We start from the raw sequence: 57,671 nt of genomic DNA, 5'->3' as shown, positions 1-57,671 counted from the left end.
TTATTTTGGTAGGTCAGGGTGTTTTCGGTACTCCACTCAAACTTTTTATCAGTCTGCCTGAATAAGTTGTTAATATCATTTTTATTAGCCGTACTCAGGTAATTAGTCGGAGTGAAAACCTGCTCACCCCAATACGACAGTTTCCCGTTCATACTTGACTTAAAAGTGATATGCTTATTTAGCTTCAGTTCAGCAAATACATTTGCAATAATATCATCAGACCACTTATATCCTCCTAACTTGGTTTGTCTAAAAGCCAGCGGATTGGACATTTCTTTACTTACGAATTGTGAAAGTCCATAGGGATTCCCATTAGGATCTCTCACATAATTTGGATTATTGATATAATCACTAAAGTTTGGCTGATTATTAATACCATTAGTTACAACTACCGGTGTTAAAGGATCAAGGTTTATTGCAGAACTTAATGGACCTCCAAACTCTCCATTGTCAGTAACTCCTTGAGATCTTGTGTGGGTATATGCAAAGGTCTGGCCTATGGTCAGAAAGTCGAATACTTTATGGGTTGAATTTAATCTGGCATTCACCCTTTTGTAATTTGAGATATCCCTTAATACAATACCTTGCTGGTCGTAATATCCAAAAGATGAATAAAAAGTAGATTTATCATTTCCTCCATTAATGCTGAATTCATGAGATTGGCGTTGTGCACTGTTAAAGATTTGTTTTTGCCAGTCTGTGCCTGTTCCATAAGATGACGGATCTCCAAGTACCGGTTTCAAACCATCATTGGTATAAGCCTCGTTCATAATGGTTGCATATTGTGACCCATTTAATAAGTCCAGCTTTTTAGAGACAGTTCCAACACCAAAGAAGCCATTATAGGAAAGACCTAATTTCCCTTTGGTTCCTTTCCTTGTAGTGATCAAAATAACTCCTTTGGCTGCAGACACTCCATAAATAGCAGCGGATGCTCCGTCTTTAAGAACTTCAATCCCTTCAATATCAGACTGATTTAGCCAGCCTATATTATCCACTACAATTCCATCAACCACCCATAAAGGATCATTACTTCCCGCTCCAAAACTGGTAATACCACGAACACGAACTGTTGCAGCGGTTCCCGGTTGTCCGGAATTTGACACGACGGAAATTCCAGCAGCTCTTCCCTGAAGTACCTGCTCCGGCCTTCCAGCTGTAGGAGCATTTTCAATATCGCTGGCTTTAATACTCGCTATAGCACCTGTCACATTACTCTTTTTCTGAGTACCGTAACCAATCACTACAACTTCGTCTATTTTGTTTTCTTTAGCAATTGTGTCCTTCGCCTTGGTGGTCTGGGCACTGAAGTTGGCCGTAAAATAGAGGACGGCAACCACTCCTACGCTTCGTGATATTCTTACATTCATATACAGTTATTGTTTAATTCTCAAATTGAGACAATAAAAATATATTTTTTTTCAATTAATTAACATTCTATTCATAAATATTTTAATTTTTCTTTTATTTTTCAGGGTTAGAAGCCCTATCTTCGCATCAATATTTCATAAAATTTCACAAAAAAACAATAAAGAAGCCTCCCAAAATGATCATCAAGCTTTCTAAAATTTCTCTTCCGTTAAAACTTACCTTTCTTATTTTTTCAATGGTTTTGAACTGTATGGGGCTTATTATTCTGCAGTTGGCCGAAGAGAAAATCACTTACGGAGAATTGGGTTTTTTAGAATCATTTAAAGATCTGCCCATCGCTTTTATTTCTCTTTTTGCAGTGGGTTTTATCAACAAAACCGGAACAAAAAAAGCATTGATTTCGGCTTTAATAATTGTTAGCTTTTGTTCTTGTCTGCTGCCATTTATAGAAGTTTTCTGGTTTTTCAAATTATGGTTTGCCATCATCGGTGCCTGTTTTGCGATTGGTAAAATCTGTGTTTTTGGAATTATAAGGAACAATATTTCAGATGAAAAGTCGCTGGCAAAGACTATGAACAGTGTAGAAGCTTCTTTCATGATCGGAATTTTTGTAGTGAATACCTGCTTTGGATGGGTAGTATCAAGTGAATATTCTGAATATTGGAAATTTTGCTTTTTATTAATCGCTTTCTTATCTGCATTAACAATATTCCTTTTATCAAAAATTACAATTTCTGAGGCCAAACCATTGGAAAATAAAAGTATATTCTCTGAACTTTCAGGGTTTGTAACTCCTTCTATAATGCTATTCCTTGGGGTTATATTTTTTATTGTTTTTATAGAACAGGGATTCAACTCATGGCTTCCGTCTTTTTATAAGAATCATTTGAAAGTCAATTCATTTTTTGCCCTTCAGGCTACTTCTTTTCTGGCAGTATTTTCTTATGCAGGAAGAACAATAACAGCCAACATTATCCGAAGATTTTCATTGCCGGGTTACTATCTTTCATGCATGGCTTTTATTATTTCTTTATTGATCATTATTGTAGGTGTACAGTATTTTGATTCAGCAGATTCAAAGATTATTCTCTTCTTATTTCCGGTGATCGGTTTATTTTTGTCACCACTCTACCCTGTCATCAATTCAAAAATGATTGCACAGATGGATAAGGAAAAAGTAAACTTATTCACTTCTCTTATTGTTATATTTTCCTCACTGGGCAGCTCTGTAAGCTCGATTATCATGGCTGTTCTGTTTGAAAAACAATTATTAAATTTTTATCCGTTATATATCTTATCTTTCGTAATTCTTCTTTTTGTGACTAGTTTGGTATTTTTTAATGTTTCAAAAAGAAAATAGTTTTATTTTTACAGCCATGAAAATCAAAGACACAAAAAGTAAAGAAACACTTCGGGAACTTATCGATACCAAAGATTTTGTTGCCCATATATCTGTTGACTGTACTATATTCGGCTTTCATAATAATATTTTGAAAGTCCTTCTTTTAAAGTATCATGATCTTGATCTATGGTCACTTCCAGGTGGTTTTGTTTTCAATGATGAAGATTTAAGGGAAGCTGCAGCAAGGGTTTTATTTGAAAGAACACATCTTAAAGATATATTTCTGAAACAGTTTCATACGTTTGGAAGGATAGACCGTACAGAAAATAATGTTCATCAGATTCTTCTTAACAATAAAGGAATTGAGGTACCGGAAGATCACTGGATTTTTCAAAGATTCATTACAGTAGGTTATTGCAGCCTTATTGATTTTTCAATGGCCAATACTTTCCCTGATGCCTTCAACGAAAGCTGTGAATGGTTTGAGGTAAGCAATTTGCCCAAGATGGCTTTCGATCATGATAGGATCATAGAAACAGGGTTAGAATACCTGCGAATGAATATCAATACAGAGGTGGCGGCCAGCAATCTGCTTCCTGAGAAGTTTACGATGAAAGATCTTCAGTCTCTTTACGAAACCATTTTAGGCCAAAAATTCAGAAGGAATAATTTCCAGCGTAAAATTTTAAGTTTAAATATTCTTGACAGACTGGAAAAATTGTATGATGGCTCAGCCAATAAAGCTCCTTACCTGTACAAATTTAAAAGTAAGGTTCACAATTCTACCAATCAGTATCCTATATCCAATGATGAGGAGGCTTAAAACACAGAATTTATTTTATAAACAAATTAAAAGAGCATTATCTGTCTGAAAACCAAACTTAAGATAAGTTTTCAAAAAAATTTTCAAGACACCACGAAAAATGTTACTTTTAACCAAATCAAAAAATCATGTCATATTATCCTCTTACAAGCATCCCTGATTATTATGGAATTGATGCTTTACTTACTGAAGAACACAAACTAATCCGCCAATCTGTAAGAGACTGGGTTGAAAGTTTTGTAATGCCGCAGATTGATCAGGCCGCTCAAAATCATACCGATATACCTAATCTTATGAGAGAATTAGGGAAAATCGGAGCACTGGGACCTTATATCCCGGTTGAGTATGGCGGTTCAGGATTAGACCAGATTTCTTATGGTCTGATTATGCAGGAGTTGGAAAGAGGAGATTCTGCAGTACGTTCTGCAGCTTCGGTTCAGAGTTCTTTGGTGATGTTTCCTATCAATGAATTCGGTTCTGAGGAACAGAAAATGAAATATCTTCCTAAGCTTGCTGCCGGAGAAATGATCGGATCTTTTGGATTGACAGAACCTAATCATGGTTCAGACCCAAGTTCTATGGAAACTTATTTTAAAGATATGGGAGATCATTATCTTTTGAATGGAGCTAAAATGTGGATCACGAACTCTCCTCTATGCGATATCGCTGTGGTATGGGCAAAAAATGAAGAAGGAAAAGTACAGGGATTGATCGTTGAAAGAGGAATGGAAGGATTTACTACGCCTGAAACTCACAATAAATGGAGTTTAAGAGCTTCAAAAACCGGAGAATTGGTATTCAATGACGTAAAAGTTCCAAAAGAAAACCTTCTTCCCGGAGTAACAGGACTGAAAGGACCTTTATCTTGTCTGAACTCTGCACGATATGGAATTTCTTGGGGAGTAATTGGTGCTGCTATTGACTGCCACTGTACTGCTGTTCAGTATTCTAAAGAAAGAAAACAGTTTGGAAAACCAATCGGTTCTTACCAGCTTCAACAGAAAAAACTGGCTGAATTCTTAACAGAGATCACAAAAGCTCAGTTATTATGTCTTCAGTTAGGAAATCTTAAAAATGCTCACAAAGCAACTCCGGCTCAGATTTCTATGGCGAAACGTAATAACGTTAATATGGCTATTGAAATTGCGAGAGAATCCAGACAGATCCTTGGTGGTATGGGAATCATGGGTGAATTCCCAATGATGAGACATGCTGCAAACCTGGAATCTGTGATCACTTACGAAGGAACGCATGATGTTCACTTACTGATCACCGGATTAGACATTACGGGAATCAACGCTTTCTAAAAAAGACAATATATATAAAAAGAGTCTGGCCGTCGGTCAGACTCTTTTATTTTACTCACATTTCAGAGAATTGATATTCAATGAATAATTGTTGATGTCGTAATATTTTCATGAATTTATTAAAGTTATTACCTTAATACCAAAGAAAATACATCAATATGAGAAAAATTACAACTTTTTTACTGGGCCTTACTGCCTCATTCTACTTTGCACAGCAGGCTGGAGACGTCGTAAGTGCGGAACAGAAACTGGATTTAACCCCACAGGAAGTCATCAATTTCATCGCCAATAATCTCGGTGATCAGGATGCTCCGGAATTTGCCGGCTACCTGAACAGTTTTAATGTAGGACTAAAGGGGTACAAGATCACTTATTACACCAAAAACGAAAATAATGTTCTTGTGAAAGCTACGGGGCTTCTTATGTATCCTAGTGTACCTTTCAAACTTTCAACAGTGGTATCAGATCATGGAACAACAGACAGTAGAAATAATGTTCCGTCTAATTTTAAGGGAGCATTGACAGCAGGATTTGTTGTTGAATTGTCTTATGTACTCAATGGCTATATTTTAATGGCTCCTGATTATGTAGGGATGGGAACCGGAGACGGAGTTCACCCTTATGTAGATTATGCCACTGAAGCAGGTGCCACCATTGATTTCATCACTGCTGCCAATAAAGTACTGGGTCAATTAGGTGTTAAACGGTATGATGAATACTTTTTAGCCGGATATTCACAGGGTGCTCATGCTGCGATGTCTACTTTAAAAAGATTAAGCATTTCGAATCCCAATAATATCAAATTCAAATATGCATATATGGGCGACGGACCGTATGATTTCTCCGGAGTTACTTTAAATAAAGGAGTTCTGGAAAAAGATATTTATCCGTTTACCTCATTCCTGGCCAATGTTCTCAATACCTGCAACAGTACAGGATATAAAACATATAATAACGACATTTCAGAAGTTATTTCTGCAGAATATCTTGATAAATACAATTACCACGTTGTTCAGGATAACGGCGGGCTTTTATGGGGTCCGGTGATATGGAGAAAACTCTTTACGACAAGCTTCGTGAATGATGTTACCAATAACCCCAATAACAAGCTAAGACAGTGCATGAAACCGAAGGATGTATACGACTGGTACAACAAAACACCTATGACATTAGGTCATTCTACTGTTGATTTAGCGATTCCGCCTGAAAATACTTCTAAAACCATTGATGTTCAGCGTGGATATTATGCATGGTGGGATCTGAATAAATACAAACTGGATTCTTTTTATTGGGGACCACTAGGACATGTTGGAGGAATTCTTCCATTCACTCTAGCTTCCAATGCCAAATTCAATACATTGAGAAGCGGCGGACTTCTTAATGAATGGGCGATTGCAGGGTCTATTTTCGGGAAGCAGTCAGCAGAGAAAACGAATGAAAAGCCTACTCCTTTTTCTTCACAAATACAACCGGATTTGGGCAACATGCAGCTGGTTGAAATCACAGATTTTAATAAAGAAAAAATTCACAGCAGGACAGCTAATGACCGTAGTCTATCAACTTTAAAAGACGGAGTTTATCTGTTGAAAGTATCGGAAAACAACGAGAATAAAATAATTCCGTACATCAAAAACACTCCTAAAGAAGTTACTGAAAATGAAATCGTACAGTCTGCGAACTCATCAGTTTTGCAATTAAAAGTTGATCTGGATGAACTTACTGCTGTAAACGTTTTTGATGAAAATAAAACAATGATCAAAAGTATTTCTCAAAAACAATATCGCGAAGCCGGAGGAATCAATGTGCAGGATCTCGAAAATAAAAACTATACTTTTGAAGTGGTAACTCCGTATTACAATCTTCAGTTCAATAAAGCAATTGGAGGTACCCAATCTTCTGAGAACAGTACTGATATTTTCACTCAAAAACAGCAAATTGTTGCAAAATCCGCCAATGATATTAAAAACATCAGTATTTATAGTATTTCCGGAGCTCTGATCATTCAGCAGGAAGTCAATAAGCCATTATTTGAATCCAGAAATTTAGAATCCGGTGTGTATCTGGTACAAATCACCCTTTCTAATGGAAAAGTTATTAATAAAAAAGTAAAACTGTAGAATCAATCACTCTTCTATATCTCATTTCAAGTTAATTTTTGGCACTTCAGCAATGAAGTGCTTTTTTATATCAATAATTATAATAAATGGTCTTACTTAAATTAATAGCTTAAGTAACAGATTCTCCTGATACTTAAAACTTAAAACCAACGCTGAAATATATTCTTGAAAAATCAAGCTGGCTGTTTCTGGAGACATTTAAACTGATAGGACCTATGAGAGATTCATACCCAAGATTCACTCCATATCCAAACATATCGAAACTATCATTAAAAGGAGACAGCTCTTCACTCACCTTACCATAGCTGAACGATGGGGTAAGATAAAGCTTTTTCATGATCCTGTACTGAAGTGATATTGCTGTTTTAGCAACCGAGGTCATAGGAAGTTCTTTCTGACGAAGACCATTGAATTCAGGACTTAAGAGATCATAATTATATTCACTTCCTCCAAGATTATATTTCTGATTCAGGAAAAGGTAGGGAACCTGATCATCCTTCCCTGATCCAAAACTTGCTCCCAAAAATACATTTGCTTTCACAGTCAGTCTTCTTGTGATTGGATAGAAAAAATTCTCATTTAAAGTGAATGACACGAGGTTTTTAGGCTCGTAATAATAAGATTCTTTTGGGTTAAGTATCAGATAAAGAAGTGGCTGTACTGTGTTCAGATCATAAAGCTTATACTGATCTCCATAATAAAATCTTGTACTCACCTGAAGATGATTCCCTTTTGTAGTAAAATATCTTTTATTGAGATTATTCTGTTCAAATTTCAGGAAAGTGTTGAAATTGCTGTGGTTATATAATTTCTTACTATAATTATCCACTTTTGCCTGATCCACTTTATCCAGTAAGCTGTACATTCTTTCTGTGCTGAACTCTGTTCCCAGTGACAGGTAAGCATTTGGATTGATGTTATAGTTCAGCGCAATCTTTCCGGTTATATTCCGGTACATATGGTTAGGAAAACGGTCGCTCCCGTCTTCGCTTACATCATACAATCTGAAGTTCAGGTCATTACTTTTAAGATTAACCATCTTAGCCTCCAGATCCAGCCACAAACGCTCTCCGCTGTCAAGGAACTGCTGATAAGCCAGTTTAGCCTTAAAACGTTCAGAAATATCTACGGTTGCTAAAAATCGAGATCTGTTCAGAAGAATATTCCTGTAAGTATAATTAACAATAATTCCTACTGATTGTTCCGTATCATAGTGCAGAGCCAGTTTAAAAGCTCCTTTTTTTGCTCTTTTCACAAAAACATTCATTACAAGACCATCATTTTCATTCGTGTAGGTATAATACACCTTTACATACTGACGCATTCCAAATACTCTGTCTATTGCTTCATTTACAGTTTTTGCATCGTAATACTTTCCTTCTGTCAGCCCCATTTGCTTCTTAAGCACCTCAATTTCTGCCGCATCATTAATAGGAGTTCCGTCTTCTTCGTTAAAAGTAAATTTTGTAGTAGGCAGTTTCACCTCTTCAATCATCTGATGTTCATATTGAATTCCTGCCTTTCGCTGAGCTTCTGCCAGGGCTACAAACTCAGGAAGATGCTTTCTCGCTTCCACCTCTCCAATTTTGATGATCCTCCTGAATTTAGCAAAATCTTTCGTTGTAATCTCACCCAATGGATCCACAAAGTCTACCAATACATTAGACAGCTCCTTTTGATGTTTAAAATCCTCTACCGAACGGATGGCATGGGTCTGATAAATCATCTTCATCGGATTTTCAATTTCTTTCTTGGTAAAAAGCCTGAAGCCTGTATAGCCTCCGATCACAAAATCCGCACCCATCTCCCGAACCTCATTGGCTGGATAATTACGATCCAATCCACCGTCAACCAAAAGTTTTCCGTCAATATAAACAGGTGCAAAAGCTGCAGGAATTGCCAATGTAGCACGAATAGCAAGCGGTAAAGAACCTTGTTTCTGCATGATCAGACCACCATTTTCAATATCGGAAGAAGTAAGCTGAACAGGAATCTTCAGTTTGCTGAAATCATTGATATGTTTTGCATTGAAAGTAAGTGTATTAAGAACTTCTCCCATATACTGCCCTTCAATATATGAGCTAGGAAGAGTCGGAAATCCTTTGACTACAGGAAACTCGAGGATATATTTGTCATACTCGTCTTTTTCACTGATATTGACTTTGCTGTAAGGAATTTTATTGCTCAGAATCCTGTTCCAGTCCATTTTATAGATCGTATGCTTCAGCTGATCCGCATTATACCCCATTGCATACAAACCTCCTAAAATCCCTCCCATACTGGTTCCTGTAATATAATCTACTTTGATTCCCAATGAGTCAATCATCTTCAGAATTCCAATGTGTGCAAAACCTTTTGCACCACCGCCACTGAGCGCAAGGCCAAATTTAGTGTCTTTGGTCACATTCTGAAGAGCAATATTCAGGGAATCATTCTTTTGCTGAGACTTGATAATAAGAGAGAAAGCTATGGCAAAAAATATCAGGATCTTTTTCATTGGTGATTCTTGGTGTATCCGATTGAAACTTTAAAAGTAATAAGGAGTAAAGATACACAAAAAAGCCACCTGCTTTACGGCCGTTTTTATGAAGTAAGCAAATGTATTTCTATCTATTATTTAAAATCAATAACAAACTGATTTTCAAATACAATAAGCCAATGTATCAATATTAAATTATTTTAATATGCTTTTATTGTTTCCACAAAATTAACATCCGGATTTAGGATTTCAAGGATCAGGCTTTTGACTGACTTCATTGCATCATCAATATTTCCTTTGTCAAACTGCAGGGAAACCATTCCTTTTTTAGCATCTGCAAAGCTCCATATTCCTGTTTCGATAGGGTATCCCCAAAACTCAGGAAGATGCTGCACCACATAATGATAAATACAAAGCTGAAGTGCCTGTTTTCTTTCACTGTTATGGAAATATTCAGCTACATTATCTCCGTCAATTTTCACGCTGAGATTTTTGATCTTGGCTGTTTTATAATCGATAATTCTTAGAGTTCCGTTCAGTTTATCAATCCGGTCAATGAATCCGAAGAAAGAAATTTTATCATTTCCATCAAGAGGAAAATCAATGTTTTCAAACCTTCTTTCGATGTCAATAATCTCCAGTTTGTTTCCCTGTTTTATCAATTCAAGATCATGAGTAAGTACGTTTTCAATTACTTTTTTAGCAATTGCTTTATGAATATAATTCATCCCCTTCTCATAGAATTCCGGCTGGTGCTTCAGCTTTTCAATAGCAATATTTATATAGTAATCTATCGCTTTAACTGAATCTCTTAAATCACTTTCTTTTAAAACTTTACCCTTCAACACCTCATACACTTCTTGAAGTGAATAATGGACCAGATTTCCGTAATTTTTCACAGAAAGTTCTTCTTCAATTTCATCTGTTTCCGAGGTATTCAAAATCTTGGATAGATAGAAATCAATCGGATTATAGAGGTAACTTGTAAGGTGGGATGCAGATACTTTTTCCTTCCATTTCTGAAGACGGTCCTGTACAATCTGCGTCTTAGAAATTTCTATAGGTTTGGTGGTAATAGGCTCGGAAGAATTCTCAATAATCAGGTGTTCAATCTCATGTGAACTCTCCATTTCAATCTGTGTAATAAAACGACTCTTCTCTCCTGTATTCACTCCGGAACTTAATGCATTATAGAGCAAATGAACATTCTTAGCATCCTGAATCAGTCTGTAAAAGTGATAAGCATAAATGCTGTCATTTTCCAGGAAAGTATGAAGATCAAAGAACCTTCGGATATCAAAAGGAATATAGGTATTCTGAGAGTTTCCAAGGGGAAGTTTTCCTTCATTCACAGAAAGCAGAATAACGTTTTCAAAATTCAGGAGACGCGTTTCCAGCAATCCCATGATCTGCAGTCCTCTCAACGGTTCACCCTGAAAATCGATACTTTCAGAATTAATATGCTGGTTGATAAGAATTTCCAGCGTTTCCATTTTGATCTCAATATTGTAGGGAGTCAGCTGGTTTTTGATGATCCTGAATGCGTTTTCAAAGTGAGAAACATTCTCATACTGAATATCGTCTATTTCCAGCCATTTTACCTGCTGGCAAAACGTAATGAGCATATCTAGATAAATATTTGTCCCCTCAGCTTTTTGAAGAAGGTTAAAGTACGATAACCCACTCAGCAGTTCATGTAAAAGTTTATTAGAAATATAAACAATATTTCTCTCCTCTACTTTGGATTTAAAATCATTGATAATAAGCTCGTCCTCATCAGATTTAGGAAGTTCTTCCAGAATCGGGAAAACATCTCGGTAATAATAGGAGGATTTATTTTTTTCCAGTTGTTTCTGCAGATAAAAAAGACGTTTCACAGCGTTGGAGAAAGATAGGTTCTTCAATGGAAAACCCATCGTAATATTCAAATTATCAACACCATGCATCACATCCAGGCTTGCAGGAAGAAGGTTTTCATCCAGCAATACCACTGCTGTATTGGAATAGGTTTTATTATTGATTTCCTTAAAAATTTCCGGCAGTACTTTGGTCTGGGTCACATTCCCGGATACTTCGTATACCTTAATTTTTTTAGGTTGGTTAAAGTCGTCTTCTATCCATTGAAAAGTTCTGTTTTCATCAAATTCTTTCCAGGTTTTATGGTTTCTCAGAAACTTTCCGGCTTCCTGTCTTTCATCGTCGAAATAATAATGGTCTGCCTGAAAGAAACATTGAGCTTTATTCCATTTCAAAAGGCTTCTTACCAGCTTTTCCTCCACCGGAGTAAAAGCATTGAATCCACAAAAGACAAATTCTTCTTTGGTATTTTCAGCAAAATCAGCAATCTTAGCTTTAGCAGCCTCATGAATCATTCCGGAGGTCGCCCAGTTTTTTTCCTGTAGTCTCTCCTTCAAAACGGGGAGAAAAACATTCATATTCTGCCAGAAATTAAGGAACTTCTTTCTTGGTACATCATCATCCTCACCAAGATCCTGAGCCCATTCTTTGATTCTTTCCTCATCAAACATATACTGAAGAACTGCCTGATCACTGTCTGAAAATTTGAGAATATCATCCCAGTCCTTCTGCAGGGTAGGAAACCACTTCAAAAAGTCCGAAAAATCATCCCTGGGAATAAGATTCAGACTTCTGTACACATCGAATGAGAAAAGCCACAATGGAATTCCCTGAATCGGCTGTTGATCTGAAATTTTATTGATAAGTTCTTCTACGGTAAAAAAATTGGGAAGAAGCCCTGAATAGCTATTTTCCTCCAGAATCTGTCTGATAAACACAATAGGACGTTTTCCGGGCAGAATGATATTAAACGCAGAAAGGTCCGGGTTTTGCGCTAGCAGTTCGTGAATGATCTTATTGAGGAATTTCAAGGGGCTTGATAGCTTTTTAAGTTGTCGAGTTGTTCAGAAATCATATTATTATATTCTGCCTGTTTTTCTTTATTGATCCCGTGACGGGTTTCTCTGTCATAGGCCATCTGAAAGTTTTGATAATCAACGGATATCCCGTCATAAATTGCTTTGAAATACTTGTTATAATCACCGGAAGTCCTGATTTTTTCAGCGACTGCCTTTCTGAATTTTCTCACAAATAATTCTGCAATATCAAAATGTTTTTGTTCATGAAGCAGGATATAATCATCCATTTTTTTAACATCCTTCCAGGATTTCTCTTCGTTAAATATGGTTTTGATGGTAATGGTAACCGGTGCTTTTGGATTGGAAGATTTTATAGAGGAAAACTCCCAGCCGCAATGGGTATACGCTGCTATATCAGGATTATTTTTCTTATTCACCGGACTTTTAAAATTATCCCAGGTCAGCTTTCTGCCTTCCTCCCAGGTAATCTTTTGCCCGAATACCAACTCAGCGGCCAATAAGCACAATACAAAAGTCAATCTCATTATTCTACCACAATTGTTTTCGTAATCCAGTTATTTCCTCCGTTCCAGAATTTAAAAGTATAAGTTCCTTTTCTCTGCGGACTGAAGTTGATCTGATTGGCTCCTACATAACTTCCCTGCGTACAAGGTCCGTTTGTGATATATTTGTAGGAAGTCACCGTTCTTTCAAGATTAGTATTGTAAATATAATCATAGCCGTAAAAGCCATCACAATGAGAGGGATAGGTGGAATAAGTTTTTATGCTCTGTATCGCAAAAACATCCATGGTGTCATTGACAATTTTTACGCTGTCTATTTTGATCTTATCAATAGATTCAATTGTATGGTAATCGTCGTCATTACACGAAACCAGAAGCCCGCCAAACAGTAATACTGAAAATCCAATATTTAAAAGTTTTTTCATAACCTTTAGTTTTCTGATTATTAACAAATATTAGCAAAAATTATTCCTTATTTACATAAAAATCAGGAATTAAAATTACCTTTTGATACATAAACTACTTTTTTAGTATCAAAAAATTCTTCATCAAAATAGTGTTTAAGGTTGAAAATTTCACATTTAAGGCCAGCAAGTTCTTCTGCGAGATCCCCGCCTTTCAAATATAAAATTCCGTTATGTTTAGTGTTAAACTGTTCTTTTTCAAACTTTCCTTTCAGCCATCTTAAAAATTCCGGCATCTGGGTTACCGCTCTGCTGACTACAAAGTGGAATTTTTCTTTCAGTTTTTCTGCTCTTCCGTGGATCGCTGTTACATTCGTCAATCCTACACCTTCTGATACCGCCTGTACTACACTGATTTTCTTACCGATAGAATCAATAAGCGTAAATTCTGTCTCAGGAAACAGGATCGCCAAAGGAATTCCCGGAAAACCACCTCCGGTTCCGATATCCAAAACTTTTGTTCCAGGAGCAAATTCCATCACTTTTGCAATTCCCAAAGAGTGGAGAATATGCTTTTCATACAGCGACTCCATATCTTTTCTGGAAATTACATTGATTTTTTCATTCCATTCATTGTACAGATTTTCCAATTGCGAAAACTGTTCTCTCTGTCTTTCAGTAAGATCCGGGAAATATTTTAATAGTAACGATGCAGACATGTGAATTATTATAAACAGCAAAAATAAGTTTTATTTCTCTTGTATTCAAATCTACTTTTCCCGGCAGGCCTTGATCCCTGTTTTTCAACAGAGATCATCACTTTGCAATACCCGGAATTACAGGCACGTTCAGGTTTCCGGACTGGCTGATTGTCTGTACGGCAAAAATATAATTGTCTTTGGAAAGCGGAACTTTAATGGAAAGCTCTTTTGTAAATATTTTTTTCTGCCATACCGGACTGTCTGTTTCACGGGCCAGCACATAATATCCTGCCGGAGTTCCTGATTTTGGTTTTTCCCAATGCAGAGTTGTGGAATTGGTCAGTTCTTTAACATCCATTTCTACTTTTTCAGGTTTTGAAGTGGATTTCGCAAGACTGGCAAGTACCGCTATATTGGCAGCCACATTCTTTTTCAGATATTTAAAATCTATAAATTCCGGAAGGTCACCATATTGCTTATTGTTTTCTACTCTTATATCCTGATGCTGATGATCGTAATTTTCATAATACTCGGTAAGTCTTACTGAAGGAAAACCATTATTAACAAAGCTGGTATGATCTCCTCCGCGCAGAAACCTGTCATTTCTGTAGATCAGTTTTATTTCAAGTCCTTTGATGTACTGTTCTGTAATTTCTTTGATATATCTTGCCAGCTGTCTGGATTCGCTGTCATTTTCAAAACCCAGATTTCTGATCGTCATTGCCTTTTTGTCCAAATCTTTATACGGCAGACCTTCACTGAATACACGGAGTATGCGGGTATTGACTTCTCCAGTTTCTCCTGCCTCTGGGTTACCAATCATATCATTGTTCAGAACAGCTTCCAACTGTAAATTTTCTCTCTTAATTTTTTCAGCCAATTGTTTAGATCCCAAAAGTGATTGCTCTTCTCCTGAAAACGCCACAAAGATAATGGAGGCCGGAAATGAAGATCTGCTTAATATCCTTGCAGATTCTATAACGGCGCTTACTCCACTGCCATCATCATTGGCTCCGGGTGCTTTGGAAGTTCTGTTCATCACATCTGTCACCCTGGAGTCAAGGTGCCCGCCGATCAGAAATATTCTTTTATCATCAGGATCCGTACCTTTCAGAAAAGCAACAGCATTTCCAAGATTGACTGCTTTATCAATTCGCTTTCCATCCGGCTGAAGATCTTCCTGCTGAAGGTATACTTCCATTCTGCCTCCGGAGTTTTTTGCATATTCATTGAATTTTTTAATAATCCAGTTTCTTGCTGCTCCTATTCCATGCTTTGGATCATCCAGCGTGCTTAAAGTATGTCTTGTTTCAAAACTCACCAGCTTACCGATGTATGACTTCAATGAGTCTTCACTCACTTGCGAGACATATTTTTTCACTTCCTCATCTTTTGAATGTTTCTGAGAGAAAACAGTGCAGGAAATCAGCAGCAGAAAAACGAAATATTTCATAGGATCAATCTTAGATTGTTAAAGATACAAAACCATAGGGCTACTATATAGTTTTTTATTTTAATGAAGTTCATTATGGGTTAATATCTGCCAAACCGTGAAAAAGATGCAATGATTCTCAAACAGGTTAAATTTGGTTAAAACCTGACAAAAATCTTCTAACCAAACCCACTTTTATTATCCCTGAAAGGCGTTTTTATTATATATTTGTTAAAATTCAAAAAAATACATGGATAAACTTTCAGATAGAGTAAAAAGATTAGGATACTCACAGACATTTGTAATGTCTAACAAAGCCAGAGAAATGAAAGCCAGCGGAATAGACGTGATCAGCTTAACTCTTGGTGAACCGGATTTTGATGTTCCGGACAATATCAAACAGGCCGCTTTTGATGCCATCAACCAAAACTACAGCCACTACTCTCCTGTACCCGGATTTCTGGAACTGCGAGAGGCTATTGCTCATAAATTAAAAAGAGATAACAACCTGGAATACAAACCCACCCAGATCTGTGTTTCAAATGGCGCCAAACAAGCTATTATAAATGTTCTTGCCTCCATTATCAATGATGGGGATGAAGTTCTTCTTCCAGCTCCATATTGGGTAAGCTATGATGAAATGGTAAAAATGATGGGTGGAGCTTCCGTAATGCTTCCTACCTCTTATTTAACGGACTTTAAAGTAACAGCAGAACAGCTTGAAGGGGCTATTACAGAGAAAACCAAAGCGGTACTTTTCAGTTCTCCATGTAATCCATCAGGTGGCTATTACACTTATGACGAATTAAAATCCATTGCAAAAGTTATCGCCAAATACCCTCAGATAACGATAATTTCTGATGAGATTTACGAGTATATCAATTACGAAACAAAAACGACTTCTATTGCACAGTTTCCTGAAGTATATGAACAGACAGCGGTGATCAACGGAATGTCAAAAGCATTCGCAATGACAGGATGGAGAATCGGTTATTCTGCCTGTCCGGAATGGCTGGCAAAAGCGTGTGAAAAAGTACAGGGACAGATGACCAGCGGAGCCAACACCATGGCACAGAGAGCTTCTATCACCGCATTGAAAACAGATCCTTCTGAATATAAATACATGATTGATGCTTTCAAAGAAAGAAGAGATCTTGTGTATGAACTGATCAAAGAAATTCCAGGATTTAAAGTATTGCTTCCTAAAGCAGCATTCTATTTCTTCCCGGACATTTCGCATTATATCGGAAAAAACCTGAACGGAACTGAAATTAAGGACTCTGACGATTTTGCAATGTTCCTACTGGAAAATGCTCACGTAGGCTGTGTCGGCGGATTCTCTTTCGGAAGTCCGGAATGTATCAGATTCTCTTACGCTGCATCTGAAGAAGATTTGAGAGAAGCAATGAAGCGAATCAAAAATTTATTGGAGCAATTCAACTAACAAATTAATAACCAAAAATAAAGTACAACAGCAATGAATCTGTTAAAAAAACTAACCATCGCGACCAGTATTGCCGCCGCAAGTTTTGCAGGATATGCTTTTGGCCAGGATTTCCAATGGAAAGAAGGAAATTCTAATGGCTATAAGTATAAATATGTTACCAACGACCCTACTTCTGCAAGGTATTATACCTTAAAGAACGGATTAACGGTTATCCTGAGCCCTACCAATAAGGACCCGAGGATACAAACATATATTGCCACAAAGGCAGGAAGTAAAACCGACCCTGCAGACCACACCGGTCTTGCCCATTATCTGGAGCATATGCTTTTCAAAGGCACCAATCAATTCGGATCTAAGGACTGGGCAAAAGAAAAACCTCTTTTAGACCAGATTGATGCTCTTTACGAAAAGTACAACCAAACTAAAGACGAAGCTAAAAGAAAAGAGATCTACAAAGAGATTGACAAGGTTTCCGGAGAGGCTGCCAAATATGCAATAGCGAATGAATACGACAAAATGATGGCCGGTATGGGAGCTGACGGAACCAATGCCTTCACTTCCTTTGAACAAACGGTATACACAGAAGATGTACCATCCAATGTTCTTGACAAATTTCTTGCTGTACAGGCTGAAAGATTCAGAGAGCCTGTTTTGAGACTCTTCCACACAGAGCTTGAAGCAGTATATGAAGAAAAAAACAGGTCTCTTGATGATGATGGAGATAAAGTTTATGATACGATGTTTGCCAGTCTTTTCCCTAACAATAATTACGGAAAGCAAACAACCATCGGGACGATTGAACATTTGAAGAACCCTTCTCTACACGCTATCAGAGAATATTACAACAATTATTACGTTCCCAATAACATGGGAATCATCATGTCCGGAGATTTTAACCCGGATGAAGTGATTGCAAAAATTGACAAGGCTTTCTCATATATGAAGCCCAAAGCCATTCCTGAATATAAAGTAGGACAGGAAAAACCCATTACAGCTCCCATTGTAAAAGAAGTTGTAGGACCTAATCCTGAAAATGTAATGCTTGGTTTCAGATTTCCGGGAGCTTCTACAAAAGATGCAAGAATGCTGAACCTTGTTGGAAATATGCTTACCAACGGACAGGCTGGATTGATTGACCTTAACCTGGTAAAAAAACAAAAATTACTTGGGGCTTATGCAGGTTCTTATACTTTAAAAGATTATTCAGTATTACTTCTTCAAGGAAAACCAACTGAAGGACAGTCTCTGGATGAAGTAAAAAATCTTCTTCTTCAGGAAATTGATAAATTAAGAAAAGGAGAATTTTCTGATGACCTGATTCAATCTATCGTCAACAACGAAAAGAAAGGTATTATTCAGAAAGATGAAAAATATTCGTCAAGAGCAAGCATCCTGATGGATGAATTTACTTCAGACATTGACCACAAAGCAACACTGGAGTATGTAGACGAAATTTCAAAACTTACGAAGAAAGACATCATGGATTTCGTATCCAAATATCTTCAGAATAACAACTACGTTGCAGTTTACAAAAGAAAAGGAGAAGACAAGAGTATAGTGAAAGTTGACAAGCCAACAATCACTCCGGTTTCTGTAAACAGAGAAGACCAATCTCCTTTCCTTAAGAAGATTGATGATATGCCTGAAAACCCTATCGCTCCGGTATGGTTGAATTATGATAAAGACATTGCTAAAAACAAATTGGCCGATGTAGAGGTACTTTCTGTAAAAAATACAGATAATGCGCTGTTCAGAATGTATTATCACTTTGATTCCGGAAAATGGAACAACAAAATTCTTCCTATAGCAGCAGAATATCTTCAGTATTTAGGAACTAAAGACAAATCTTCAGAAGTAATCAGCAAAGAATTCTATAAACTTGCTTCAAGCTTCAATGTTGGCGCAGGAAATGAAGAAACTTATGTATCACTTGAAGGTTTAAATGAAAACTTCGATAAAACGATCTCTTTATTTGAAGATCTGATTAAAAACTGCCAGGCAGACCAAACCGCTCTTGATGCTTACAAAACAAGACTGAAAAAAGCCAGAGCGAATGCGAAGCAAAATAAAGGAACCATCATGGCCGGACTGAGAAGTTATGCCCAGTATGGTGCACAGAATCCTTTCAACAATGTACTGAGCGATGCTGAACTTGACGCCTTAAAAGCAGAAGATCTGATCAATGTACTTCACGATCTTTTCAATTTCAAGCACAAAGTATTGTATTACGGTCCGAAATCAGGAAATGATGTGGTAGCATCTCTAAAACCTGTCCACAAACTTCCTGCAACCCTGAAAGATCTTCCTAAGTCAAAAACTTTTGCTCAGATCCCGACTGATAAGAACAAGGTATTATTTGCTCATTATGACATGGTACAGGCAGAAATTTTCTGGGTGAGAAACGCAGATCAATACAACCCTTCTACGACGCCTACTGTAAGCTTGTTCAACAACTATTTTGGAGGCGGAATGGGATCTATTGTTTTCCAGACGATCAGAGAATCTAAAGCACTGGCTTATTCTACCTACTCTTATTTTGCACTTCCTAGCAAGAAAACAGACAAGGATATGATTATGGCGTATGTAGGAACACAGGCAGACAAATTCAATGAGTCTACAACAGCAATGAATGAGCTTTTAACAACTCTTCCAAAATCTGAACAGTTATTTGAAACTGCAAAAAGCGGGTTGAAAAAATCTATTGCTTCTGAAAGAATTACTCAGGACGGAATCATCTTCTCTTATCTGAAATCTCAAAGACTTGGAAACAACTTTGACATGAGAAAGAACGTCTACGAACAGGTACCAAAACTGTCTTTTGCAGACATCAATACGTTCCACGATAAGGAAATGAAGAACAAAAACTACACATACTGTCTCGTTGCTTCTCAAGATAAAGTAAATGAGGCTGATATGCAGAAATTAGGTGAGGTAAAAAAACTTAATTTAACCGAAGTATTTGGTTACTAAAATAAACAAAAAGCCCTGTTATCAGGGCTTTTTTATTTAACAGCGTGTCAAAAACAATTATAGATTTTATTTATCAATATTTGTTTGTTCGATAGATGAATCTTTCATATCTTTGCGATAGAAATTTAAATATAAAAACAGAAAATTATGTCTTTAGTAGGAAAAAAATTCCCAAATTTAACAATTGACGCAATGTCCGAAATGGGTGACGATTTAAGAATCAACATCCTTGATGAAGCAGTAAACAACCAGCAAAAAGTTCTTTTATTCTGGTACCCTAAAGATTTTACTTTCGTATGCCCTACTGAGCTTCACGCTTTTCAGGAGGCTTTAGGAGAGTTCGAAAAAAGAAACACTAAAGTAATTGGTGCATCTTGTGATACTAACGAAGTACACTTCGCATGGTTGAACACACCAAAAGATAACGGAGGTATCGAAGGAGTAACTTACCCACTTTTAGCTGATACTCACAGACAATTGGCAAACACATTAGGAATTGTAGATCAGGATTTTGAATATAATGAAGAAGGAGAAGAAGTTTTCACAGGTTCTAATGTAACTTACAGAGCAACTTACCTTATCGACGAAACTGGAAAAATCTTCCATGAAGCGGTAAACGATATGCCTCTAGGAAGAAACGTAAAAGAATTCTTAAGATTAATTGACGCTTACACACACGTTCAAAAACATGGTGAAGTATGTCCTGCAAACTGGGAAGAAGGAAAGGATGCTATGAAAGCTGACAGAACTTCTACAGCAGAATATTTAGCTAAGAACTAATATAATTTGTTAATTTGAAAATGAGATAATTTGAAAAATAATCTCAAGATTTTTGAAAATTATCTCATTTTCTTCTTTACAAAACATTGACACATCCCAATTAATAAATTTTCAAATTACAATCATGTACACAGAATTAACCGAAGATACATTACAAAATATCGTTAACGACAACGAAAAAGTAGTTGTTCAATATGGCGCAACATGGTGCGGAAACTGCAGAATCATGAAGCCAAAATTCAAAAAACTGGCATCTGAAAATGATACTATTCCATTTTTATATGTAGATGCTGAAAAGCTTCCTGAAAGCAGAAAATTAGCAAAAGTAGACAACTTACCTACTTTCGCGATCTTTAAAAACGGAGAATTGGTAAATCAGGTTCAATCTAACCAGACAGAAAGTTTAATTAACCTTTTTAACGAATTAGCATAATGAAATTACCCGTAATCAGACAGTTTTACCAGAATCAGACTCCTGAAAACCTTGAAAAAACATTAGAAGTACTGGAAAGCTTCTGCGAATTCAGAGGAACAAGCGAAGAAGACTTAAATGTTGCAGGAGAATTGATCACCAACATTTGTGGAGCTTTAGAAGTTCATGCCAACGTACAGAACGGAATGAGTGAAAAAGATGCTTTAAACTCTTTTGCTCAGAAGGTTTTAGGATCAATCGACAAATAATATCTTTTGATTATTTTTAATTAAAAGATTATAAAAACACATATACAATACCTGAGGTTTTCCTCATTACTATACTTTTTTCTATTCTTTAAGAATCTTTTATTTCAACTATAAAATGTACTTCAAAGGACCTTACCCGGTCACATGAGGCTGGATGTTGTGTGGAAGTTTTAAAGAATATCCAATAAAATCCTGGTGAAATATCATCCGGATTTTTTGGGTTTATGGTTTAAAACACTAATAGCACAAATATTCTACACAAATTTCACAAATAGGACAATAGCTATCAAATTATCAAAATTACATGCAATCATCTGTGTCAATCTGTGAAATCTGCGGTTAAAAAAACATTTTTAATTATTATAAATTTTGGCTAAAGCCAATAGATAATGGCTTTTTAAGTAAAAGGGCTCCCTTCGTCTACGCTCAGGATGATAGCCTGTTCTTATTGAATAAACAACAAGGATTTATGCAATTGAACCAAAGATAAACCCACTCTATCAAAAGTGTTGATTTATGAAATCTGTGGACAATAAATCAATATCATCATAAGTTTTGACTAAATCCCGCTCCCATTGAATTCGTGTTACTCGTGAAACCATTTGTGACATTTGTGTTTAAAAAAAACTTTTATTCAAAAAAAATCCCGATGAAAAATCACCGGGACTATTATTATAAAGATAATCAACTTATCTATTAGTTTCTTCTGCTCATCAGAATACTCAGGATATACCAGAATAAAAGCATAATTGAAGCAAAAAGCTGCAATGCCGCTCCTACATACTGGTTCGTTCCATAAGAGTCTTTTAATTTACTTGTCTGATATAAAATAGCAGCCGAAGCTAAAATTACCATTCCTACTGAAAACCATAAACCAAGGTTAAAACCGAAGATCATTCCACCTGCAATAAGTCCGATGGAAATAAATCCACCAATCACAATGATATTTCTTAAAAAAGAAAAATCTCTTTTAGAAGTGAATGCTACCGCTGAAATACCGGCAAACATTGCGATCGTTAAAGTAGCAGCCTGGAAAATTACATTTGTACCGCCTGCCATATTGGTAGCAATAAAAAGCAGAGGCATAAAGATAATCGCTTCCAAAAAGATGTAAAAACCTAATCCCATATACTGAGTAGATTTACTTTGTGAAAGTGACCATTTAGAAGCTAAAACAGAAGCTAACCAGAAAACTCCAATGATTAGTAACCAAATATATTTCTGAGCAAACATCATGAAAATAATTTCTTTCGGAACCGTTTTCAATAATATCGTTTCAACTCCAATAAATGCAAGAATAGATAAAGCAACATGCAAATACGTCTTCTTGTAAAAATCCGCCTTCTCCACGTCCGAAGAATGAGCGACTAAAACATCTGTCATCATAGTTAATATTTTTTTAGTTAATCGAAAATAAATTTTATCTATTTCGAAGGCAAAACACCCAGGATTTTCCCATCATCCTCAAATACAGCGGTAATAGCCTCTTTGGAAGATGATTCGCCTGCATATTTATATTTAATACTTGGATGATTGATACCATCCATGGTTTTATAATATCCTGCTTTTAAGATTTCAAGCTTTTTGTTGGGATCAATGCCGTCTTTTACTTTTTTAAGAACATCATCCGTTACAATTTCCTTTACCTTCACAGAAAGCAATCCATCAATTGTTTTACGGTCAGAAGCCTGTAAAGCCTCAATAAACTTAAGAAAGTTATCATTGTACAAACTGACTTTCTCCTTACTTATAGCAGCGGGCTGCTCTTTTTTCTGGCCACCCTCAACCTTCACACCTGCCACTTTCTGAGCAAACATCAACTGTGCACCTACGAGAGCAATTCCCAGCAATAATTTTTTCATAGTATTCATTTTTGTTATCTGGTGAAATAAGTGATGGAAGATACGAAAATCAGACCAGTTCTAAAAATTTCATTGTATCCACATTATCTGCATAGGTATCAAGACCTGGATTTTGTGCTTCTCCAAACGGAATAGCATTCAATCCCAACTCCTCTTTAGACACCACACACTGGATATTTTCTTCGTTTTCAGCAATAAATGTTTTCACATCATCCAAAGACTCATATCTACTGAAATTGATTACAGAAAGCGGACTGAAAAGTTTATCATCTTCTTTCAGCATCACAAAATTATTATCCCAGAATTTATCCTGATTTAAAAGATAAACTGCTCTGTTATAGTCATAATTATTGGCATACTTGTTATGATTGATGATATCCTGGAATCCTACGAAGCTCTCAAACAGTCTGTCAATAACGAAGTCCTGTGGAATAAAAATTCTCGTCACATTACGGCATCCAAGTCCAAAATACTGGAAAATATCTTTTGCCAGCAACTGTAGTTCTGCCTCCGTTTCATCACCTTTCAACACAGCAATGGAAGTTCTGTTCTTGCGTATAATGCTTAAGTGATTTTTAAAATAATATTCAAGATATCTGGCTGTATTATTACTTCCTGTAGCGATAACTGCATCAAAATTCTCTAATCTCTCTACAAATTCAAACACTACATTCTCATTGGAAAATTCATTCCATTTTTTCAATAAAAACGGAACCATATATTTATCTTTTGACGACAGCTTAATAACAGGAATATGATTACCCAACACAACGGACATCACATCATGAAAGCCTACCAAAGGAATATTTCCGGCTAAAATAAGTCCAACTCTTTTTGATATTTTAGAGGTTGAATAATTTCCAAGCCAGTTTTTGATATTTTCGTCAGTCAAAAGATCTGCCCATTGCTGTAAAGCAAATTTCTGATTATCAATAGTAAACCACGGATTCTCTATTTCAGATCTTTTCAACAATAATTCAATATCTACATCATCTTCATTGTGATCTTCCGGTTTCTTCGCTAAAAACGCTTTTATATAGTCACTTAATTTAATAAGTCCTAAAACTTGATTTTCGGTATTCATAATTACTTTAAAATTGGGGAATATTTTGTAATTTTGTGCAAATTTAAAAAAAATTAGCGATGGCTATTAAAATAACTGATGAATGCATTAATTGTGGAGCTTGCGAACCGGAATGTCCCAACAATGCAATATATGAAGGAGCTGTAGATTGGAAAGCTTCTGACGGTACGGCTCTTCAAGGTACAATTACAATGCCGTCGGGACTTACTGTAGATGCAGATGCACCACAGGAACCTGTAAGTGATGATGTTTATTTCATTGTAACAGATAAATGTACAGAATGTAAAGGATTCCACGAAGAACCTCAGTGTGCGGCGGTATGCCCTGTAGACTGTTGTGTTCCTGACGAGGATCACGTAGAATCTGAAGAATCTCTTCTTAATAAAAAAACATTCTTACATGGCGAATAAAAAAATTCCGTCTCATTATCTGTGAGGCGGTTTTTTTGTCCAAAAATCCAATTTAACCAAAAATAAAGCTGAAAGACTATCAATCCGGAAGCAACCAAAAAATAAAAATATGAACAAAAAGCACAACTTCAGCGCAGGGCCATGTATTTTGCCACAGGAGGTATTTGAAAAATCAGCACAGGCTATCCTGGACTTTAACGGTATCGGATTGTCTCTTCTTGAAATTTCTCACAGAAGTAAGGATTTCGTAGCTGTAATGGACGAAGCGCGTGCAATTGTAAAAAGATTGATGAATCTTGGTGATGATTATGAAGTTCTTTATCTAGGAGGAGGTGCCAGCCTGCAGTTTGCAATGGTTCCTTACAACCTGATGAAAGTAGGTGGAAAAGCAGCTTACCTGGATACAGGAACGTGGGCAGCCGGAGCCATTAAAGAAGCAAAAAAAGTAGGAACAGTAGATGTAGTAGGTTCTTCAAAAGAAGAAAATTACTCTTTTATCCCTAAAAATTATACGGTTGGTTCAGAATACGATTATTTCCACTGTACTTCCAACAACACGATTTATGGAACTCAGATGAAATCTTTCCCTGAAGTGGATACTCTGATGGTTTGTGATATGAGTTCTGATATTTTCTCAAGACAACTGGATTTTTCCAAATTTGATCTGATCTATGCGGGTGCTCAGAAAAATATGGGACCTGCAGGTGTTACCTTAGTGGTGATCAAAAAAGAAATCCTTGGAAAAACAGGAAGAGAAAACATGTTTTCTATATTGGACTATTCTCAGCATATCGCCAAAGAATCAATGTACAATACGCCGCCGGTATTCCCTGTATATGCCTCTTTACTTACCCTTCAGTATCTTGAAAAAAACGGAGGAATTGCGGCTGCAGAACAAAGAAACGAAGCAAAAGCTAAGCTTTTATATGATGAAATCGACAGCAATCCTTTATTTGAAACTTTCTGCGTGAAAGAAGACCGTTCACTGATGAATGTTTCTTTCAAAATTACTGACGAAAGCAAAAAAGAAGAATTTGACAATGCATGGAAAGCTGCAGGTATCAGTGGATTAAACGGACACAGAAGCCTGGGCGGATACAGAGCAAGTTTATACAATGCCTTACCCATTGAAAGCGTACAGGTTTTGGTAGATGTAATGAAATCAATCAAATAATTTAAGCATTAAAAATTCAAAGATTGAAAGATTGAAAAGCAGTTAATTTAAATTTATTAATTTGCGCCTCAGTTTTAAAATTTTGAAATATTTACATTTTTCAATCTTTAAATCAAATAATTCATGAAAGTTTTAGCAAACGATGGAATCTCAAAAGCAGGAGAAAACGCTTTAAAAGAAGCTGGAATTGAAATCCTGGACAATAGAGTCGCTCAGGATCACGTTATTAATTTTATCAACGATAATAATGTGGACGTCCTTCTTGTAAGAAGTGTAACGAAAGTGAGACAAGAGCTGATTGATGCATGTCCCGGCCTTAAAATCATTGGAAGAGGTGGTATCGGGATGGACAACATTGACGTGGAATATGCCAAAAGCAAGGGGATTAAAGTAATCAATACTCCTACAGCATCTTCAAAATCGGTGGCAGAATTAGTGTTTGGACATTTCATTTCACTGGCAAGATTCCTTCACGAATCCAACAGACTGATGCCTCTGGAAGGAGATACTCATTTCAGTGCTATGAAAAAGTCATTCAGCAATGCATATGAACTTTCAGGGAAAACATTAGGAGTAATCGGCTTTGGAAGTATTGGCCAGGAAGTCATAAAAATAGGAATTGCTTTAGGAATGAAAGTAAACGTTCTGACAAGAAGCCCTAAAACAGAAGTTCTTACCCTGAATTTCTTCAACGGACAATCTGTCGACTTTGAAATCACTTCCACCAATGATATGGATGCATTCCTGCAAGATGCAGATTTCATCAGTATCAATACGCCGAAAACGAATGAATATATTATAGATACCCCTCAGTTTGAAAAAATGAAAGATGGGGTCTATATTGTAAATACTGCAAGAGGAGGTGTCATCAATGAAGTGACATTGATTGATTTTATCGAGTCAGGAAAAGTAGCCGGAGCTGCATTGGACGTTTTTGAAAACGAGCCAAGCCCGGAATTGCCTTTACTGATGAACCCTGCACTATCTCTTTCTCCACATGTTGGAGGAAACACAGTAGATGCTCAGGAAAAAATCGGTATCGAACTTGCAGAACAAATTATTAAGCTACAAAAAGAAACTATAAGATAAATATGCCTGTTTTTAAACCTTTCCGTGGAATAAGACCTCATAGAGACTTCGAGAGCACTTTCCCTACACATCCACTGGATAATTTTACCCAGGAAGAGATCACAGAGAAGGCTCAAGTTGAAAATACTTACATCAATATGATTAAACCCTATGTTGTAAGTAAATCTAAAGATATTGACCGGAATCTGCGAAAGATCCGTTCTACATTTGAAGAACTTCTGGACGAAAAGAAATTGGTCCAGGACAATTCAGCCTACTATCTTTATGAGCAGATCTACCCCAACAAACAGGTGTTCAGAGGACTTCTGGGATTAGCAAGTATTGAAGATTTCTGGAATGGAAAAATCAAAAGACATGAAAGTACCATTCCCCAGAAAAAAGAAAAACTGGCTCATTACCTTGAAAAAGTAAACCTGCAGGCAGAACCTGTACTCCTTACCTATCCGGCCAACTCAAAAATTGAGCTGCTGATGAATCATGAGGAAAAAAATGTCCCTATCTTCAACCATGTAGACACTATCGGTATCAGACATAAAATCTGGAGAATAGACAACCGCCTGAAGTTACAGCAGTTTAAAGAAGTGATTGATCAGATTGATTCATTTTATATTGCTGACGGACACCACAGAATTGGGTCTACAGCGATAAATGCCAAATATCATAAGGAGAAAAACAAAAAACATAATGGTACAGAGCTTTACAACTTTGTCTACAGCTTTATTGTTTCCAATCAGTCTATTAAAATTCATGATTATAACAGAATCTTACATGATCTGAACGGTATTTCTCCCGAAGCTTTCCTGAAGGAACTTGAACATTATTTCCTTATTCATGAAAAAGGAGAAACATCCTACTACCCTTCTCAGAAATTCCACATTTCAATGTATATGGATGGGAAGTTCTATTCTCTTCATGTGAAGCACGATCTTCGTTCCAAAGAAATGTCTCTTGATAATCTGGATCACCACCTTATTGACAAGTATATTTTTAAAAATATATTGAAAATTGAAGATCCGGACAGCTCTGAGCTTATTTCTTATGTAAAAGGAACATCCAATATCAACGGAATCAATCTTTTAAAAGAGAAAGTAGACAGTGGTGAAGGCAAGGTTGGCTTTGGAATTTATCCTGTAAGTTTTAATGATATGATTAAAATTTCGGATTTAAAATTAAGCATGCCTCCAAAATGTACATTTATTGAACCAAAGTTGATTACAGCGCTGGTAATGTATGATATGAAACCTTAATAAATTCCCATTTTTTCCCTACTTTTATCAAAGGAAAAAGAAAGGTAAATAAAAAATGAAAAAAATATTCATTATACTTCCACTCTTTTTGAGTGGATTTTTATTTTCTCAAAAAAAGCCACAAAAAAATCCGGCAAAAAAAACAACGCTTGCCAAATTCAATTATCATGATGAGTTCAGAAAAATTTCAGATGAAATCATGACCAATGGTAAGGCTTATGATAATCTTGGAGAGCTTACGAAAGGAATCGGATCGCGTTTCAGCGCAACTCCAGGCTATACAAAAGCTGTAGAATGGGCAGAAAAAAAGTTCAAGGAAATTGGTATTGATATGATCTGGAGACAAGAAGCCAAAGCACCTGTCTGGATCAGAGGAAAAGAATCTTTACAGATAAAAGCAGGAAATGGAGATTGGAAAAATATCAGAATGCTTTCTTTTGGAAACTCTGAAGGAACAGGCGGAAAAGACCTTACAGGTGAAGTTGTCTTAATTAACTCCACTTCAGAGCTTAATGCAATGTCAATAGGCCAGTTAAAAGACAAGATCGTTTTCGTGAATGTTCCTATGGACCCGAAAATTATCAATACAAGTGACTCCTATTTACAGACTGCAAAATCGAAATTAATTTCCGCTTCTATCATTGCTAAAACAGGCGCAAAAGCATTAATCATAAGATCACTGACAACAGCTAATGACGACACTCCTCATGCTAAAATGATTTACTATGAACCAGATGATAAAGTTAAAATTCCGGCTTTATCCATTGGAGTAAGATCCGCAGATGAGTTGGAAAAAATATTGAAAAAGCAAAAAGTTACTGCTAAAATCAACATGACTGCCGAATCAAAAGGTGATACTACAAACCCCAATATTATTGCTGAAATTCAGGGTAAGAAAGATTCTAAAGTGATCGTTTTGGGTGCCCAGCTTGATTCGTGGGATTTTGGTGAAGGGGCCATTGATGATGGAACAGGTGTAGTCCAGTGTATAGAAGTTTTAAGAACACTGAAAGCACTCGGATACGAAAATAACCACACCATCCGCGTAGTCCTGTATGCCAACAGTGAAAACGGAGGCCAGGGCCGTGAGATGTATGCCGCTTTTGTAAAAAAGAGAGACGAAAAACACGTTTTTGCCTTAGGAACAGATGCCGGAGGCTATTCTCCGCGAGGATTTTCTCTGGATATGTCACCTCAGAGAAGAAGATTGATTTACCCATGGAAAGAATATTTTCTTCCTTATGGCGTTTATGATTTTGACCAAACTGAGGCAATTCAGGACATTTCACCCTTAAAAAAACTTGACATTCCCTTAGCAGAACTAGTGGTAGATACACAAAGGTATTTCGACTACCATCATTCCGAACAGGATACTTTTGACAAGGTGAATAAAAGAGAACTTCTTCTCGGAGCAGTTGCCATTACACAGATGATTTTTATGGTTGATAAAAACTGGTAATATGAAAAAGATATTTGGAACTTCATTATTGCTTTTTGGAATGGCTGTTTTTGGTCAGACTAAAGAAGACTCTATCCAATTTAAAAGGATTTCCACAGAAATTCTGAACAACGGCAAAGGATACAATGAACTGAGAGAACTTACCAAAACTATAGGCAACCGTTTAAGCGGATCTGAAGCCTATGAGAAATCAGTACAATGGGCAGCACAGAAACTCCGTGATGCCGGAGCTGATAAAGTATGGCTTCAGGAAGTCATGATCCCGGTTTGGGTAAGAGGAAAAGAATCTCTGCACATCCAGACTTCAAACGGAAAATGGAAAAGTATTAAAATGCTTTCTCTCGGAAATTCCGAAGGTACAAAAGGAAAGGACATCTCAGGTGATATTATTATGGTAAAATCACTGGAAGAATATGATAAACTTCCTGCAGAAAAGGTGAAAGATAAGATTGTATTTTTCAACTATCCTTTTAATCAGGAAAATGTACAGACTTTCATTTCTTATCGCGATGCCAGCCCCTACAGAAGAACTGCGGCTTCATTGACTGCTAAAAAGGGAGGGAAATTTGCCATCATCCGGTCACTTTCTTCCGCTTTTGATGATGTTCCTCACACAGGCAATATGCGCTATGATGAAAACGTTTCAAAAATACCGGCCATTACGATCGGAAATACTTCTGCTGATGAACTGGAAATCCTGTTAAAAAATCAGAAAGTAACAGCCAAACTTAATTCCAACTGTGGAATGAAAGGCGAAAAGCTTTCTCATTCTGTAATCGGGGAAATCACTGGCAAAAAAGACCAGAGTGTTATCGTAGTTGGCGGACACCTTGATTCCTGGGATGTGGGTGAAGGTGCTCATGATGACGGAGCCGGAATTGTGCAAAGTATTGAGGTTCTGAGAACATTTAAAAAATTAGGAATACAAAATAACCACACCATCCGCGCTGTTTGCTTTGCCAACGAAGAAAACGGAACAAAAGGCGGAAAACAATATGGCAAAGTTGTTAAAGAAAACAATGAAAAACATATTTTTGCGATAGAAACAGATGCCGGAGGTTTTTCACCAAGGGGAATTTCCCTGGAAATGGATGATCCTCAAAGAAACCAGATCAAAAGCTGGGTCAACCTGTTTTTACCTTATGGAGTCTACAATTTTGAGGGTAAATATTCTGGTTCGGATATAGCACCGCTTCACGAAATGGGAGTTCCCACAGCTGAGCTGGTTCCAGATCCACAGCGTTATTTTGACATTCACCATACAGCAGAAGACACTTTTGAAAAAGTCAACCGGAGAGAACTGTTACTTGGTTCTGCGGTAATGACACAACTTATTTATATGATTGATAAAAATTGGTAACTATGAAAAAGATAGTAGGAACTTCATTATTACTTTTTGGAATGGCTGTTTTTGGCCAATCCAAAGACGATTCTATTCAGTTCAGAAAAATCTCTACGGAAATTCTGAACAACGGAAAAGGATATACTGAGCTGAGAGAGCTTACAAAAAATATCGGACATCGCTTAAGCGGATCTGAAGCTTACGAGAAGTCAGTAAAATGGGCAGAGCAGAAACTTCGTGATGCCGGAGCTGATAAAGTATGGCTTCAGGAAGTTATGATTCCGGTATGGGAAAGAGGAAAAGAATCTCTGCATATCCAGGCTTCTAACGGAAAATGGAAAAGTCTTAAAATGCTTTCCCTTGGAAATTCTGAAGGAACCGGAGGAAAAGATGTTTCGGGAGAAATTATCATGGTAAAATCTATGGAAGAATATGACAAACTTCCCGCTGAAAAGGTGAAAGATAAGATTGTATTCTTCAACTACCCCTTCAGCCAGTCGTTTGTAGAAACCTTTAAAGCATATGGTGATGCCGCAAAATACAGAACCACAGCCGCTTCATTAACGGCAAAAAAAGGAGGTAAGTTTGCCATCGTCAGATCACTTTCTTCTGCTTTTGATGATGTACCTCACACAGGAGCAATGCGCTACGAAGACAAAGTCTCTAAAATACCTGCCGTAGCCATCGGAAGTACGACAGCAGATGAACTGGAAGCTTTACTGAAAAGCCAGAAAATTACTGCTAAACTTAATTCCAACTGCGGAATGAAAGGCGAAAAGCTTTCCCATTCTGTAATCGGGGAAATCACAGGTAAAAAAGACCAAAGCGTTATCGTAGTTGGAGGACACCTTGATTCCTGGGATGTAGGTGAAGGCGCTCATGATGACGGAGCCGGAATTGTTCAAAGTATTGAGGTTTTGAGAACCTTTAAAAAGTTAGGATTACAAAATAACCATACTATCAGAGTGGTTTGCTTTGCCAATGAAGAAAACGGAGTAAAGGGCGGAATTCAATACGGTAAAACGGTAAAAGAGAAGAATGAAAAACATCTTTTTGCCATAGAAACGGATGCCGGAGGTTTTACACCAAGAGGAATTGCCCTGGATATGGATGATACCAAAAGAAATCAGATCAAAGGCTGGTCAAGTCTATTCATTCCCTACGGAGTTTATAATTTTGAGGAACGATTTTCCGGAACAGACCTCTACCCGCTTCATGACATGGGAATTCCTGCTGCTGAATTGATGCCGGATTCTCAGCGCTATTTCGATATTCACCATACAGAAGAAGATACTTTTGAAAAAGTGAACAGAAGAGAGCTTTTATTAGGCGCTACAGCTTTGACGCAGATTATTTATATGATTGATAAAAACTGGTAACAAATATAAAAACCGTCTTTAAAGGCGGTTTTTGTTTTTTACATACAATATCTCATTATTTCAATAGGAACGGGCTATCATCCTAAGCGTAGGCGAAGGGAGCCGTTTAATTTTACAAATACCTTCCAATGGCTTCAGCCAAAACTTATATTGATTTTATAACCACTGATTTCACAGATTGACACAGATGATTGTATAAATGGTAATAACTAATTTCTTATCCTACAAAATTATCTTTTGAATTTTTTAATTTTACGCCTGTAAAGAAAATTTCTCCATAAAAAAGTTTTCCACTCATGATGTATTCCACCTCCCGATTCCCAATTGACATCAAATTTCTCTCCTTCCCATGCATATACAGGCATTGCAATTTTTGAATGGAACATTGGTGGATTATCTTTTACTACAGCAAAATAATCAGCATCAAAATTTGATTTTCTGTAATATTGGATTTCTATAATAGTTTCTCTTGTATTTGCCCGGAAAATATACAGAGTAACATCATAAAGATCATCAAACTCTTTTTGTAAAATCTCCAGTGCAAGATCCAAAGTAAGCAATGTTTTTGAATTATTTATCCTGTTTCGGGATATCCTCTGTTCACTGAAATCGGATCCTTCAAATTCATTAAAATCAGACAAAATAAAAAACAATTTCGGGGAAATCGCATTCCGACAATTGATTTCAGCCAGCTGCAAAAGATTTGTTATACAGATATTGATACTGTCTTTTAAACTTTCCCGGTTCATTTTTAAACTATACTAAAGGAGTTTAAATATATAAAAAATGCACCGTAATATTTTCTTTGCTTCAGGCAACTTAAGCTTAAAAACAGAAAATTTTTCTTTGTTTAAGGAAATAACAGATGAAAACACGCTTCATGAGGAGCTTCGCCAGTCCCGTGAAACAAAGTGTTAATCGAGAAAGTTTTATTTTGGCATGATATTAGCATGTAAAATATTGAGAAAAAATTAAAAAAAACACTAAGGATGAGAAAAAAGGTTTTCTGTGGATTTTCAGTTTTTCCACTGATTCAAATTCATATCTAGTATATGAATCCTTTTTTTTCTACGATGCCGTAACAGATACGGGCTTGTGATTAATTAACCCCCGTTGATTTTTCACAGCAATTTTGCACCCGTATCTCACTGGTATCATCAATAACCACGAATCATTTATTGATTCAAAAAAAACAAAAATATCCCGGACTTTTGGCCCGGTATTACGATATAGATAAACGGCAAAGTCATCACGAACCTTAGCCCAGTAAAGGAATTTATTCTTTTTACCGCGATGAGTACGCCTTTATTTTTTTAATTAATTGTATAACCCTTAAAATGTAAGTAATGATGAGAGCCTTTTTTGAAATGATTTTTAAGAGAAATGAAGATGCTGCAAAGTTGAATATATGGAGCCTATTGCTGGTACTAAGTTTTGCTGCATTTTCTGTATTGGTATACGCCTTAAAACCAAGCTTTAACAGCTTAATTATATATCTGATGGCATTTGCCGCTTATATTGGCTTCGGCCTTGTATTCATCAGTTCTTTAGCCGGAACAAGTATGAAGAAAAGATAATAAAATATAACTTTCAATTAATTTTTACTGAAAAAACCGTCCTGTTTGGGGCGGTTTTTTATTTGTATAACTAAACTATACAATCATTAAAACCCATAATTTTTTTTTAATTATAATTAATAGTCCTTATGAATTACAATCTTTCCAGCAAAAAAGCCACCCCCTCCGGAGCAGCTCTGCGATAACAACAAAGTTATCTTAACATCGTAAAAACTTATTCTTTAAACAGGTCCTTCATCATTTTTTCAAGGACCTTTTTGGTTTCTTCTTCGATCATATGTCCGGACTTCTCAACCATTTTTTCTCTGAAAGGTTCACAACAGGCTTTTATTCCAAAGCCTTCATCTGTTTTAATCAATTCCGGGTGCAGACCGTGTTCTTCACACATTTCTGACTCAATTTCTTTTTTTATAAGGTCGTAATTCAGATCAAACATATCTCTTATTTTGTTTCTTATAAGTGCAGGATAAAGATAGATGTAATAATGTTTTACCGAAATCCGTATTTTTACGGTATTTACAGGAAAAAAAAACCATCTTTTTCAAGACGGCATTATTTTAATATAAAAGTTGATGCTTACTGCTTAACCTTTTAAAATGTATCCAGAATTTTCTTCGGTAAGATTTTCACCAGTTCTTTTTTATATTCCTTTTCAAGAATAACAAATTTCCATGACTTTTTATCTTTTGAAACAGCACATGCTTTCATATTAGCGTTGATGAGATATGAACCTTCGTTAGCTAAATATTTAACATTATTTGCACCATATTTGGCTGTTAAAGCGCTGTTCATTTTCTTTTTCATATCATCATTTAATGAGCTTACATTACATTTCAGTTTCAAAAAATAATTGGTAATAGAGAAATACTCACCAGTAATGAGTTCAGGTTTTTCAATATTTCCAAACTTCAAATCCTGTACTTCAATTTTCATGAATGGATTATTATATGTCATATTCAAAATCTGCGTCATCTGTTCTTTTGAAACTATAGTGAAGAATTTTGGATATATACAGCTTACTGCCTGATCTAGCTGTTTAGATTTAATACTGTTTACAAAATAAGTAAGTGATTTCTTTATCGCTGTATCGTCAGGATTTGCCTTGGTCTGTGAAAAAGCTATAAACGAAAGCAGAACGAACAGAAACAGAAGTGATTTGGTTTTCATTATTTAGTAGTTGTTACAAATTTAAGATTACTTTTTACCGGAAAAATCATTGAACTTCCCAGATATTAAAATGGGTCGCAATCTTTACACAGATCGTTACAGAATGTATTTGAACAGAATAAAAAAAGCCATCCTTCCGGACGGCTTTTGAGAATATTTTTAAGATTCAATTATTTTACTTTTACAAGCTCAACATCGAAAACTAACCAAGAGTTTGGCGGGATCACTCCTCCTGCACCTCTTTCTCCGTAAGCCATTGCCGGCGGGATCAATAATGTAGCAGTTTCACCTTCTTTCAACAATAGGATACCTTCATCCCATCCTTTGATTACTCTTCCCATTCCGATTGGAATTTCGATCGGCTCATTTCTTTTGAATGAAGAATCGAATTCAGTTCCGTCTACCAGTTTACCTGCATAATGTACAGATACATTATCACCCGCTTTTGGAGCTTTACCGTCAGCTGTTTTTGTGATTTTATAGTAAAGACCTGATTCAGTTTTTTGCATACCAGCTTTTAGGTTTTCAACTAATTTCTCCTGGTTAGCTTTGAATTCTTCTTCTTTTTTCTTCTTTTCAGCTTCTTCTTTAGCGATGAAAGCTTTATTATTTTCTGCAATCTTTGCTTTTCCTTCAGTAAATGTTTTAGCAGCATCATAGTGCTTGTACTCATCACCTTTGCTGAAAACAGAAACTTTTTCTAGAACGATATTTGTTTTAGGTTTATCCTGAGCTCCTTTTTCAACGTTAGCAATAGCATCAATCACATCATTACCTTTTACCACTTTTCCGAAGATCGTGTGTTTTCCGTCTAACCAAGGCGTAGCTACTTCAGTGATGAAGAACTGAGACCCGTTTGTATTAGGTCCTGAGTTCGCCATTGAAAGAATACCTTTTCCTGTATGTTTAAGGTCGTTTCTTTCGTCCTCGAATTTATATCCCGGATCACCCGCGCCAGTTCCCTGAGGATCTCCCCCCTGGATCATGAAATCTTTGATTACTCTGTGGAAAATAGTTCCGTCATAATAAGGAACTCCTTTAGCCTTAGCTTTGTTGTCGATTTTCCCTTCTGCAAGACCAATAAAGTTGGCTACAGTTACTGGTGCTTTCTTGTCTTCAAACTTTACAATCAAATTACCTTTTGTGGTTTGAAGATTGGCATAAAGCCCGTCATTAAGACCTTCGTAAGTTTCTTTGTCTACGTTCATTTTTTTATAAATTGGGGTACAACTCATCAGCGAGATACTTGCCGCTGCCAGAATTATATTCTTGTTAAACAATTTCATGTATTATAGCGCTTTTAATTTTATGATTAATGGAATATCGTTATCTATTTTCTTTTCGTCTCCAAAAGTTCCGTAAGCCAAAGAAGACGGTACCAAAAGCGTTACTTCCTCTCCATCATGTATAAAACGCAAAGCGTTCTCCACTGCCCTCAGTTCATCAAAGTGCCCGAATCTGGCATCTCTTCTTTCAAAAGACTGATCGTATATTTTTGTCTGATCAAAATCATACAGATCATAAGAATAGGAAATCAAAGTTTCATCTTTCCTTCTTTCTCTCTGATCATAACCTTCAGCGGTTACCCAGTAATTAAGCTGTGTAGGATAAAATTTCACAGACTGCCCGCTGATCCAATCCTGAATCTGGCCTCTTTCTATGATATTCAGATTTTTCATCCTGTTTTTAGAAACATCCAGATCTTTTTGGCTTAAAACACCGCCTACCGGAGGATGGGCCGTCTGTGTATTTCTGTTGCAGCTTAATAGGCTTATGGCTGATATGAAGAGTATTTTTTTCATAAACTTTTGCGAAAATACACATTTCGCGAATCAATTACAAAACTTGACCCAGAAATATGTGAATGTAAGAATGTATCAATCTGCTAATAAAACAAGGCAGCTGGCTGAATCCTCTGATTAAAAGTTATTCATACATTTTACACGAATACATAAATACAAAAAAAGCCGGGAAAAACCCGACTTTTATATAGTTTATTTTAAAAAAATATTAAACTGTTTCTAATGCATGATCTACTACAACTCTCCATCCGAAAGGATCTTCAGAAAGATTAGTCTGCAGGTCTACCAAGTCTTTCTTAAGAATAGCAGCGAAGCTTTCTTCATCAGATAATCTTGGAAGCTCAAGTTTTACACCCTCATATCCTAAAGCCTGGAACTGAGTGGTTACCACTGCTGTACCTACTCCCCAAACTTCTTTAAGAGAACCATTCTTCAATGCTTCAATAACTGTTTTCACAGGAATTGGTTCTATTTTCACTTCAATTCCTCTTTTCTTAGCCAGTTGAATGAAACTGTCTCTTGTTACTCCGTCAAGGATTTTCTCAGAAGTTGGAGGTGTATAGATTGTATCATTGATTCTTACAAATACGTTCATTGTACCACTTTCTTCGAAATATTCGTGAGTAGCATCATCTGTCCAGATGATTTGCTCATATCCTTCTTCGATCGCCAATTGCGTAGGATAGAAAGAAGCAGCATAGTTACCTGCAGCTTTTGCAGAACCTACTCCTCCGTTTGCTGCTCTTGAATAGTGATCAGAGATCTTTACAGATACAGGCTCAGAATAATAGCTCTTCGCTGGTGTTGCAACGATTGCAAACATATATTTATTAGATACTCTTGCTTTCAAAGCTTCCTCCGTTGCAAAGATCAATGGTCTGATATAAAGAGACATTCCTTCCCCCTGTGGAATCCACTCTCTATCCATATCTACCAATGCTTTTAATCCGTCCAAAAACATTTCTTCAGTCACCTCAGGCATAGCAAGACGCTTTGCTGACTTATTGATACGTTCAAAATTCTTTTCAGGCCTGAAAAGGAAAACCTGCCCGTCTTTGTCTTTATAGGCTTTCATACCTTCAAAACAAGCTTGTCCATAGTTTACCCCCATCATGGCAGGCGTAAATGGAATCGGACCGTAAGGAACTAATTTTACATCACCCCATTTCCCATCTTCATACTCACATATAATCATATGATCTATGAAAGTACCACCAAATGAAAAATCGTTAGGGTCAAATGTAGAAATTCTGGAGTTTTCAGTTTTTTGAATTATCATTTTTTAAAATTTTTACGATGTTCTACAAATTTAACATAATTTTCTAAATATAAAAATTTTAGAGTAAATTTGACAAAAAAATAGCTTGAAAAGAGAGATTAAGACCACAAACGACGGCAGTAAAACATTGTTTATCAATGAATTAAATGAAAATTACCATTCTCATCACGGAGCACTTCAGGAAGCCGAACATGTGTTTATTAAAAATGGATTAAATTTGATAAATGATTGCGAAATTAATATTTTAGAACTCGGTTTTGGAACAGGTTTGAATGTTTTAGTAACAATTAATGAATATTTAAAAACTGACAAAAATCATGTCATCAATTATTTTTCGCTTGAAAAATATCCCATAAATGAATCCGAAGTTAAGGATCTGGCTTACTTTGAACATTTTGATAACCCTGAGTTTAAAAATATTTATCAGAAAATTCATCTGGCAGATTGGGAAAAGTCAGTAGAAATCATTAGTGGATTCAACTTAAAAAAGATAGAATGTGATTTTTTTGACCTAAAAGACATTGACTTGCCTAAAATCAATCTTGTTTATTTTGATTGTTTCGGTGCCAGAGTACAGCCTGATCTTTGGGAAAAGCCACTATTTGAACTGGTTTCTGACAAAATGGCCATTAACGGATTATTAACTACCTACTCTTCTAAAGGCAGTGTAAGAAGAATTCTTCAGGAACTGAATTTCCAGGTAGAAAAAAAACAGGGACCTCCGGGAAAAAGAGAAATGATCAATGCCGTTAAATTGTAGAATGTAAAGCTACTAAGGAAATATACTTTAATTTTCTATTTTTTATAATAATCATTCTATAGTAAAGATAGATTGATTTGGAAATTTTCAGAAATAAAACAGATAGCATAAAACTTCCAGCTTCACGCTTCCTACAGCCAGCTTTTTTCAACAAAATTTCTTACATTAGCTATACAAATATTATACATTATATATATGATAGATAAGATCAACATTAGAGTGTATGCGTGTGCGGTAAAAGACAAACAAGTTCTGACTTTATTTGAAGAATATGCCGGCGAACCTTTAATGAAATTTCCGGGTGGCGGATTAGAATATGGTGAAGGAGTACTGGAATGCCTGCATCGTGAATTTGATGAAGAACTGAATGTACAGATTAATGTTCTGGAACATTTTTATACTCAGGAAAACTTTCTGGTTTCCCGCTTCAAAGAAAACGAACAGCTTCTTACGATATATTATATAGTAGATATTGTGAATGAAGAAGATTTCATTATCATGGATCCCTGCATCGAAAAAACAGAATGGATTGATATAGACAGACCAGACAATCCTTTCCCTCTTCCAATAGATAAGATTGTATTTGATAAATTAAAAGAAAAATTCCTGTAAGCATTCTTACAGGAATTTATATTATTTCTTGACTTTAAAATCGCTTGCTCCCGGGTAAGGCTGCAAATACCCTGAATTCCAATTGGACTGAAGCAATGATTCTACAAATTCATCAGTTCTGTTTTTGTGTGGATCGTATTGTTCTTTCAGATCAATATCGGCCATTTTTCCTTTTACATTCCACCAGAAAGCGCTCCATCCGCCTCTCAGTTCTTTGATTATTTCATAGACATTTTTTCCGGTAGCCCTGTTCATCAGTTTTGCAAAAACCTGCCCTTCGGTAGTGGTAAGATCTCTCAGTTGTTTTTCATATTGATCTGCCAGCATATTCTGTCGTTCTCTTACAAATTTTCTTTTAGCCTTGCTATCCATATCATTCATATCTTTCTGGATGTCTCTGTACTGCTGTAATGCAGTGACAAATAGCGGATATACTCTGTACAGCTTTTTATTCAGAAAATAATAGTAATTTTTATCCAGCTGGTTATTAAATCTCGGTTTATTAACCAAAACCAACTCGTCTAATACAACTACAGGCTCGCCGTTAATTTCATAAATCTTGACTTTTTGCTGCTCGTCATAATAGTATTTATTACCAAATTCATCCGTTTTCAAGGATTCAGGTGGATACTGATTGAGTGGTTTCGCCACTACACCATCCTTTTGGCCAAAAGCACTGACTCCAAAAAAGAGAATAAAAAGGCAGATAATCTTACTAAAATTCATTATTTTTACACTTATAAGAACAAAAATTAAACGCAAAAATCATTCCTTTTTATGAAATTTGAAAAGAAATCTTTGAAATTTTTAGAAAAATATTTAAACACATCATCTCCAACAGGTTACGAACATAAAGGACAAGAAGTCTGGATGGACTATATCAGACCCTATGTTGACACAATAGAAGTAGACCATTATGGTACCTGTTATGGGATCATCAACCCGGAAGCTGAATTTAAAGTAGTGATTGAAGCACATGCTGATGAAATTTCATGGTACATCAATTATATTACAGATGACGGATTAATCTATGTCATCAGAAACGGAGGTTCCGATCAGACGATTGCCCCTTCAAAAGTGGTTCATATTCACGGAGAAAACGGAATTGTAAAAGGAGTATTCGGATGGCCGGCTATTCATACGAGAACGAATCAGAATGAGCCTACTCCTAAAATTGAAAATATCTTCATCGACTGTGGTGCTACTTCCAAAAAAGAAGTGGAAGAAATGGGAATCTTTGTAGGATGTATGATTACTTACCCGGACGAGTTCTTTGAAATGAACGACAGATATTTTGTCTGCAGAGCGTTGGACAACAGAATCGGAGGTTTCATGATTGCAGAAGTAGCAAGACTTTTGAAAGAAAATAAAAAATCTATTCCATTCGGACTTTATATTACCAATTCTGTACAGGAAGAAGTAGGTTTATACGGCGCAGATATGATCGCTGACACCATCAAACCGAATATTGCTATTGTAACGGATGTTACCCATGACACTACCACTCCGATGATTGAAAAGAAGAAAGAAGGAGATCAGAAATGTGGTGCAGGACCGGTAGTATTCTTTGCGCCAAGTGTTCACCATACCATCAGAGAATTGATTATTGACACAGCAAAAGTTAAAAAAATTCCTTTCCAAAGAGCAGCAGCAAGCAGAGCTACAGGAACTGATACAGATGCTTTTGCTCATTCTAATGGCGGAGTACCAAGTGCGTTAATTTCCTTACCTTTGCGTTATATGCATACTACGGTAGAAATGGTGTCCAAAGAAGATGTAGGGAATGTGATTAAACTTATCTACGAAACCGTTCTTAAGATCAAACCGGAAATGAAACTGAAGTATCATTAATAGAATCAAGATGCCAGACACAAGATTCAAGATAACCAAAATACACATATAAAACACCTGTTTTGACCATGTTTTGGTTCTTGATTCCTGACTCTAAATATCTAATATAAAGTAAAAATGAAAACGAAGCTTATTGCTCCATCCCTTTTATCTGCAGACTTTGGGAATCTGCAAAGAGACATTGAAATGCTGAACAATTCCCAGGCCGACTGGTTCCACATTGATGTAATGGACGGCCGTTTTGTACCCAATATTTCATTTGGTTTTCCGGTAATGAAAACTGTTCAGCAGCATGCCAAAAAATTTGTAGATGTTCACCTGATGATTGTGGAGCCTGAGAAATATGTTGATGAATTTATCAATCATGGTGCAGACCTTATTTCAGTACATTATGAAGCATGTACTCACCTTCACAGAACCATTCATCACATTCAGAGCAAAGGAGTAAAAGCAGGTGTTGTTTTGAACCCTTCTACTCCGGTATTAATGCTTGAAGACATCATTGCAGATGTGGATCTGGTATTGTTAATGAGTGTAAATCCAGGGTTTGGAGGACAGAAATTCATTGAAAATACTTACAAAAAAATTGCTGAAACCAAAGACCTAATCTTAAGCAACAACTCTACAGCCCTTATTGAAATAGACGGTGGAGTGAACCTTGACAACGCTTCTAAACTTTTTGAAGCCGGAGCTGATGTACTTGTGGCAGGAAATGCTGTTTTCTCAGCAGAAAGCCCTGAGAGAACGATTGAACTTCTAAAGATTTAATAATTATCTTTATTATAAAAACAAAAGGCAGCCAATGGCTGCCTTTTCTCTTGTTTGAAATGAAGTCTTCGTGGTTATAAATTTTTTCTCAACATTTTGAAAATGTTAAATCTGTTTTGTCTTGCTAACAACACAAAGATCAGAATAAAACCATAGGTACACATCCGTAGAAATACCGAATCTAACATTAAGTATTTCTACGTATTCGCCCATTTACACCTCCTTATTCCAGATACAGGCACAGACTACAAAAATGATAGAAATAACAGAGAAAACGGTTCTTATATTATTCAGAAAATTCCATCTGTTTTCAAAATTAGCGCGCATCTGCCTGATGGCTTCCGTTGTAGAATTGGAAATATCAAACTTATCCAGTGCGTCATTCATCGGAACATTCCCCGCAACCGTCACTCCAAAAACCCCAATCAGATAGGCCAGTGCAGCCAGCAGGAGAAAGATAAAAACAGACTGATGTCCGCGGAACAAAAAGACAGATACCGGCAGAAAAGCCGCTGTTCCCATAAAACTCATGAAGAAAACAGGGTTCAGAATTTCCCGGTTGATGTTCTGCATAGCTTTCAGATATTCTACATCAGAGAGTTTTCCCAGTCCAAGGACTACAGAACATGAATAAGCATAGAAAAGTCCTCCTATCAGAGCAGTGAGGACAGCGGTAATGATCAATACTAGTGTTGTCATTTTCATATATTTTGATTTTGGTTATCAGGATAGAATTAATAAGGATTCCATTTTTTGATAATATTCTGGGCAGTAAGAATCATTTCAGGATCCCAGTTCTCTGTTTTAAAGTAATGAAAATCCTGATCTTTGATAACTGCTGCTCCCGCATTGTCAAAAAGAAGTCTGGTAAGCCTTGACTGCTCTTCAAACAAAGCCAGATCTTCGACAGGTTTCTCCGGAAGTTGTATTTGCCGCTTGTTCCAACTGCTTATTTTTCTTCCTTTCCAATCAGAAGCTTCGATTATTGTTTTAATTTTATTGAAATCATTCAGGAAATTTTCTTTTTCCTCTTCTGTTTTCAGCGTATGCCCCAGCCTTTCGGTAATAATATATTCCAGATTTTGACACTTTGCTAAAACGGAAGGCAAAACAGAAAAAATCTCTTCGGGAATAATATCATCATGGGTATCTCTTCTCACCTGCTTTTTCCCATATACACTCTCCTGCCAGCTTCCTCCGGAAAGATGAATCTCTTTTACCTTATCCAAAGGGTACAGATCAATTATTTCCTGCATTTTCACTCCAAAATTACAGGATTGACAATAAATATTATGAAGATCGAGAATCAGAAAGCCATTGGTATCCTCCGTTAGTTTATCAAGAAAAATCCCTTGTTCTTTGACATCATCAATAGAAAATGAAAACGCTAAATTTTCTATACCTACAGGAATATCTATCGTCTCCTGAAGCCTGTACAGCCTGTCTTTTCCTATTTGTAAAGTTTTGGGATGCAGAGATACCGGCAATGGTACTCCCTGATGAAAGTTTTCAGTATTCATGAAACCAAAATGTTCCGTGATATGATTGTATTTCCTTAAGCCGACTTCTTCTTTTAGCTTTTTCAGCCAATCTTCCTGCCTTTCTGTCCATCTTGCATCAAACAGGGAATAATAAACACCATGGCCTATCAAACGGTTATTTTCTGCATAAAAGTTTAGCAGATCACGAAGCCAATCCGGTTCATTGGCATGATAAAGGGTATCAAAGGACCATTCCAGAACATCAATAGTGTTGTTCTGCAGCAACGGCAAAACAGCAGAAACAAAATCAGCTTCTGCCATCATTGATATTCCTAATAGTGGTTTTTTCATCTTTTATCCCATTCCACAAGCCGGGCAGCCATGGCCACGAAGAACAAGCGTATCTTTTTTTACGATTGACTTAGGAGTTCCCGGTTTTTTCTTTTCAACAGTATCGGGTGCTGTTGCTTTCTTTACTTTTTTTACAGGCTTTTTAGTTCTAGTTTCAGGTTTAGTGCTTTGTGCAGAAGCTCCTACTGCTAATAAACTCGCCATTAATATTGCTGGAATTTTCATAATTGCTTTTTCAAATAAAATTTACAATAAACGTTCCATTTATCTCGTCCAATATATTCAACCTTTTATTTTAAGTTCAAATTATATGGAGATGGTTTTATTTTAATTTTTAGTTTAAATCATAAAAATACAATAATAAAGGAGACGCTCTGATAATAATTATGAGTAAATCTCAAGATATTATTGCGGTAATGCTTTCTTTATTTATATTTAATGGTAAAATAAAACTATATATGAAAAGCAGTCTGATTAAAGCTGTTTTCCTTGGGTTGGTGTTATCTGCTTATAATACCAATGCACAGGTTCAAACAGTTGACAACAGCAAGAAAATGGAATGGTTTAAAAATGCCAAACTGGGTATTTTTATTCATTGGGGAATCTACTCCGTAAATGGAATATCTGAATCATGGTCATTTTTCAACAATTATATCAATCACGAAAATTACATGAAACAGCTGAATGGTTTTTCAGCTTCAAAATATCAGCCTGAACAGTGGGTAAACCTTATTAAAGAATCCGGAGCAAAATACGCTGTTATTACGACCAAACATCATGACGGGGTTTCATTGTGGAACTCTAAGGCTGAAAAAGCGATCACAATTCCCGGACAGTCTTTGGCCAAAAAAAATGTTCTAAGTCCTTTTATTTCTGCTTTGAAAAATTCCGGATTAAAAACAGGGCTTTACTTCTCCTTGCCGGATTGGAGCCATCCCTATTATGATATCAATACGCGGACAAAAAAGCGATACGAAATAAAAAACGATCCGAAACGATGGCAGAATTTCATCAGTTACTATCAAAGCCAGCTTAATGAACTTTCCTCTCAGTACTCCCCTGACCTTCTTTGGTTTGATGGAGACTGGGAACATACTTCTGAGGAATGGAAAGCTTCTCAGACTCTGGATCTGCTCAAGAAATACAATTCAAATATCATCATCAATTCAAGGCTCAACAATCATGGGGATTATGACACTCCTGAACAGGGAATTCCGGTCGTTCCACCACAAAATCCATACTGGGAGCTTTGTTATACCATGAATGATTCCTGGGGATATCAGCCTTATGATAAAAGCTATAAAACACCTAATATGATCGTAAGAACGCTGGCAGATGTTATCAGTATGGGAGGAAATCTTCTGCTTGATATCGGACCCAGATCAGATGGTACAATTCCCGAGGAGCAAGTGGAAATTCTGAAAAACCTTGGCCGATGGACCTCTAAAAACCAGCACGCCATTTATGAAACAACCCGTGGAATTCCTTTTGAAAATTATAAAGGAAAATCTTCTTTATCTACCTCAAAAAAATCCTTATTCCTTTACCTGGAGGAAGCCAAAAACTTCGCAAAGATTTATGGATTGGAAACAAAACCTGCTTCAGCAAAAATAATAGGAGATCCTTCAGCTATTATCAAAACAGATTACAACGCTGAAAAAACACTCACATTGAATTTTTCCAATGTGAAATTTGATAAAGACGTCACCGTTGTAGAACTTACTTTTGATACTCCGCCTGTATTTCTGAAAGATTTTAAAAAGGAAAATCACTCTCTCGCTGAAATCATGGGTAATAAAAACACACAGGAAGCGGCCTATACTATAGCCAATACACTATATAATGGTTATAATCTGCCGACCTCTTCAGGGCTGACCAGTGATGGTCTCGATATGAAAATCAAGACAACACCCAACACCAATCAGGAAACTCTGCAATGGATAAGTAAGCATGCGGAGGCACTTTATGAAACTGAAAAAGGATTACCAGATGGCCACTATTCAGGAATAAGTGCATTGTCAAAAGATAAACAGACACTTTATCTTTTTGTGGAAGGAACCCCTACAGGTCCAATTGCCTTAAAAGGAATAAAAAACGGAATTGCCAGAATAAGAGTGGTAGGCGAAGGCACTATGCTGTCACATACGATATATAATAAACTTTACTGGAGTGACAGACCGGGAATTATTTATATTGATATTCCAAAGGAAAAGCTGGATAAGCAGATGACTGTCATTGCTGTTTTACTCAATAAGCCTATTGAACTTTACAGAGAAAATGTGGGTGCTATTGAAAACAATCTTTAATAAGCGTTGAATATCATAAAAAACAAAATCCGGAGAATTCTCTCCGGATCTTTTATTTTGTAAGATGATTTCTTAGAAAATCTCTCTTCCTGAAAAATGGAACTGAGCTTCGATTAATGCATTCTCGTTAGAATCTGAACCGTGAACAGCATTTTCTCCGATGCTTCTTGCAAACATTTTTCTGATTGTACCTTCTGCAGCTTCTGCAGGGTTAGTAGCACCAATTAATGTTCTGAAGTCTTCAACTGCATTATCTTTTTCTAAAACTGCAGCCACGATAGGACCAGAGCTCATGAATTCTACCAACTCACCATAAAATGGTCTTTCAGCGTGTACTTCATAGAATTTTTTTGCATCAGCAACTGTAAGCTGAGTTAATTTTAAAGCTTTGATTTTAAAACCTCCTTCAGCAATCTTACCCAATATAGCACCGATATGTCCGTCAGCAACTGCATCAGGCTTAATCATAGTGAATGTAATGTTAGACATAAATGTATATTTTTTTAATGGCGCAAAATTACAAAAAATATCTTTGATTTTTATTTTAATTTTTTTTTAACATAAAAATAACTTTTATTAAGAAATTATGAACCAATCTTTGGCACAGTAATTGTTTATTCTACTGCGATTCTCATGTTTAATTTGAGTTTTCATGGTTATTAGTTTTTACCCAGCTTCGGCTGGGTTTTTTATTTTCAAAAAACAATGCCATTTTTTATCAATTCAACATTTTAAATAGCTAAATAAAAGTAAATTTAATAGTATTATTGCTTTTATTTCAATTATTAAAACAATCGGATTTTCCAGAAAATTATTTTCTCACTAAACTAAAATATGCCAAAAGTGGAGTTATCTGCCAAATTTGTTATGCCAAAAAGTAGAGTTATATAAAAAAGAGATTTTTTTCGTTAAAATTTAGAAAAAACAAATCAAAAAAAACAGACCATTAGTAAGAATGTTAAATTTGAACATTAAAAAATAATATTTGAGAAATATTATACTAAAATGACAGCAATAGAATCTGTACAGATTGTCCGAATTAATCTGCAGTGGTTATAATAGTATAGAAATTGATATGGTTATTTCTGAGAAGCTTCTTCCGCCTCATCCATCAATTTAATGTACGTAGAATAGCGCGAATGTTGTATTTCGCCTGTTTCAAGGGCATCAAGAACAGCACATTTCGGCTCATTAATGTGAAGGCAATTGTGAAATTTGCACTCTTCTCTCTTTTTGAAAATCTCAGGGAAGTAATGCTGTACTTCTTCTTTTTCAATATCGATCATTGCAAATTCACGAACTCCAGGGGTGTCGATAACATTTCCGCCAAAATCCCAGAAGTGCATCTGTGCAAAAGTTGTTGTATGCTTTCCTTTCAGATGGGTGTCTGAAATTTCAGATGTTTTCAAATTCAGTCCTGGCTGCAAAGCATTTACTAAAGTAGATTTCCCACAACCGGAGTGTCCGAAGAACACTGAAGTTCTATCTTTAAGGATTTCCTGCAACTGATCTAGATTCAGTCTTGAATAAGATGAAATTTCCAATGTGTTATATCCAATTTCCTGGTAGAGAAACTCGACATCTTTCACAATTTCTATTTCTTCCCCCTGGAGAACATCAATCTTATTAAAAAGAATCAAAGGAGTAATATTATAGGCTTCACAGCATGCCAAAAATCTGTCAAGAAATCCTAAAGATGTTTCAGGATGTTTCAGGGTAAAGATAAAGCACGCTAAATTAATATTGGAAGCGATAATATGGGCTTCTTTTGAAAGGTTTACTGATTTTCTGATCAGATAATTGGAGCGTGGCTCAATTTTCGTGATCCAGGCAATATCATCCTGCTCCAGTTGAAACTCAACAAAATCTCCTACAGCAAGTGGATTGGTAAGCCTTGTTTTTATTAATTTGAATTTCCCCCTGATTCTGGCCTCGAAAATTTTATTTGTTTCCAATTCCAAAACCTGGTACCAGCTGCCTGTAGATTTAATGATTTTTCCTTTCATAGATAATACTGGTGCAAATATAAGGAATTAGGGCTTAGCATTCAGGAAATAGGTTAAAAACACATGTTTCAATTCTTCTAAATCCTGAGGTCTAAGCCCTAATAAATATTTTTTGCCGTAAATAGGTAATTGTTTTCAGGAATTAAATCAATTCTACTTATCCTAAACCCTAATCCCCTTACCCGTTTATCTGCTGTTTATCTCTTATCGATCATAATGCTGTTCTGAACTTCAATAGATTCTTCGTGAATTGCTTTGAAGACTTTTTCAATAAATTCCTGAGACATTCCGGTTTCTTTTGCTTTTTGATTAGCGTATTCCGTGATTACTTTCCAACGTTCAGGCTGGAAAATCGCGATATCATTTTCCTTTTTAAGCTTACCGATCTTTTCAGAAATTTTCATTCTTTGAGAAAGAAGTTCTATTAACTGGAAGTCAAGATCCGAGATTAAAGTTCTGTGTCTTCCCATTTCTCCTTCAAATCCTGCAAGATTAGAGCTTCTTACTTTCAGATTACCAATAAGGTCTGCAAGAACTTCAGGAGTAATCTGCTGAGAAGCATCACTCCAGGCTTCATCAGGATTACAGTGTGATTCAATGATAGCACCCTGGTATCCTACGTTAAGAGCTTCCTGTGTAATATCAGCAAGACCGGTTCTGTTTCCGCAGATGTGTGATGGGTCAATCAACATTGGAATATTTGGAAACTGGCTTTTGAAATCAAGGGCAATCTGCCAGTTCGGGTTGTTTCTGTATTTTGTTTTCTGGTATGTTGAAAATCCTCTGTGAATTACTCCCAGGTTTTTAATATCCTGACCTAAAAGTCTTTCCAACGCTCCAATCCATAATGCAAGATCCGGATTCACAGGGTTTTTCACGAATACAGGTTTATCTGTTCCTCTTAAAGCCATTGCAATTTCCTGTACTGTAAACGGGTTCACTGTAGAACGTGCTCCAATCCAAAGAACATCTACATCTGCTTCCAGAGCTGCAAATACATGGTGTGCATTGGCTACCTCAGTAGCTGTTTTAAAACCATACTCTTCTTTTACTTTTTTTAGCCAGTTCAAACCGATTACTCCTACTCCTTCAAAACCGTTTGGTTTGGTACGAGGCTTCCAGATTCCCGCACGGAAAACCGATACATTGGCATTGGATTCTTTAATTCTCCTGGCGGTTTCAAGCATCTGAGCTTCACTTTCTGCGCTACATGGTCCCGCGATCATTAGTGGCTGTGTAAGCCCATCGATCCACTCATTTTTCAAATCATTTAAATTCATATTCTAAATTTTATTGTTTTTTTATATAATTTTTTCGTTGACAGCAATAGCCCTTTGGATTATAAAATTTAATTTATAATTCTTTTCAAAAAATGCCGTTCAAAAATTTTTAAAGGAATCAGGAAAATAATAGGGCTCTACTTCTCCTGTATTTTTTGGAAAGAAATTCAGTTAACAGTACCAATAAAATCGGTAATACGTTCTGAAATTTCTATAATAAGAAGCAGAAAAACTAAAATAACCGCTAAAAAAGTAATTAGCGGGTGCAAAAAAAGACAGATATGTGTTAGTCAGTTTTTCCATTTTATTCTGGAAATGTCTTTGTTTTAGCGTTTCTGGTTGTAATTTGTTCTTGTTGAAAACGTATTTTCAACAGAAATATCTGACAAATATATAAAAATTATGTCAAATCAAACTTCATTAAATCATCAAGATCTTTTAAAAGTGGATTTTTTTCGATCATTTTTTCAAACATTTTCCTCTTGGTCACCACTTCAATCTTCAGGTTTTCAACGTCTCTGACGTATTCTACCTCAATTCTATGGTTTTGAATTTTTCTTTTAAAATGATTAAAAAATTCTCCGCTTATTTTATCAAATTCTACTTTGGCAGAATCTGAAGGGAATAAAACTTTGATTTTATTTTCTGCAGCTTTTTCCAGTTTGAATGTTTTTACTGCGTTAAATACAAAGTTATTTTTTACCTGAAGCTGTTTAAGCATAATTTTCCATTCCATCTGCAGATCTGTATCTGTAAAATGGTTTTGAGGAAGATGTTCAGTTTTCACAACAACATCTTCTGTTGTTTCCACTTTATCTTCTTTATTCAGGAAAGAATTGATGCTGAAACCGGAAGAAATTCCCGGTCTTGATAATGGCCTGGTTGTTTTTGTTACTAAAGTTTCCTCAACTTGTTCCAAAGCAGCAGGCTTTTGTTCTGCTTTAACTTCTTTTTTCTCCGGAGTTTTTTCCGGTATCTTCACCTCCTGTTTCTCACTAAGAAACGGAGCCAGAATCAGGAACTTTTTTTTTTAGTATCGCCTAAATTAGCTGTCAGTGAAGCAAGCTGCATTAATGCAATTTCAACCGTAAGTCTTGGGTTTTTGGAATTCTTATAATTAATATCTGCATGGTTGCAGATTTCAATGCCATCAATCAGCTGCTGGGCAGCCCACTTCTGTCCCTGTTCTATAAATTTGGATTTCGTCTTCTCTCCTACTTCAATGAGGTCGATCGTAGAAGCATTCTGCGCCATCATCAGGTCTCTGAAATGATTTCCTAATCCGGCAATAAAAATATGGGGATCAAATCCTTTTTTTACAATTTCATTGAACGCAAAAAGCACTTCAGGAATTTTGTTTTCCTTGGCAAGATCTACAATATTGAGGTATTGATCGTAATCCAGAATATTCAGTACTTCGGCTGCTTTTGCCAGCGTAATATTTTTCTGGGAGAATGTAGAAAGCCTGTCGAAGATAGAAAGCGCATCTCTTAGTGCCCCGTCAGCTTTCTGAGCAATCAGGTACAATGCATCATCTTCATACTGGATATTTTCTTTTTGAGCAATATTTCTCAGATGATTCTGGATATCTTCAATGACAATTCTCTTGAAGTCATAGATCTGACAACGGGATAAAATTGTTGGAATAATTTTATGTTTCTCTGTTGTTGCCAGAATAAAGATGGCATGGGCAGGTGGCTCTTCCAGTGTTTTAAGGAAAGCATTGAAAGCGGCAGAAGACAGCATATGGACCTCATCTATGATATATACTTTGTATTTACCAACCTGAGGTGCAAATCTTACCTGATCTATCAGTTCCCTTATATCATCTACAGAGTTATTGGATGCAGCATCCAGCTCATAGATATTATAAGCAAAGCCATCTTCTGAAACCGAGCCATCTTTCTCATTGATTTTTCTTGCAAGAATTCTGGCACAAGTAGTTTTACCCACACCACGAGGACCACAAAAAAGTAATGCCTGAGCTAATTGACTTTCTTCAATTGCATGTTCTAAAGTATCCGTAATATGGGATTGCCCTACAACCGTATCAAACTCCTGAGGACGATATTTTCTTGCAGATACTATAAAATTTTCCATTGGTCAAAAATAAGAAATATAGTTTTAATTTGAAAATTAAAAGTTTTCAAATATCAACAAAAAACGTATTTCTGTTTAAATCGGAAAACTTTTAATCCCTACTTTTTTTTGCTGTATGCAAAGTCAATCAACTCAACAATAGCACTTTCAATCTCTTTTCTACCTTCTTCAGTTTTCAGGTCAATACCGCAGAACTTGTTTGCGTTATATCCTGTATAAAGGTTAAGATAGTAAGCCCCGGAAACAATCAAAGCCATAATTGCCCTGTGTCTTGTAGCTACCCCTTCACCAAAATAAGGATCTGAGATATTCCCAAATAAAACTTCTCCTACCTCTTCACGTTGTTCAACTAATTTCTTAAGAATAGGTTTACTTTCTGAAAGCTCCCACAGGATAATCTTCTGAAGTTCTTTATTCTTCTTCAGGTTTTCGAACTGGTTGAGTACAACCATTTTAGTAAGTTCGTGTCCACCGTCAGAGAAATCCATATCAACGTCCTGATTGACCTGGCTCCAGTAATCCTGAGATTTGATATATTCATCAATCAGTTTATCAGTACTTCCAAAGTACTCATAGATCAATTTTTTATCAAATCCGGCCACTGCGGCAATTTTACTTACTTTTAGTCCGGAGTATCCTTTTACTCTTAAAATTTTACCAACTGCAGCAAGCAGTTTTTGCTTTGTTTTTTCTTTGTCCCTAATGGGGCCCTGCACTACTTTTCTAGGCATAATTATTATTTTTTTGCAATATGCAATTTTTTATTAATATCATCAAACGCGTTAAGCGTTTTGTCGAGATGTTCTTTTTCGTGTCTTGCGGTTACACTCATCCTGATACGCGCATCTTTTCTTGGTACAGCCGGATAAAGAATCGGGTTGGTGTAGATTCCTTTTTCTATTAGTAGTTTTCCTGCTTCACCTGTTACATAGGGATCTCCTATTTTCACTGGAATAATTGCGGAACAGGTAACTCCGGTATCCAATCCAAGATCATCAAGTCCTTTTTTGAAATAATTGATATTGCTCCAGAGTTTTTCTCTCCAGATAGGTTCTTCATCTATTAAATCAATGGCTTTAACAATTCCTGCGGATGATGGTGGAGCTGTTGCTGAGAAAATCTGCTGACGGGAATGGAATCTGATAAATGCAGCCAATTTTTTATCGGCAATGACATATCCACCAAGGTTTCCAAACGTTTTACTGAATGTTCCCGTGATGATGTCTACTTTATCTAATAAACCAGCCTGTTCCAAAGTACCTCTGCCTGTTTCTCCAAGGATACCAACGCCATGTACATCGTCTACCATTAGAAAGGCATTATACTTTTTCACAAGATTGTAGATCTCATTAATACGGGAGGTATCACCATCCTGGGAATACACTCCGTCCACAATAACGAGTTTCGTACGGTACAGATTTTCAGATACCTTCAAAATGTGTTCCAAAGATTCCAAATTATTGTGCGGAAAAGTTTTTTTATTGGTAAAAGCGCATCCTTCGTGTACACTGGCATGTACTGCCATATCTAAAATAGCAAGATCTTCTTTCTGCATTAAACACTGTAAACTCGCACTATTAGCAGTATAACCGGTAGTAAATACTACGGCTTCATCTTCTGTTCTTTTAAAAAAACTTGAAATTCTTTTTTCTAAAGCATTATGGTAATCAAAATATCCCCCGATGAGAGGAGTAGCTCCTGTACCTGTACCATATTTTTCGATTCCTTCAATAGCAGCTTGTTTTACTTTTGGATGCTGCGTAAATCCTAAATAATCACTTGATACAAAACTAACAAATTCTCTGTTTTGGTTTGCAATATTTACATTCAGTATCGCATTGGTTCCTGAAGTATTCTTCAGTCTGTAATTCATGTGTCCATTAGACTTTACGTAGTCTAAATATTCATAAAAAATTTCAGCCCTTTGAGCCATATTATTATCTGGTATATTCTCAAAGTCTTTAATAGTTGCTGTTGTGAAATTGATGCTCATCCTTAATCTTGTTTGTTGTGGTTTAAAAGAAACAAATATATAACTATTTAGAGGGCTTAAACGCCTGCAATAAGATTAAATATTATTAAAGACACAATAATTTATTCTTATTATCTGGTAACCAAACTATTTTATATATCTGTCCCTTTTTAACTTTTTTTTCCTATTGAATTAATTAGTTTTTTCTTACCTAAATTTAACAAAAAAAGTAAACAATAAAGAAATATTAATAAATAAATAATAAAAAAAGGCGGTTATTCCTTACAACCATCTCATTTATAAAAGATTATTTTCAGGCTGTTTTCCGATGATTATTCACTAAAACACTCATTATAATGGAAAATCCGGCATGCTTAAATCCCTACCAAGAGATGAAAATCGTCACAAATTCCCTCCCACAGCAATTTTAAAGAAATAAAATAAGCAGGTTAAATTTTGTTGGAATTCCTGAATTTTCCGGGAGTAAAACCGGTCATTTTTTTGAAAAATTTTGAAAAATTGGATGGGTCATATGTAAAAATACGGGCAACTTCTGCTATAGATTTATCGGAATTGATGAGCATCTTTTTGGCCTGTTCGATAATTTTTCCATCATAAAAATAGCAGGGGTGCTCTCCGGTTTCTTTTTTAATGGTATCAGTGAGATGTTTATGAGAGACAGCAAGCTCTCCGGCAATTTCGTTCAGCTCCATAAAATCCGGAACAGTTCCGGAAATAACCTCCTGAATGTGCTTGTCCAGAAAGGTAAAATATTGACGGGTAATTTCTTCACTTCTTTTCATCATGTATTTTTCTTGCTAATCTATATTCAAGGTATAAAATTAATCATAAGATACAAAATAACATGGTGAACTTTTCGGATATTTAAAGCTAAGTAGTTAATAAAAACTATCTTTGAAAGCTTGTGTAGAATTTTTTACTTTTAGTTTTTCCAGAATATTCTGACGGTGTCTGCTGACAGTATTGATACTTATGAAAAGTATATCTGCAATTTCTTTGCTGGCATAGCCCTCTCCCACAAATTTCAAAACTTCAAGTTCTCTGGGACTCAGAATATTTTTATAATCAAGTTTATCTTTTACAACAACTTCTCCCTTTATTGTATTGATAATCATAAAATCAGGAACCGCAGATGAAGCCAGAGCAATATTGTAAAGGCAGAGAGCCAGCCTCAGTCTGCCATTGGAAGGCGAATACACATAAAACATACGGTGTTTTACCCAGCGGTACTCGCCATCTTTATCTTTCATCCTGATTTTTGACACCACACTGTATTCTGTACGCTGTTCCATTTCCATAGCATCCATTAATTTGAAAAAACGGAGTTCATGGATATATTTCTTCAGACGGTCATCCGGATGGATCTTTTTCAGCATCTCTTCTTCCCAGATAGAATCTATTTCTGTGGGATTTTCTCCCATAGTGAGTCCAAGTTCTCCAGCGGCTGCAGATTTATAAATAAAGCTTTTATTCGCCTGCATATCGCTCAGTACACATATTGCTCCTTCCATCTGAGAGTACGCAAGTGCTCTTTGCTTATAGACTTCTATATCAAGGATGCATTTTCTGGAAGCGTTATCGAGTAATTTATCGCTGAGCTGTTCACGGATTTCCATAATGGTTATTTATCAGTATTGACGCGAATAAGGTTTAATAATACTTTTGCTAAAATAATAATTTACCCTTAGAATTTATCCAAAGAGAATGAAGAAATTGATTTTAGGCTTTTGTGCCCTATTCCTGATTCAAAAGCTTTCTGCCCAGAGCCTGGAAAAAATGACCTGGTTCAATGAGCCTGAAAAATGGGAAATCAAAAATAACAGCCTTTCGATGTTTGTGACGCCGCAGAGCGATTACTGGAGAGTTTCACATTATGGATTTACGGTGGATGATGCTCCTTTTTATTACACCACTTATGGCGGTGAATTTGAAGCAAAAGTGAAAATCACCGGCAGTTACAAGGCCAGATTCGATCAGATGGGTCTTATGCTGAGAACTGACAAAGAACATTACATCAAAGCTGGAGTGGAATTTGTAGACGGCAAGTACAACCTCAGTACTGTAGTAACTCACAACAAAAGTGACTGGAGTGTCATAACATTAGAGAAAACACCTCCTGCAGTATGGATAAAAGCCGTGAGAAGGCTGGATGCTGTGGAAATATTTTATTCTTTTGATGATAAAAATTATATCATGATGCGGAATGCACCTCTTCAGGATAATACTCCGGTAATGGTTGGCTTAATGGCCGCCTGCCCTGACGGACAGGGTTTCAATGCTGTTTTTGAGAACTTTACCGTAAAACATCTTCCGGATGAGCGCAGGCTAAAGTGGCTTGAAACTCATCAATAACGATTGAATTACACTTCAATATACAATCAGTTTAATTCGCCTCCCGTATCTATGGGAGGTTTTTGTATGTTTAAAAACGAAATTTCTGAAATCCGGAAATAAAAAAGAGGCGTTACTTTTGATGCAGCCTCTTCTGTTTTTTTGAGATAAAACCGTTTGTGTTCTTAGAATCATTATTTATACAATAAATCTTCTTTAATCGTTGTGAAAATATTTTTGCAAAAATATGAATATTCATAAGCCCTAGCAAAGATATCATGTAGAATTAACCCCAGCTTTTTGTCAAATTTTTACTACAAAAAGCAATTAATTAAAACTAAAAACTATTTATCAGCAACTCTTAAAAAAAATACAAAAGCATAAATATTTATTATTTTCAAAATCCTAAAACCAATCATAAGTTCTGTACAGCACTGAGATTTGTAGAAGGAATTTCAAAATGAATTCAGTATAAATTTATCACTTATTATTGAAATATTATAATGTTTTGGAAAATTTTATGTACCCTATCGTCAGCAAACCGGGATAAAACTTGTACAAAACAGATTTTGGGATACTGATTTATCTCCATAATTTCACTATTTTTACACAATCAAAAAATATAAAACACAAAAGACCTGAAAACTTCAATGATAAAAATTTATTTTCAATCGTTCCTGCCCATTAAAAAAACATTGACTTGTACAAACACTATTATTAACCGTCTCTTGCACTAGTGCAGGAGATAAAGATCAGTTTTGCACATCTATGAGAGTTTGGGCATTTATATTTGCTTGCATCTATTTAAACATTTACGGACAGAGCCACACTTCTACGTGGTACAATATAGACAATGGGCTTCCGCAAAGCAGTGCAAAGGCCATTGTTAAAGATAAATATGGTTTTATCTGGATCTCCACAGAGAACGGTCTTGTACGATATGACGGAAGTTCATTTATTACTTTTAATAATTTCAAAGTAAACAATCTTCATTTTGGGGAATTTATTGGTGATCCGCTTCTGGACAGCATTACGGTCCTTAATAATTTCCAGGAGAATAAAATAATTATTAAAAACAGGTTTCCAAAACTTTCCAATCTTACGGGGGATGATAAAATGGCTTTTTCCAATGGCAATGCTATTGTACAGCGGATTGCCAATAATATTATAACATCAAGCTTTTATAATGATATTCAGTATTTTATACAGCTTAAGAATGCATCCTATTATTTTACAGAAAAGAATACGATCATCTATAAAGAAGGAAAAAAGGAGACCAGAATAGCAATCCCATTTACCAATAAGGATCTGAATAATATTTTTGTCCTGAATGGCACTCTTTTTATTAATGATCTGAAGAAAAGGAAAACCTATTCTATCTATAAAGGACAGCTTTCTGTTTCTGAAGAACCAACACTTTTTAATCATCCGGACACCAAAATCTATTGGCAGCAAATTACCAATCAGACTTTTATCATCAATCATGATAATATTTATATTTTAGAGGGTAACGAAAAGAATCTCCGTTTAAGATTTCTCATTAAGTTTGAGGAAATCGGCGATCACTCTTACTGTTCTATGTTTTTTGATAAAGACTTTAATAAACTTTATCTGGGAACACTTAACAACGGGCTTAATGTACTTAAGCTTACCAATTTTTATATTTCAAAGAAAGAAGCAGATTTTTCCAACAATGTGTATTACGCT

The 57,671-nt window shown here is 36.0% G+C and carries 53 protein-coding genes (2 of these 53 running past the window's edge); 24 read left to right on the top strand and 29 right to left on the bottom strand.

Annotated elements, in window-relative coordinates:
- Nucleotides 1-1,370: the beginning of a SusC/RagA family TonB-linked outer membrane protein gene (locus tag CHRYMOREF3P_RS24035; protein ID WP_180565714.1), read on the bottom strand. Its footprint begins 1,546 nt before the window's first position; only the first 1,370 of its 2,916 coding nucleotides appear in the window; its start codon is at nt 1,368-1,370; its stop codon lies beyond the left edge, outside the window.
- Nucleotides 1,371-1,546: 176 nt separating this feature from the next.
- Between CHRYMOREF3P_RS24035 and CHRYMOREF3P_RS24030 the strand changes: the two genes are divergently transcribed.
- From CHRYMOREF3P_RS24030 to CHRYMOREF3P_RS24015, 4 genes are all read left to right on the top strand, one after another.
- A complete protein-coding gene (locus CHRYMOREF3P_RS24030) occupies nt 1,547-2,731 on the top strand; it encodes an MFS transporter (protein ID WP_232539101.1) in 1,185 nt (394 codons plus the stop codon).
- 16 nt (nt 2,732-2,747) lie between these two features.
- Entirely contained in the window at nt 2,748-3,536 is a 789-nt protein-coding gene (locus CHRYMOREF3P_RS24025) for an NUDIX hydrolase (RefSeq protein ID WP_052184596.1), read from the top strand.
- Between the two features lie 128 nt (nt 3,537-3,664).
- The gene (locus CHRYMOREF3P_RS24020) at nt 3,665-4,843 is read left to right on the top strand and encodes an acyl-CoA dehydrogenase family protein (protein WP_077414460.1); all 1,179 of its coding nucleotides are present in this window, start codon (nt 3,665-3,667) and stop codon (nt 4,841-4,843) included.
- Between the two features lie 158 nt (nt 4,844-5,001).
- A complete protein-coding gene (locus CHRYMOREF3P_RS24015) occupies nt 5,002-6,960 on the top strand; it encodes a T9SS type A sorting domain-containing protein (protein ID WP_180565713.1) in 1,959 nt (652 codons plus the stop codon).
- A gap of 133 nt (nt 6,961-7,093) precedes the next feature.
- Here CHRYMOREF3P_RS24015 and CHRYMOREF3P_RS24010 read toward each other — a convergent pair whose 3' ends face one another.
- The 6 genes from CHRYMOREF3P_RS24010 to CHRYMOREF3P_RS23985 form a co-directional block, all read right to left on the bottom strand.
- Nucleotides 7,094-9,457, bottom strand: a complete 2,364-nt coding sequence (locus CHRYMOREF3P_RS24010) for a patatin-like phospholipase family protein (RefSeq protein ID WP_180565712.1) — start codon at nt 9,455-9,457, stop codon at nt 7,094-7,096.
- A 182-nt stretch (nt 9,458-9,639) separates the two neighbouring features.
- Entirely contained in the window at nt 9,640-12,327 is a 2,688-nt protein-coding gene (locus tag CHRYMOREF3P_RS24005) for a PD-(D/E)XK nuclease family protein (protein WP_180565711.1), read from the bottom strand.
- Entirely contained in the window at nt 12,324-12,860 is a 537-nt protein-coding gene (locus CHRYMOREF3P_RS24000; RefSeq protein ID WP_180565710.1) for a DUF922 domain-containing protein, read from the bottom strand. The genes CHRYMOREF3P_RS24005 and CHRYMOREF3P_RS24000 overlap by 4 nt, the downstream gene beginning before the upstream one ends.
- Nucleotides 12,860-13,264, bottom strand: coding sequence for a hypothetical protein (locus CHRYMOREF3P_RS23995; RefSeq protein ID WP_077414471.1), 405 nt, complete (start codon nt 13,262-13,264; stop codon nt 12,860-12,862). The genes CHRYMOREF3P_RS24000 and CHRYMOREF3P_RS23995 overlap by 1 nt, the downstream gene beginning before the upstream one ends.
- A gap of 62 nt (nt 13,265-13,326) precedes the next feature.
- Nucleotides 13,327-13,962 carry a 16S rRNA (guanine(527)-N(7))-methyltransferase RsmG gene (rsmG, locus tag CHRYMOREF3P_RS23990; RefSeq protein ID WP_077414473.1) on the bottom strand — a complete coding sequence of 212 codons (636 nt, stop codon included), beginning with the start codon at nt 13,960-13,962 and terminating at the stop codon, nt 13,327-13,329.
- A gap of 97 nt (nt 13,963-14,059) precedes the next feature.
- The gene (locus tag CHRYMOREF3P_RS23985; RefSeq protein ID WP_180565709.1) at nt 14,060-15,397 is read right to left on the bottom strand and encodes a M20/M25/M40 family metallo-hydrolase; all 1,338 of its coding nucleotides are present in this window, start codon (nt 15,395-15,397) and stop codon (nt 14,060-14,062) included.
- Between the two features lie 229 nt (nt 15,398-15,626).
- On the opposite strand from CHRYMOREF3P_RS23985, the gene CHRYMOREF3P_RS23980 reads away from it, so the two are divergent.
- From CHRYMOREF3P_RS23980 to CHRYMOREF3P_RS23960, 5 genes are all read left to right on the top strand, one after another.
- The gene (locus tag CHRYMOREF3P_RS23980) at nt 15,627-16,820 is read left to right on the top strand and encodes a pyridoxal phosphate-dependent aminotransferase (RefSeq protein ID WP_077414477.1); all 1,194 of its coding nucleotides are present in this window, start codon (nt 15,627-15,629) and stop codon (nt 16,818-16,820) included.
- A gap of 33 nt (nt 16,821-16,853) precedes the next feature.
- Nucleotides 16,854-19,793 carry a M16 family metallopeptidase gene (locus CHRYMOREF3P_RS23975; RefSeq protein ID WP_180565708.1) on the top strand — a complete coding sequence of 980 codons (2,940 nt, stop codon included), beginning with the start codon at nt 16,854-16,856 and terminating at the stop codon, nt 19,791-19,793.
- A 147-nt stretch (nt 19,794-19,940) separates the two neighbouring features.
- The gene (locus CHRYMOREF3P_RS23970) at nt 19,941-20,573 is read left to right on the top strand and encodes a peroxiredoxin (protein ID WP_047098363.1); all 633 of its coding nucleotides are present in this window, start codon (nt 19,941-19,943) and stop codon (nt 20,571-20,573) included.
- A 124-nt stretch (nt 20,574-20,697) separates the two neighbouring features.
- A complete protein-coding gene (locus CHRYMOREF3P_RS23965; protein WP_047384463.1) occupies nt 20,698-21,006 on the top strand; it encodes a thioredoxin family protein in 309 nt (102 codons plus the stop codon).
- A complete protein-coding gene (locus CHRYMOREF3P_RS23960; protein WP_002980002.1) occupies nt 21,006-21,254 on the top strand; it encodes a DUF6952 family protein in 249 nt (82 codons plus the stop codon). Before CHRYMOREF3P_RS23965 ends, CHRYMOREF3P_RS23960 begins: the two co-directional genes overlap by 1 nt.
- Before the next feature lie 696 nt (nt 21,255-21,950).
- Here CHRYMOREF3P_RS23960 and CHRYMOREF3P_RS23955 read toward each other — a convergent pair.
- Genes CHRYMOREF3P_RS23955 through CHRYMOREF3P_RS23945 form a run of 3 tightly spaced genes read right to left on the bottom strand, consistent with a single transcriptional unit; the run spans nt 21,951 to nt 24,200 of the window.
- Nucleotides 21,951-22,640 (bottom strand): Bax inhibitor-1 family protein, encoded by a 690-nt coding sequence (locus CHRYMOREF3P_RS23955; protein ID WP_180565707.1) that lies wholly within the window; start codon nt 22,638-22,640, stop codon nt 21,951-21,953.
- Between the two features lie 38 nt (nt 22,641-22,678).
- The gene (locus tag CHRYMOREF3P_RS23950) at nt 22,679-23,116 is read right to left on the bottom strand and encodes a peptidylprolyl isomerase (RefSeq protein ID WP_232539099.1); all 438 of its coding nucleotides are present in this window, start codon (nt 23,114-23,116) and stop codon (nt 22,679-22,681) included.
- A 49-nt stretch (nt 23,117-23,165) separates the two neighbouring features.
- Nucleotides 23,166-24,200, bottom strand: coding sequence for an acyl-CoA reductase (locus CHRYMOREF3P_RS23945; protein ID WP_180565705.1), 1,035 nt, complete (start codon nt 24,198-24,200; stop codon nt 23,166-23,168).
- Nucleotides 24,201-24,259: 59 nt separating this feature from the next.
- On the opposite strand from CHRYMOREF3P_RS23945, the gene CHRYMOREF3P_RS23940 reads away from it, so the two are divergent.
- The 7 genes from CHRYMOREF3P_RS23940 (at nt 24,260) to CHRYMOREF3P_RS23910 (ending at nt 32,300) form a co-directional block, all read left to right on the top strand.
- Nucleotides 24,260-24,610, top strand: a complete 351-nt coding sequence (locus CHRYMOREF3P_RS23940; protein WP_180565704.1) for a 4Fe-4S binding protein — start codon at nt 24,260-24,262, stop codon at nt 24,608-24,610.
- A gap of 109 nt (nt 24,611-24,719) precedes the next feature.
- Nucleotides 24,720-25,784, top strand: a complete 1,065-nt coding sequence (gene serC / locus CHRYMOREF3P_RS23935) for a 3-phosphoserine/phosphohydroxythreonine transaminase (RefSeq protein WP_180565703.1) — start codon at nt 24,720-24,722, stop codon at nt 25,782-25,784.
- A 123-nt stretch (nt 25,785-25,907) separates the two neighbouring features.
- Nucleotides 25,908-26,873: a D-2-hydroxyacid dehydrogenase gene (locus tag CHRYMOREF3P_RS23930; RefSeq protein WP_077414488.1), complete on the top strand. Its 966-nt coding sequence runs from the start codon at nt 25,908-25,910 to the stop codon at nt 26,871-26,873.
- A gap of 2 nt (nt 26,874-26,875) precedes the next feature.
- On the top strand, nt 26,876-28,120 hold the full coding sequence (locus CHRYMOREF3P_RS23925; RefSeq protein ID WP_077414490.1) for a DUF1015 domain-containing protein: 1,245 nt from the start codon (nt 26,876-26,878) through the stop codon (nt 28,118-28,120).
- Nucleotides 28,121-28,175: 55 nt separating this feature from the next.
- On the top strand, nt 28,176-29,579 hold the full coding sequence (locus CHRYMOREF3P_RS23920) for a M28 family peptidase (RefSeq protein WP_180565702.1): 1,404 nt from the start codon (nt 28,176-28,178) through the stop codon (nt 29,577-29,579).
- A 1-nt stretch (nt 29,580) separates the two neighbouring features.
- Complete coding sequence (locus CHRYMOREF3P_RS23915) at nt 29,581-30,939, top strand: M20/M25/M40 family metallo-hydrolase (RefSeq protein ID WP_077414494.1); 1,359 nt, start codon at nt 29,581-29,583, stop codon at nt 30,937-30,939.
- 2 nt (nt 30,940-30,941) lie between these two features.
- The gene (locus tag CHRYMOREF3P_RS23910) at nt 30,942-32,300 is read left to right on the top strand and encodes a M20/M25/M40 family metallo-hydrolase (protein WP_180565701.1); all 1,359 of its coding nucleotides are present in this window, start codon (nt 30,942-30,944) and stop codon (nt 32,298-32,300) included.
- Nucleotides 32,301-32,530: 230 nt separating this feature from the next.
- Here CHRYMOREF3P_RS23910 and CHRYMOREF3P_RS23905 read toward each other — a convergent pair whose 3' ends face one another.
- Nucleotides 32,531-33,049 (bottom strand): hypothetical protein, encoded by a 519-nt coding sequence (locus tag CHRYMOREF3P_RS23905; protein ID WP_077414497.1) that lies wholly within the window; start codon nt 33,047-33,049, stop codon nt 32,531-32,533.
- A gap of 597 nt (nt 33,050-33,646) precedes the next feature.
- Here CHRYMOREF3P_RS23905 and CHRYMOREF3P_RS23900 point away from each other — a divergent pair.
- Entirely contained in the window at nt 33,647-33,877 is a 231-nt protein-coding gene (locus CHRYMOREF3P_RS23900; protein WP_180565700.1) for a hypothetical protein, read from the top strand.
- 214 nt (nt 33,878-34,091) lie between these two features.
- Here the strand turns inward: CHRYMOREF3P_RS23900 and CHRYMOREF3P_RS23895 are convergent, their stop codons facing one another.
- The 5 genes from CHRYMOREF3P_RS23895 to CHRYMOREF3P_RS23875 all read right to left on the bottom strand — a co-directional run bounded on the left by CHRYMOREF3P_RS23895 (nt 34,092) and on the right by CHRYMOREF3P_RS23875 (nt 38,125).
- Nucleotides 34,092-34,313 (bottom strand): hypothetical protein, encoded by a 222-nt coding sequence (locus tag CHRYMOREF3P_RS23895; protein ID WP_180565699.1) that lies wholly within the window; start codon nt 34,311-34,313, stop codon nt 34,092-34,094.
- 155 nt (nt 34,314-34,468) lie between these two features.
- Nucleotides 34,469-35,044, bottom strand: a complete 576-nt coding sequence (locus tag CHRYMOREF3P_RS23890) for a hypothetical protein (RefSeq protein WP_180565698.1) — start codon at nt 35,042-35,044, stop codon at nt 34,469-34,471.
- Between the two features lie 170 nt (nt 35,045-35,214).
- Nucleotides 35,215-36,252: a peptidylprolyl isomerase gene (locus tag CHRYMOREF3P_RS23885; RefSeq protein WP_228408745.1), complete on the bottom strand. Its 1,038-nt coding sequence runs from the start codon at nt 36,250-36,252 to the stop codon at nt 35,215-35,217.
- 81 nt (nt 36,253-36,333) lie between these two features.
- Nucleotides 36,334-36,846 (bottom strand): FKBP-type peptidyl-prolyl cis-trans isomerase, encoded by a 513-nt coding sequence (locus CHRYMOREF3P_RS23880; RefSeq protein ID WP_077414507.1) that lies wholly within the window; start codon nt 36,844-36,846, stop codon nt 36,334-36,336.
- Between the two features lie 208 nt (nt 36,847-37,054).
- Complete coding sequence (locus CHRYMOREF3P_RS23875) at nt 37,055-38,125, bottom strand: branched-chain amino acid aminotransferase (RefSeq protein ID WP_077414509.1); 1,071 nt, start codon at nt 38,123-38,125, stop codon at nt 37,055-37,057.
- Nucleotides 38,126-38,210: 85 nt separating this feature from the next.
- On the opposite strand from CHRYMOREF3P_RS23875, the gene mnmD reads away from it, so the two are divergent.
- The gene (mnmD, locus tag CHRYMOREF3P_RS23870) at nt 38,211-38,885 is read left to right on the top strand and encodes a tRNA (5-methylaminomethyl-2-thiouridine)(34)-methyltransferase MnmD (RefSeq protein WP_180565697.1); all 675 of its coding nucleotides are present in this window, start codon (nt 38,211-38,213) and stop codon (nt 38,883-38,885) included.
- Between the two features lie 195 nt (nt 38,886-39,080).
- Nucleotides 39,081-39,497, top strand: coding sequence for an NUDIX domain-containing protein (locus CHRYMOREF3P_RS23865; protein ID WP_047384430.1), 417 nt, complete (start codon nt 39,081-39,083; stop codon nt 39,495-39,497).
- 21 nt (nt 39,498-39,518) lie between these two features.
- On the opposite strand, the gene CHRYMOREF3P_RS23860 is transcribed toward CHRYMOREF3P_RS23865, so the two are convergent.
- Nucleotides 39,519-40,223: a DUF4294 domain-containing protein gene (locus tag CHRYMOREF3P_RS23860; protein WP_077414513.1), complete on the bottom strand. Its 705-nt coding sequence runs from the start codon at nt 40,221-40,223 to the stop codon at nt 39,519-39,521.
- Nucleotides 40,224-40,274: 51 nt separating this feature from the next.
- Here CHRYMOREF3P_RS23860 and CHRYMOREF3P_RS23855 point away from each other — a divergent pair, with 51 nt between their 5' ends.
- Entirely contained in the window at nt 40,275-41,348 is a 1,074-nt protein-coding gene (locus CHRYMOREF3P_RS23855; protein WP_077414515.1) for a M42 family peptidase, read from the top strand.
- A 117-nt stretch (nt 41,349-41,465) separates the two neighbouring features.
- Nucleotides 41,466-42,116: a ribulose-phosphate 3-epimerase gene (rpe, locus tag CHRYMOREF3P_RS23850; RefSeq protein WP_047375387.1), complete on the top strand. Its 651-nt coding sequence runs from the start codon at nt 41,466-41,468 to the stop codon at nt 42,114-42,116.
- Between the two features lie 213 nt (nt 42,117-42,329).
- Here the strand turns inward: rpe and CHRYMOREF3P_RS23845 are convergent, their stop codons facing one another.
- From CHRYMOREF3P_RS23845 to CHRYMOREF3P_RS23835, 3 genes are read right to left on the bottom strand one after another with little or no spacing between them, the layout of a single operon-like run.
- Nucleotides 42,330-42,815 (bottom strand): DUF1772 domain-containing protein, encoded by a 486-nt coding sequence (locus tag CHRYMOREF3P_RS23845; protein WP_232539098.1) that lies wholly within the window; start codon nt 42,813-42,815, stop codon nt 42,330-42,332.
- A 35-nt stretch (nt 42,816-42,850) separates the two neighbouring features.
- The gene (locus CHRYMOREF3P_RS23840; RefSeq protein WP_077414519.1) at nt 42,851-43,948 is read right to left on the bottom strand and encodes a DUF692 family multinuclear iron-containing protein; all 1,098 of its coding nucleotides are present in this window, start codon (nt 43,946-43,948) and stop codon (nt 42,851-42,853) included.
- A gap of 3 nt (nt 43,949-43,951) precedes the next feature.
- Nucleotides 43,952-44,173: a hypothetical protein gene (locus tag CHRYMOREF3P_RS23835; protein WP_077414522.1), complete on the bottom strand. Its 222-nt coding sequence runs from the start codon at nt 44,171-44,173 to the stop codon at nt 43,952-43,954.
- 161 nt (nt 44,174-44,334) lie between these two features.
- On the opposite strand from CHRYMOREF3P_RS23835, the gene CHRYMOREF3P_RS23830 reads away from it, so the two are divergent.
- Nucleotides 44,335-46,254, top strand: a complete 1,920-nt coding sequence (locus tag CHRYMOREF3P_RS23830) for an alpha-L-fucosidase (RefSeq protein ID WP_232539097.1) — start codon at nt 44,335-44,337, stop codon at nt 46,252-46,254.
- Between the two features lie 72 nt (nt 46,255-46,326).
- Here the strand turns inward: CHRYMOREF3P_RS23830 and CHRYMOREF3P_RS23825 are convergent, their stop codons facing one another.
- The 9 genes from CHRYMOREF3P_RS23825 to CHRYMOREF3P_RS23785 form a co-directional block, all read right to left on the bottom strand.
- Nucleotides 46,327-46,743 carry a nucleoside-diphosphate kinase gene (locus CHRYMOREF3P_RS23825; protein WP_076355787.1) on the bottom strand — a complete coding sequence of 139 codons (417 nt, stop codon included), beginning with the start codon at nt 46,741-46,743 and terminating at the stop codon, nt 46,327-46,329.
- A 590-nt stretch (nt 46,744-47,333) separates the two neighbouring features.
- Nucleotides 47,334-48,260: a ribosome small subunit-dependent GTPase A gene (gene rsgA, locus CHRYMOREF3P_RS23820; protein ID WP_077414526.1), complete on the bottom strand. Its 927-nt coding sequence runs from the start codon at nt 48,258-48,260 to the stop codon at nt 47,334-47,336.
- Nucleotides 48,261-48,457: 197 nt separating this feature from the next.
- Nucleotides 48,458-49,540: a chorismate mutase gene (locus CHRYMOREF3P_RS23815; RefSeq protein WP_047384411.1), complete on the bottom strand. Its 1,083-nt coding sequence runs from the start codon at nt 49,538-49,540 to the stop codon at nt 48,458-48,460.
- A gap of 400 nt (nt 49,541-49,940) precedes the next feature.
- Nucleotides 49,941-50,522 (bottom strand): hypothetical protein, encoded by a 582-nt coding sequence (locus tag CHRYMOREF3P_RS24230; RefSeq protein WP_228408684.1) that lies wholly within the window; start codon nt 50,520-50,522, stop codon nt 49,941-49,943.
- A 32-nt stretch (nt 50,523-50,554) separates the two neighbouring features.
- Nucleotides 50,555-51,640, bottom strand: coding sequence for a DNA polymerase III subunit gamma/tau (dnaX, locus tag CHRYMOREF3P_RS23805; protein WP_180565695.1), 1,086 nt, complete (start codon nt 51,638-51,640; stop codon nt 50,555-50,557).
- A gap of 98 nt (nt 51,641-51,738) precedes the next feature.
- On the bottom strand, nt 51,739-52,371 hold the full coding sequence (locus tag CHRYMOREF3P_RS23800) for a TetR/AcrR family transcriptional regulator (RefSeq protein ID WP_077414530.1): 633 nt from the start codon (nt 52,369-52,371) through the stop codon (nt 51,739-51,741).
- A gap of 5 nt (nt 52,372-52,376) precedes the next feature.
- Nucleotides 52,377-53,633 (bottom strand): aminotransferase class I/II-fold pyridoxal phosphate-dependent enzyme, encoded by a 1,257-nt coding sequence (locus tag CHRYMOREF3P_RS23795; protein WP_077414532.1) that lies wholly within the window; start codon nt 53,631-53,633, stop codon nt 52,377-52,379.
- Between the two features lie 428 nt (nt 53,634-54,061).
- Nucleotides 54,062-54,418: a helix-turn-helix domain-containing protein gene (locus CHRYMOREF3P_RS23790; protein WP_077414534.1), complete on the bottom strand. Its 357-nt coding sequence runs from the start codon at nt 54,416-54,418 to the stop codon at nt 54,062-54,064.
- Between the two features lie 93 nt (nt 54,419-54,511).
- On the bottom strand, nt 54,512-55,249 hold the full coding sequence (locus CHRYMOREF3P_RS23785) for a LuxR C-terminal-related transcriptional regulator (protein ID WP_180565694.1): 738 nt from the start codon (nt 55,247-55,249) through the stop codon (nt 54,512-54,514).
- A gap of 88 nt (nt 55,250-55,337) precedes the next feature.
- On the opposite strand from CHRYMOREF3P_RS23785, the gene CHRYMOREF3P_RS23780 reads away from it, so the two are divergent.
- Both CHRYMOREF3P_RS23780 and CHRYMOREF3P_RS23775 read left to right on the top strand, forming a co-directional pair.
- Nucleotides 55,338-55,985 (top strand): DUF1349 domain-containing protein, encoded by a 648-nt coding sequence (locus tag CHRYMOREF3P_RS23780; RefSeq protein WP_077414538.1) that lies wholly within the window; start codon nt 55,338-55,340, stop codon nt 55,983-55,985.
- A gap of 747 nt (nt 55,986-56,732) precedes the next feature.
- Nucleotides 56,733-57,671, top strand: partial view of an ATP-binding protein gene (locus CHRYMOREF3P_RS23775; protein WP_180565693.1) — the beginning only. The gene runs 2,052 nt beyond the window's last position; 939 of the gene's 2,991 nt are visible here — the first part of the coding sequence; its start codon is at nt 56,733-56,735; its stop codon lies off the right edge, out of view.

It is taken from the genome of Chryseobacterium sp. JV274 (assembly GCF_903969135.1).
GTDB lineage: Bacteria > Bacteroidota > Bacteroidia > Flavobacteriales > Weeksellaceae > Chryseobacterium.
The sequence above is the reverse complement of the archived record's forward strand: the minus strand, read 5'-3'. Positions and strand labels throughout refer to the sequence as shown.

Bases quoted from the DNA above. Each gene is read 5' to 3' on its own strand.
- rpe (WP_047375387.1), top strand. From the start codon at position 41,466: ATGAAAACGAAGCTTATTGCTCCATCCCTTTTATCTGCAGACTTTGGG.
- CHRYMOREF3P_RS23845 (WP_232539098.1), bottom strand. From the start codon at position 42,815: ATGACAACACTAGTATTGATCATTACCGCTGTCCTCACTGCTCTGATA.
- CHRYMOREF3P_RS23875 (WP_077414509.1), bottom strand. From the start codon at position 38,125: ATGATAATTCAAAAAACTGAAAACTCCAGAATTTCTACATTTGACCCT.
- CHRYMOREF3P_RS23975 (WP_180565708.1), top strand. From the start codon at position 16,854: ATGAATCTGTTAAAAAAACTAACCATCGCGACCAGTATTGCCGCCGCA.
- CHRYMOREF3P_RS23900 (WP_180565700.1), top strand. From the start codon at position 33,647: ATGATGAGAGCCTTTTTTGAAATGATTTTTAAGAGAAATGAAGATGCT.
- CHRYMOREF3P_RS23970 (WP_047098363.1), top strand. From the start codon at position 19,941: ATGTCTTTAGTAGGAAAAAAATTCCCAAATTTAACAATTGACGCAATG.
- CHRYMOREF3P_RS23980 (WP_077414477.1), top strand. From the start codon at position 15,627: ATGGATAAACTTTCAGATAGAGTAAAAAGATTAGGATACTCACAGACA.
- CHRYMOREF3P_RS23995 (WP_077414471.1), bottom strand. From the start codon at position 13,264: ATGAAAAAACTTTTAAATATTGGATTTTCAGTATTACTGTTTGGCGGG.
- CHRYMOREF3P_RS23930 (WP_077414488.1), top strand. From the start codon at position 25,908: ATGAAAGTTTTAGCAAACGATGGAATCTCAAAAGCAGGAGAAAACGCT.
- CHRYMOREF3P_RS23840 (WP_077414519.1), bottom strand. From the start codon at position 43,948: ATGAAAAAACCACTATTAGGAATATCAATGATGGCAGAAGCTGATTTT.
- CHRYMOREF3P_RS23905 (WP_077414497.1), bottom strand. From the start codon at position 33,049: ATGAACCGGGAAAGTTTAAAAGACAGTATCAATATCTGTATAACAAAT.
- CHRYMOREF3P_RS24015 (WP_180565713.1), top strand. From the start codon at position 5,002: ATGAGAAAAATTACAACTTTTTTACTGGGCCTTACTGCCTCATTCTAC.
- CHRYMOREF3P_RS23885 (WP_228408745.1), bottom strand. From the start codon at position 36,252: ATGAACGTAGACAAAGAAACTTACGAAGGTCTTAATGACGGGCTTTAT.
- CHRYMOREF3P_RS23825 (WP_076355787.1), bottom strand. From the start codon at position 46,743: ATGTCTAACATTACATTCACTATGATTAAGCCTGATGCAGTTGCTGAC.
- CHRYMOREF3P_RS23790 (WP_077414534.1), bottom strand. From the start codon at position 54,418: ATGATGAAAAGAAGTGAAGAAATTACCCGTCAATATTTTACCTTTCTG.
- CHRYMOREF3P_RS23965 (WP_047384463.1), top strand. From the start codon at position 20,698: ATGTACACAGAATTAACCGAAGATACATTACAAAATATCGTTAACGAC.
- CHRYMOREF3P_RS23960 (WP_002980002.1), top strand. From the start codon at position 21,006: ATGAAATTACCCGTAATCAGACAGTTTTACCAGAATCAGACTCCTGAA.
- CHRYMOREF3P_RS23795 (WP_077414532.1), bottom strand. From the start codon at position 53,633: ATGAGCATCAATTTCACAACAGCAACTATTAAAGACTTTGAGAATATA.
- CHRYMOREF3P_RS23880 (WP_077414507.1), bottom strand. From the start codon at position 36,846: ATGAAAAAAATACTCTTCATATCAGCCATAAGCCTATTAAGCTGCAAC.
- CHRYMOREF3P_RS23785 (WP_180565694.1), bottom strand. From the start codon at position 55,249: ATGGAAATCCGTGAACAGCTCAGCGATAAATTACTCGATAACGCTTCC.
- CHRYMOREF3P_RS23895 (WP_180565699.1), bottom strand. From the start codon at position 34,313: ATGTTTGATCTGAATTACGACCTTATAAAAAAAGAAATTGAGTCAGAA.
- CHRYMOREF3P_RS23830 (WP_232539097.1), top strand. From the start codon at position 44,335: ATGAGTAAATCTCAAGATATTATTGCGGTAATGCTTTCTTTATTTATA.
- CHRYMOREF3P_RS23985 (WP_180565709.1), bottom strand. From the start codon at position 15,397: ATGAAATATTTCGTTTTTCTGCTGCTGATTTCCTGCACTGTTTTCTCT.
- CHRYMOREF3P_RS24025 (WP_052184596.1), top strand. From the start codon at position 2,748: ATGAAAATCAAAGACACAAAAAGTAAAGAAACACTTCGGGAACTTATC.
- CHRYMOREF3P_RS23910 (WP_180565701.1), top strand. From the start codon at position 30,942: ATGAAAAAGATAGTAGGAACTTCATTATTACTTTTTGGAATGGCTGTT.
- CHRYMOREF3P_RS23940 (WP_180565704.1), top strand. From the start codon at position 24,260: ATGGCTATTAAAATAACTGATGAATGCATTAATTGTGGAGCTTGCGAA.
- rsgA (WP_077414526.1), bottom strand. From the start codon at position 48,260: ATGAAAGGAAAAATCATTAAATCTACAGGCAGCTGGTACCAGGTTTTG.
- CHRYMOREF3P_RS24030 (WP_232539101.1), top strand. From the start codon at position 1,547: ATGATCATCAAGCTTTCTAAAATTTCTCTTCCGTTAAAACTTACCTTT.
- rsmG (WP_077414473.1), bottom strand. From the start codon at position 13,962: ATGTCTGCATCGTTACTATTAAAATATTTCCCGGATCTTACTGAAAGA.
- CHRYMOREF3P_RS23865 (WP_047384430.1), top strand. From the start codon at position 39,081: ATGATAGATAAGATCAACATTAGAGTGTATGCGTGTGCGGTAAAAGAC.
- CHRYMOREF3P_RS24000 (WP_180565710.1), bottom strand. From the start codon at position 12,860: ATGAGATTGACTTTTGTATTGTGCTTATTGGCCGCTGAGTTGGTATTC.
- CHRYMOREF3P_RS23950 (WP_232539099.1), bottom strand. From the start codon at position 23,116: ATGAAAAAATTATTGCTGGGAATTGCTCTCGTAGGTGCACAGTTGATG.
- CHRYMOREF3P_RS23815 (WP_047384411.1), bottom strand. From the start codon at position 49,540: ATGAATTTAAATGATTTGAAAAATGAGTGGATCGATGGGCTTACACAG.
- CHRYMOREF3P_RS23915 (WP_077414494.1), top strand. From the start codon at position 29,581: ATGAAAAAGATATTTGGAACTTCATTATTGCTTTTTGGAATGGCTGTT.
- CHRYMOREF3P_RS24020 (WP_077414460.1), top strand. From the start codon at position 3,665: ATGTCATATTATCCTCTTACAAGCATCCCTGATTATTATGGAATTGAT.
- CHRYMOREF3P_RS23925 (WP_077414490.1), top strand. From the start codon at position 26,876: ATGCCTGTTTTTAAACCTTTCCGTGGAATAAGACCTCATAGAGACTTC.
- CHRYMOREF3P_RS23955 (WP_180565707.1), bottom strand. From the start codon at position 22,640: ATGATGACAGATGTTTTAGTCGCTCATTCTTCGGACGTGGAGAAGGCG.
- CHRYMOREF3P_RS23860 (WP_077414513.1), bottom strand. From the start codon at position 40,223: ATGAATTTTAGTAAGATTATCTGCCTTTTTATTCTCTTTTTTGGAGTC.
- CHRYMOREF3P_RS23835 (WP_077414522.1), bottom strand. From the start codon at position 44,173: ATGAAAATTCCAGCAATATTAATGGCGAGTTTATTAGCAGTAGGAGCT.
- CHRYMOREF3P_RS23800 (WP_077414530.1), bottom strand. From the start codon at position 52,371: ATGCCTAGAAAAGTAGTGCAGGGCCCCATTAGGGACAAAGAAAAAACA.
- serC (WP_180565703.1), top strand. From the start codon at position 24,720: ATGAACAAAAAGCACAACTTCAGCGCAGGGCCATGTATTTTGCCACAG.
- CHRYMOREF3P_RS23780 (WP_077414538.1), top strand. From the start codon at position 55,338: ATGAAGAAATTGATTTTAGGCTTTTGTGCCCTATTCCTGATTCAAAAG.
- CHRYMOREF3P_RS23890 (WP_180565698.1), bottom strand. From the start codon at position 35,044: ATGAAAACCAAATCACTTCTGTTTCTGTTCGTTCTGCTTTCGTTTATA.
- CHRYMOREF3P_RS23945 (WP_180565705.1), bottom strand. From the start codon at position 24,200: ATGAATACCGAAAATCAAGTTTTAGGACTTATTAAATTAAGTGACTAT.
- CHRYMOREF3P_RS23920 (WP_180565702.1), top strand. From the start codon at position 28,176: ATGAAAAAAATATTCATTATACTTCCACTCTTTTTGAGTGGATTTTTA.
- dnaX (WP_180565695.1), bottom strand. From the start codon at position 51,640: ATGGAAAATTTTATAGTATCTGCAAGAAAATATCGTCCTCAGGAGTTT.
- CHRYMOREF3P_RS23855 (WP_077414515.1), top strand. From the start codon at position 40,275: ATGAAATTTGAAAAGAAATCTTTGAAATTTTTAGAAAAATATTTAAAC.
- CHRYMOREF3P_RS24010 (WP_180565712.1), bottom strand. From the start codon at position 9,457: ATGAAAAAGATCCTGATATTTTTTGCCATAGCTTTCTCTCTTATTATC.